Origin of the sequence: Capilliphycus salinus ALCB114379 (assembly GCF_047276495.1) — a bacterium.
Lineage (GTDB): Bacteria > Cyanobacteriota > Cyanobacteriia > Cyanobacteriales > Microcoleaceae > Capilliphycus > Capilliphycus salinus.
Map to the genome: position 1 here is coordinate 5,520,112 of NZ_CP178543.1, position 57,671 is coordinate 5,577,782.

Below are 57,671 nucleotides of genomic sequence, written 5' to 3' on the forward strand. Positions count from 1 at the left end.
AGATAAACATATCGACCGTTCTCCAGCAGAGCAATACCATCAATAGCCGCTTCGATCGCCGCCTCTTTTAACCGCAGAAGTGCTTCGGGAGTTCGGGTATTGAGGTGATTCATTTGACAGGGTGTAGACAGTTGAGCATCAGCAGATTGAGGCTTAACGGGGTGATCTGAGTTCGACGGATTCATAGAGGGCGGTGGAGTAACCTGTTGATCGGAAAACGAACGTCGGATTTCTTCTTTTGTACAGTATGCCTTAAATTAATAAATTTGCGTTCTTGATGCTGCCGATCTTTTACTCCAGGATATCCCAACAGGATTCTCCAAGAGAAATTGATGATTTTTTGAACTCATGTCCCCAAGTATTTTAACTCAAAATAGCAAGATTTGCAAGAAAAAATTGAGGGAAAACCCCAGTAATTTTGGGTTTTTCATTTCCCGGTTTTACCTTTGTTTAATTCGGTTAAAAGATGAATGTTGGCGACTTTTTCTCACAACTCGGTTTACAACAAAAAGAACTCCAAGGCGCTAATTTAGTCGGGGCGCAATTGCGGGGGGCTAATTTTCGAGGATTAAATCTTAGAGGTATTAATCTGAGTGAGGCTTTGTTAATTTATGCGGATTTAATTGAAACGGATTTAAGCGATGCGAATCTCAGTAAAGCTTTGTTGTCTGAAGCGTTTATGAATCTCGCCAATTTAACAAGAGCAAACCTCACCGGTGCAAACTTACGAGAAGCCACTCTCGTCGGCGTTGAACTCACAAATGCGAATCTAACTCAGGCGAGTCTTAAAAAAGCAAATCTTGTCGGTGCGAACTTAGATCGAGCCAATTTAACCGGTGCCAATCTCAGCGATGCTGACTTGAGAGGCGCTCAATTATTTACCGCTATTCTTAAAGGATCGGTTTATAGCAATCGCACGTTATTTCCTCCAGAAATTAATCCCACTCTGGCGGGGGCTTATTTATTGGCTCCCGATGTTTTTTTATCAGAAGTTAATCTCTCAGGTGTTGACTTGAGCGGTGCCGATCTCAAAGGCGCAAATCTTCGGGGTGTTAATTTATTTCAAGCAAATTTATCGGGCGCTAATCTCAGTCGAGCCAATCTATCAGGTGCAAATTTAAGCGGCGCAGATCTGCGAGAAGCCCTGTTAAATGAAGCCATTCTGGAAAAGGCAATTTATGATCCCAATACTCGCCTATCCGCCCAGATTGATTTACGCTTGGGAGGGGCTTATTTAATTGCCCCAAATGTTTCCCTTCCGGGGATTAATCTCAGCGGTGTTGATTTGAGCGAAAATAATCTATCGGCTGTTAATTTATCCGGCGCAAACTTAAAAAGAGTGTGCTTAAAACATACCGATTTAACCCATGCTAATCTTAAGGGTTCCTGTCTAGATAACTCGAATTTAGAAGGGGTAGATTTACGAGAAGCCAATTTAACCGCAGCGAGTTTATTAGAAGTTAATCTGCAAAATGCGGACTTGAGAAAAGTCGATTTTACTCGGGCAAATTTGGATCAATCCGATTTAACGAATGCCGATTTACGCCATGCAGATTTTACCCAAGCCAGTTTACAAGAGGTTAATTTTACCGATACCGATTTACGCGGAATAGATTTTACTCGCGCCAATTTAACTCAAGCTAATTTAGAAAAAGTCAACCTCAGTCAAGCCGAATTAATTCGGGTTAATTTAGAAGGGGCGAACTTATCCGGTGCCGATTTAAGCGATGCAATCTTATTTCAAGTTAACTTAAAAGGTGCCAATCTCAAAGGCGTTAATCTCAAAGGCGCTAAACTCAACCAAGTTATTTTAGATGATACCGATTTAAATCTGTAGGTGCATCACATTTTTAAGTAAATTATTTAATCACGGGGTTAATTGTCTGATGTACTTTACCCCGATGCGGTAAAATTATTATTGACTTAGACATCTGTTTGTATATGCCGAATCTCAATCTTAAACCCACTCACAAACCGATTAAAGCCTACTACCAAGCTTTAGAACAGTATGCGAAATTGGGAGTGAACCACGAGGGGGCGGTACAAACGGCATTTCAGCAGTTGCTAGAGTCCTGCGGTCAGCAGTTCCAATGGACTTTAGTCCCCCAATATGCGATCAAGCGACCAAAAAAACAGCCGATTCGGATAGATGGGGCTTTGGTAGATGACTATAACTTGGCTCGGGCTTATTGGGAAGCAAAAGATATTAAAGACGATTTAAAGAAAGAAATTAAGAAAAAATTTGCGGTAGGGTATCCCAAAGATAATATCATTTTTCAGCAACCTAATCGCGCAATTCTTTACCAAGATGGCAAACTGGTGATGGATGAAGACATCACTAAACCGCAAATGTTAGTTGATGTGGTGCGTCAGTTTTTTGAATATCGTCCGCCCGCGATTGAACAATGGGAAAAAGCCGTTGATGAGTTTGGATTTCGGGTTAAAGAACACGCCACAGCCCTATTAGAATTAATTCGAGAACAGAGTCAGAAAAATAAAAGGTTTATTGATGCGTTTGCTAATTTCTTACAACTTTGTCGCCAGTCTATCAACCCCAATCTTTCCGAAGAAGCGGTTGAGGAAATGTTGATTCAGCATTTATTGACCGAACGGATTTTTAGAAGTGTATTTGATAATCCCGATTTTTCCCAACGGAATATTATCGCCAGAGAAATAGAAACGGTAATTAATGCTTTAACGTCTAAGTCTTTTAGTCGCAGTCATTTTTTAAGTAAGCTAGATCGGTTTTATGGGGCGATAGAGGAAACCGCAGCAACGATTGATGATTATTCCCAGAAACAGGATTTTCTCAATACAATTTATGAGAAGTTTTTTCAAGGGTTTTCGGTGAAAGTAGCCGATACTCATGGGATTGTTTATACACCCCAACCGATAGTTAATTTTATGGTGAAAAGTGTTGAGGAGATTTTACAAAGGGAGTTTGGAAAGTCGTTAGTTGATAAAGGTGTACAGATTCTCGATCCGTTTGTGGGAACGGGTAATTTTTTGATTCGGGTGATGCGAGAAATTGTAGAGATTCAAAAATCTGCTTTACCTGATAAATACGAACAGGAATTACATTGTAATGAGGTGATGTTGTTACCTTATTATATTGCTTCGATGAATATTGAGCATGAGTATTTTGAACAGGTTGGGGAGTACAAATCTTTTGAGGGGATTTGTTTGGTTGATACGTTTGAAGATCAGGCGGTTCAACAGTTGAATTTATTTAGCCCGGAGAACATGAAGCGGGTTCAAAAACAAAGAAATTCCAATCTGTTTGTGATTCTGGGAAATCCGCCCTACAATGTCGGTCAGTTGAATGAGAATGATAATAATAAAAACCGCAAGTATACCAACAAAAATAAAACGGGAATTGATGATATTGTTTCCGCAACTTACGCCAAAGCCTCAAAAGCAACGAATAAAAATGCGCTGTCCGATCCCTATGTTAAAGCGATTCGTTGGGCGAGTGATAGAATAGGTGATGAAGGAATTATCGCCTTTGTGACGAATAACAGTTTTATTGACCAAATCGCCTTTGATGGGATGAGACAGCAGCTAGAAAAGGAGTTTGATCAAATCTATGTCTTTGACTTGGGAGGAAATGTTCGTAAAAATCCTAAGCTGTCAGGAACAACTCATAATGTTTTTGGGATTCAGGTGGGTGTGAGTGTTAATATATTTGTGAAGAAAAAAAAATGAGGAGGTTATCTGATGCAAAGCTCAATATCTACTCAATTTACTATTGAAACAGAACAAGAACTGGATGGTCGTTGGATCGCAGAAATTTTAGAAATACCGGGTGTTTTAGTCTACGGTTCAACTCAACAAGAAGCGATCGCAAATGTACAAGCTTTGGCGTTGCGAGTAATTGCTGACAAACTCGAACACGGAGAAATTAGCTTGGGTTTGACAAGTTTAACCTTTGTTGCTGTTTAGAAAATCGTAATATGAGTCAGTGGTCATCGACAAAAGCTAGAAAAGTGTTAGCCGCACTAGAAAGAATTGGATGGCGGATTAAACGACAAACCGGATCGCACAAAATCCTAGAAAGAGAAGGTTGGGATGATTATGTATTTGCTTTTGGGGATAGTGATGAAATTGGTTCAAGAATGCTTGCTCGTATTGCTAAGAAAACCGGATTAAAACCAGAAGATTTATAAAAAAAGCGGCAAATTATATGAAAATATAATTTATTTTTTGTCCAAGTAAAAATTGGAATATGAACCATGAAAAAAGCTAAAATTTACTACGCCAGAATGGATGAGTTTTGGCGGAAAGAAGAAAAGTTTGATTATTTAGAAAAAGTTCAACACATTGGTAATGTGGAATGGGAAGACATTAAGCCTGATAAAAAGCACACTTGGTTGACGGGTGAATTAGAAGATGATTTTGAGACGTTTATTCCATTGGGAACTAAAAAAACGAAATCAGCTAAAGGAGATGTAAGTGATTGCTTGTTTAAAATTTATAGTCGAGGTGCTGAAACCGCCAGAGATGAATGGGCTTATAACTATGATAGTCAAGAGTTATCAAAAAATATACAAGCTTTTATCAACTTCTATAATCAACAGGTCTACAAATGGAAAAATGAGAAAAAAGAAGGAGATACGGTTGATTCTTTTGTATCTTACGATGAGACTAAGATCAAGTGGAGTAGTCGGTTAAAGGAGTGTTTGAATTCCGGTATAACAGTAGAGTTTTCGCAAGATAAAATTAGAAATTCGATTTACCGTCCATTTACTAGACAGTATTTATATTTCGATAGTGCTTTGACTCACAGGCGAGGACAGTTTCCCTTAATTTTTCCTGCGGAATCTAACGAAAAAGAAAATCAGGTGATTGCCGTTACAAATCATTCACAGATTCCTTTTGTGGTACAAATAACAAATAGTATTCCCGAACAAGCAATTGGAGGGAGGACTGGTCAATGTTTCCCCTTCTACACCTACGATGAAGACGGAACAAACCGCCAAGAAAACATCACAGATTGGGCATTAGAACAATTTCGCAATCAATACCAAGATCCCACAATTACTAAATGGGATATCTTTTATTATACCTACTCAATCCTTCATCATCCCGACTACCGAGAACGCTACGCCGCCAACCTCAAACGAGAACTTCCCCGCATACCCTTCGCCCCAGAATTTCACCCCTTTGTAACCGCAGGAAAACGACTCGCAGAAATTCATATCAACTACGAAAAACAGCCCGAATATCGCCTAAAACACCTAGAAAATAAAGACATACCGATAGATTGGCGTGTCTAAAAAATGCGCCTTTCCAAAGACAAAACCCAACTCAAATATAACGACTTTCTCACCCTAACAGGAATTCCCCCAGAAGCATTTGAATATCGCTTGGGAAACCGTTCCGCCTTAGACTGGATCATAGATCAATATAAAATAAGCACGGATAAACGAAGCGGAATTACAAACGATCCCAACCGCCTTGACGATGAAGAATATATCGTTAGGTTAATTAAAAAAGTGATTACTGTCAGTTTAGAAACCGTGAAAATTGTTAAAAATTTACCCGATTTGGGGTTGCCGAATGATTGATCGTTTATCCTGTAGGGTACATCAGACAAATAACCCAGTGATTAGAACATTAACTTCAAAATCTGATGCACCCTACGATTTTGGGTTATCGGCGAAAAGATTGACGAAAATATCATAATATTAGATAGTAGATAGAGGTTAGCTGGGATTAACACTGTCACCCTTCATCCCGAGTAACTCCCAAAAACACCTGACAGATACAAATCGATGACCACAGAACAACCGCTCGGTTCCGTTATTCAAGGTTCCCTCACCAAAGGATTAGAAGTTCGACTCCATGCAGATATCTCCGTCGAAGATATGAGAGTCGGAAAATTTTTGGTCGTGCGAGGTTTGCGATCGCATTTTTTCTGTCTGTTGACAGATGTTTCTTTGGGAACCAGCAGTGCGCGAATATTAGCCAACCCCCCGCAACCGAGCGACGATTTTCTACAAGCCATCCTCGCCGGAAATAGCACCTACGGAACGATAGAATTAACCCCAATGTTGATGCTAAATCAGGCGGATGTACAATCAGAAGAAGCGGTTCGGCGCCAACTCGAAGCGCAACAACAGGAAAACGAAAAAGATGGTCGTTTCACATTAGCCTCCTATCAAGCCAATACAAACAGCGACGTTCAACTCCTACCGGTGAAAACCATTCCCACCCATTTTTCCCAGGTTTATGAAGCCAGCGAACGGGATTTTAGAGTGATTTTTGGGTGGGAAGATGACCCAAATCGCCGCAATTTTTCCATCGGTCAACCGATTGATATGGATGTTCCCGTTTGTGTGGATTTAGACCGGATGGTTGAACGGAGTAACGGTATTTTTGGAAAATCGGGAACGGGTAAATCTTTTCTAACGCGCCTATTATTGTCGGGAATTATCAAAAAACAAGCCGCAGTTAACTTAATTTTTGATATGCACTCCGAATATGGTTGGGAGGCGGTTTCTGAGGGGAAAAAATTTAATACTGTAAAAGGGTTGCGTCAACTGTTTCCCGAACGAGTAGAAGTCTACACCCTCGACCCCGAATCAACCAAACGTCGGGGGGTTCGTGACGCCCAAGAATTGTATTTGAGTTATGATCAAATCGAGGTTGAAGATATTAATTTGGTTCAGAGGGAATTAAATCTATCCGAGGCGAGTTTGGATAGTGCAAATATTCTTAGAAGCGAATTTGGCAAGTCTTGGATTACCCAGTTATTATCGATGACAAATGAGGAAATTCAACTCTTTTGTGATGAAAGGCGGGGTCACAAAGGTTCGATTATGTCGCTTCAGAGGAAACTGTTGCGGATGGAGAATTTAAAATATATGCGTCCGACTTCTCCGTTTAATTATATCGACCGAATTTTACAATCTTTGGATGCGGGAAAAAACGTGATTGTTGAGTTTGGGTCGCAGTCGGATATGTTATCCTATATGTTGGTGACGAATATGATCACCCGTCGGATTCATGGGTCCTACGTTCGCAAAGCTGACCGTTTTCTGGCGTCTAAAAATCCCGCAGACAGACCAACACCTTTGGTGATTACGATTGAAGAAGCACACCGTTTTCTGGATTCTGCTATTGTTCGTTCGACTATTTTTGGTACAATCGCCCGAGAGATGCGAAAATATTTTGTAACGCTGTTAGTCGTTGACCAACGACCGTCGGGAATTGATGCGGAAGTCATGTCTCAAATTGGTACCCGAATTACCGCTTTATTGAACGATGATAAAGATATTGATGCGATTTTTACCGGGGTTGCGGGTAGTCAAAATTTGCGTTCGGTTTTGGCGAAATTAGACTCGAAACAACAGGCGTTAGTGTTGGGTCATGCGGTACCGATGCCTGTGGTGATTCGTACCCGTTCCTACGATGAACAATTCTATCGTGAAATTGGCGATACCGACTGGGAAGAAATGCCGGATGAGGAAGTGTTTGAAGCTGCGGCGTCGGCGATGGATGATTTGGGATTTTAAATGATATTGAATTGGGAATGGAAAACCCGGTTTCTATTCAGTTACCGGGTTTTTGGAATGTACTCACCCTTCAATTGGATAATGTACCATAGGAAAGCAAAGCGGTATGAGTCGAGACTAAATCGCTGGCTAAACTCATTTTGTTTTTATCCAAAATCCCCATAATTTTTCGGGGGTTATCGGGGTGAACAACGGGAAGCAAATAAATTCCTCGAACTCTCATTTGTTCAAAGGCTTCGCTAACCGAATCATCGGGATAAACATAAAGAACCTCAGAAGTACAAATCTCGCCTATTTTTAAGTCTATTTTTGTTAATATTTCTTCCGAATTCTTGTGTTCGCTTAGGAGAGAATGAAATTGAATCAGATGTCGTTTAATATCGGCCAAAGTAATCACACCGACTAAGAGTTTCTTTTCGTCAACAACCAAAGCGGTATGACATTTAGCTTGAATCATTTTCTGACCCGCTTCAATTAAAGAGGTTGAGTCTAACAGCGCCAAATAATAAAAATCCATTAACGCTGAAATCGGAACCGTTTGGATGATTTCTTCATCGTTTTGCTGTGCCAAATTCATCCCCATTTGTTGGAGATTTAAACCCGCCACCGAACTTTTAGCTTTCACACAATCCACAATCACAATACTCACCCCAACGGCGACCATTAACGGTAAAATAATTAAATAGTTGCGAGTCATTTCAAACAACAATAAAATCGCCGTTAACGGCGCTCTGACACTGCTGGCGAGAACCGTTGCCATTCCGACGGTTGCGTAAGCCGCAGGGGGCGCAATTTCAACTAAATCAGGCGGTAAAATTAACCCCAAAACATGACCGTAAATCGCCCCCAAACAAGCGCCCAAAAACATCGCCGGTGCAAACACGCCCCCGACAAAACCGCTCCCCAAACTAATTGTTGTGGCAATTAATTTAAAGACTAACAGCAAACCCAATAACAGCAGGGGAAACTGTTCGCCTTGTAAAATAATTTCTAGGGTTTGATAACTGACTCCCAAGGTTTGGGGAAGTTTGAAAGCGATTATCCCCAGAAGAATTCCACCGATAGCCGGTTTCAAAATAGGGGGAATTTTACCGAAAAAACCCAAATAGGGAATCTCTCCCTGAAAACAGGCCCGCACCCATTTAATCCCTTGAGTGTATGCTAAAGATACACCGCTTGCGAGTACACCCAAACCCACATAAAATATCCATTCCCAAGAACTAATGACTTGATATTCCGGTAAGATAAAAGCGGGATGTGTGCCTAATAAAAGACGGGAGATAATTGAAGAAAAAACCGCAGACAGTAAAATTAAACTGGTTGCCGGTGCCGTGAAAAATGTTGCTCCGAGTACCACTTCTAAGGCAAAAAAAACACCCGCTATGGGTGCGTTAAAACCCGCAGCAAGTCCGGCGGCCGCCCCCGCCCCCAACAGCAACCGATAACGTTCTTGGGAGACTTGAAAAAGCTGTGCGTATAATATCCCCACGTGAGAACCAATTTCTACACTGGGACTTTCTGGCCCCAATGATGCGCCGGTTCCTAAAGAAATGGCTGCGGCTAACATTTTAATTAAAGGTCGCAATGGGGTGATATTTTGGACTCTGGCGTTGGTTAATAAAGCCGAAAAATCCTGTCCTAAAATCTTGGGAAATAGCCAGCGCATTACCCCGATAATTAAACCGCCAACCAGGGGAATTAAGCCGAGGGTCCACGCTCCCCAGGTGTAAATTTGGCTCATTAATCCCTCGAAACTCAGGTGATAAAAGAGGTTGATTAGGGTATGAAATAACACCATTAATAGTCCCGAACCCCCTCCAATTAATAGGGCGGAAATGAACACCAGCGACTCGGGAGACGGACGCCAACGGTTTAAAAAAGGATTGCCAACCGGGGAGAGGGAAAGGATTTTGGGTTCGGAAGTCACGGGAAGTTTGGGAGGAACAGGGGTGGTAACAGTCATCTTTTTAAAAGCATTCTCAAAAATAGAGTAGGCAACAGTTTATCTGGCAAGAGTCGAGAATTTTCTGTAGGGTTTAAAATACAGAATCAGTTGATGTCCTAATATTAGCTTTGAGGGCTATAAAAGGAATATGATTAAACGGAGATTTTTTCTTCATCTTCCAATATCCCCCACCCACAAAAAGCGAGTTGGGGGTACTTTGTTAAACTGGGGATGAAGTTTATAGGAATTTGACAAAAAATTGACTCTATCTCCCCTCTTTTTTGTTTAAACTTTTGCCTTGATTTCTCTCGCTGAGATTGAGAGGAATCAAATCGGCGTGATTAGGGGTCGAGGCTCTAGGTCGGCGGGTTATTCGCAGTCTCTACACTGGGACTGAGATTGCCACACACAAACCACCACTGCATCGCATTAGAAACGAGTGGCTGAACTGAGAATCAGCCGCACCAGAATCTAGAAAAGTTGATTCGTATTGTCCTATTCTTGATTATAATTTAACTTAAATCAGAGCAATTTGGCAACCCAATTCCGGACGAATTTTTTGGCGGTTCTGGCTTTCGGTTTTCCTCACCTGGGGCGTTGGTATCCGGACAATTTGATCGAGACCTAACATTGAGTTTCGACCGGAGATTGACCAACACACAGTTATCCTTTCAACCGATGGGGTTTTCCGGTCGAATTTCGCCACCGAATAGCTTCTCGAAAATCTATGGCAATCATAATAGATTTACCCTCAATTCATCTGTGGGATTGAAAATTATTTAAAACCGCAGAAGTCCACCGCCAATTTCAAACATTTAAACCCCACAAACCCGACTTTTGCCCGAACACCAAGCTTCAGGTTTCTACCGTGCAATTTTCCGAACATCCGAGCCGCAAGCCCCAATCAGGTCTTCCCAACCCCGGTAATTCTCTCGCCATAGATTAAGAAATACCAAAGTGCATCCAATTTTACGATTAGTTGCGGTGTATTATACCACAATACAAAAACTGTTAATCACTTTCAGACTCAAATGACAATCCAAGACACCTCGAAATCCTTGCTGATTCCGATTTGGCTCGGGATTGGGGTAGGTGTCCTCCTGGGGGGACTCTTACCCGCACAGGGAGAATCGGTGGCTCTTTTAGGAGAATTGTTGTTCAATGACCTGTTAATGCTGGTTATTCCTCTGGCGATCGCATCGATGATTGGTTTGATTTTAGTCAATATGATTAATCCCGGTGTAGCCGGGACCTCAGAAGCGGTCCTCACCGGGCGGGGTGGACTGCTTCCCCAGACCGGTTATAGCATTGGTAATCATCAACTGATCTTAAACGGCGATCGCTTTAAACGCGCCTGTAGCGATCGCGATCGACGGGTGATTGTTTTGGATCAAAATCCAATTCAAGCTAATATTCAACCGCAAAAATTAATCCGGGATGAGACGATCGCAATCTCTCAATCGGTAGATGAAACCGAAGCAGAAATTACACTTAATTGTAGGGGAATCGGAGTGAAAGTTAATTGGATCTGCGCCACCAAAATTTCAGGAAAAGATCGGCGAGCAATTGTTGATCTTCTCATGCGAAGTGATTGTCAGTTTACTGCCTATTTTTTTGACGGCCACATTAGCCGCCATTGCTGTGGCTGGAATTCCGGAAGCGGGACGGGTGACGATGGTGATTATATTAACAGCGATCGAGATGGCGATCGAGGGAATTGGCTTGATTCTCGCTCTGCGCTTGGTTGTTGGAGCGCTGTGGGACAAGGATTAACCTCTGGGGTGAGGGAGTGGGAGGCGGTGTGATTGAACGTTATGAAGCAAAAAAACAATCTCAAACGTTCAAAGAACACATCTATCTTCGGTTTCGAGTGGTTTAGTCTGTTTGCAAGGACAGAGCAACAAGATCCGAAAAATTTCCACTTTTGGCAAGTCAAAAATACAAAATATAGGGTACAATGCTCTTTTCTACATGAATTCGGATCGGGTGCTTGCCTTTTGTCCTCTGTTCGTGGTTTTTTCACCCTGTGGCAATGATCAAGTACAAATTCAACCGTTTAAACTCTATCGGACTCAGGAAAAGACAAATGGAAATCCTTAAGTGTTGATTGGTCGAGTTGCAGAGGATGAAGTTCTTCCTCAACCCGATGGCAATTTTTCGCAATCAAAGTTACCAGACCGGGGTAACAATTTATTGAAGATCAGTATAAGCACAGATGCTTGTCGGGAAAACAAGGAAAAAAGAGTTCGGTTTTCTCCTATTCATTCCTCTGATAGATTTCAAGTTTTTCTGGGCATGATAGTAAGTAGAGATAGAAAATGATTAACAAACCAAATCTAACCATGAACAGCTTGACTTTGACCCCATAATTCATGTAATAATGTAAAAGGAAGTAAAGGAGCAATGGATTGAGGGTTGGAATAGGAATCCAACCGAGCGAAAATTGGGGGTTGTTACAGTCGAATAGCTTCTCGAAAGTCGAGGAACAATCATACTTGTGAAGCAAAAGTCGATAACCTGGTGATTGTCAATTGAACTAATAGCACACGATTATCGTCTAATAGATAGAGTTTTACGATAAAGGGAGGGAACCTGATATACTATCGCAACCTGTCGAGCGTTCCGGCTCCCCTGTCAAAACATTGAGTAGAAATCCCACAGGGTCAGACTTTCTACCAGTTCCAAAGAGAACACACTCTTTCAATAAACCTACTCATTGTTGAGTCGGGTAGACTCACAACCAATTTTGATTCAGTTAAGGGAGTTTAATTTTAAACTATGGCTAAGGTAAACAATCTCAAAAAAGATCAAACTGGCAAACGGAACACTCGACCTGGGGTTTCAGCGGATACAGTGCGGACTTATCTGCATGAAATTGGCCGTGTTCCCTTGCTCACTCAAGAGGAAGAAATTCATTACGGTAAGCAAGTCCAACAGATGATGAAACAGTTGGATGAAAAAGAAAAGCTTGAGAAAAAATTGGGTCACGAACCCTCAAAAACCGAGTGGGCGGCTCACGTTAACATGAGCGAAGATGAACTCGATCGCGTTTTAGATTGCGGTCGTCGCGCCAAACAAAAAATGATCGAAGCGAACCTTCGTTTGGTGGTTTCGATCGCCAAAAAATACCAAAAGCGCAATATGGAATTCTTGGATTTAATTCAAGAAGGAACCCTCGGTTTAGAACGGGGTGTCGAAAAATTCGATCCCATGCGGGGGTACAAATTCTCCACCTACGCTTACTGGTGGGTACGACAAGCCATCACCCGGGCGATCGCTCAAAATGGTCGCACCATTCGCTTACCGATCCACATTACCGAAAAACTCAATAAAATCAAACGAGTTCAACGGGACTTAGTGCAGAAATATGGTCGCAACCCGACGCCGACCGAAATTGCAGAAGCATTGGAATTAGATCCGTCTCAAATTCGGGAATATTTGCTCGCTTCTCGCCATCCCATTTCGTTGGATCTGCGGGTTGGGGATAACCAAGACACCGAACTGCAAGAACTGCTTGAAGACGAAACCGCTTCGGCTGATAGCTACGTTACCCACGAACTTCTGCGTCAGGATCTCAAAAGCCTGATCGACGAACTGACCCCCCAACAACGGGAAGTGATTCTGCTTCGCTACGGTTTAGAAGACGGTAAAGAACTGTCTCTGTCTAAAGTTGGCGCTCGCATGAACATTAGCCGCGAACGGGTACGTCAACTCGAAAATCAAGCCCTCAACCACCTGCGCCGTCGGAAGTCTCAAGTGCGAGAATATCTCGCCAGCTAGTTAGAGGGAATTAGGTTTTTATCCCCCCATCGCCCCCCTTAAAAAGGGAATCCCCCCATCGCCCCCCTTAAAAAGGGAATCCCCCCATCGCCCCCCTTAAAAAGGGGAATCCCCCCATCGCCCCCCTTAAAAAGGGGAATCCCCCCATCGCCCCCCTTAAAAAGGGAATCCCCCCATCGCCCCCCTTAAAAAGGGGGGTTTTTGTTTGTGTTTTTTAACGGCTTTTTCTCGACTCCGGGGCGGGTTTACGTAATATCATATCCGGCTAATCAATAATTATTCTGTAGGGGCGCGCCTCTGCCAAAATCTATACTACCACTGACAGATTTAACTAAACCCGCCCCACCCCACCAACACAGTTAAAGCGTAGGGGCGCGCCTCTGCCAAAATCTATACTACTACTGACAGATTTAACTAAACCCGCCCCTACGGTAACTGTAAAACTGGTAACTGTAAAACTGGTGACTGGTGACTGTAAAACCCTGCCCCTACAATACTGCTAAACTAATACTCAATTCCGGGTTGCGCTTTAACGCCTTGTTCGCGGAAAGGATGCTTAACCAGGGTCATTTCTGTTACCAAGTCAGCCCGCTCAATTAACGCCTCCGGAGCGCCCCGACCGGTTAAAATAACGTGAGTATCTTCCGGCTTTTCTGCGAGTCCCGCCAACACCGTTTCAACGGTCAGATAACCCAATTTCATCACCACATTAACTTCATCAAGCAACACTAACTTATACTCACTATTGCGGATGTAAGATAAAGCCATTTCCCACGCTTGTTGAGCTTTTTCGATATCGCGGGTGCGATCTTGAGTTTCCCAAGTAAACCCCTCTCCCATTGCATGAAACTCCAACTGGTCCGACCAACGGCTAAAAACCGCTTTTTCTGCGGGTTCCCAAGCGCCTTTGATAAACTGAACAATAGCGACCCGATAACCGTGACCAAGCGCGCGCATCACCATCCCCAAAGCTGCGGTTGTCTTTCCTTTCCCGTTTCCGGTGTTAACGATAATTAACCCTTTGGTTTTCGAGGCTTTGGCGACTCGTTGTTCTTGAACTTCCTTGCGGCGCTGCATTTTCTGGCGATATTGTTCGGGGGTTAATGTTGTATCCGTTTGAGAGTCCATCACTGTTATTTTTTCAAATTCGGTTAAACTACTATCATAGGTTTTAACCCTCTACTATGCGATCGCGTCCTTGTTTTTTCGCTTCATAAAGTGCAGCATCCGCCTTTGAGATTAAAATCTCACATAAATCTTCTGCTTGCGGAACTTGAGAAGTTACACCCAAACTCAACGTCACGTATTCACAGACGCTAGAGTCTCCATGAGGAATTTGCAGTTGATGAATTTCTGAACGAATTAATTCCGCCACTTGTTTGGCGCCTTCTATCTCCGTATTGGGTAAAATTATCGCAAATTCTTCTCCGCCATATCGAGCCACAAAATCAGCCGGACGCTTGACCGCTTCCTTGATCGCTTGGGCAATTTTTCGCAAACAGCGATCGCCCGCTTGATGTCCGTAGCGATCGTTATAGTTTTTGAAATAATCGATATCTGCTAAAATTAAAGATAGAGGCAATTTATCCCGTTTGGATCGGTTCCATTCCTGTTGTAAATAGTGATCGAAAGCCCGACGATTTGCCACTTGAGTTAACGGATCGGAAATCGCCTGTTGATAGAGGTTTTGACTGGTTTGATTGAGCAACATTTCCCATTCTTTGCGTTCGGAAATATCTCGAATGGTCACAGCGAACCCCTCACCATTTTTGACCGCAGTGATTTGATACCAATGCTGGGGGAGATTCAGCCTTTCCAAATGCAACTCTTGATTCCAGGTTTCTCCCGTTTCTACCACTCGAACTAACTGGTCAAATAGATTGCTGTCAATTTGATCTATCATACTTTTTAGTAGGCGTTGACCGACTAAAGAATTCGCGGGTTGACCGATGAGTTGAGCGACAACTGGATTCGCTACAACACAGCGAAAATAGGCTATCTTTCCCCAGCGATCGCGAACCGCTTTAAAAGCAGCAATTCCATCGGGCGAACTATTTAAAACACTCGCCAACAGCGCCCGAGACTCGCAGAGAATTTCTTCGACGTGTTGACGTCGTTCAATTTCTCGGGTTAGCTGCATTTTTTGACGTTTAAAGGCGAGTTGATTTTCGATACGGGTCACAATTTCTTCAATGTTAAAAGGTTTGTTAATATAATCAAAACTACCCACAGGCAAGGCTTTGATTTTTTCAAAAACCTCCTGTAAACTGCTCATAAAAATAATGGGTATTTCAAAAGTTTTGGGGTTGCTTTTTAGATGTTTAAAAAAGTGATTTCCTTCCATTCCCGGCAGAAAAATATCTAATAAAATTAAATCGGGAGAAGAATATTCAGCTTGCGCCCGTGCCGTTTCTAAATTTTCCGCCTTGATGGGAAGATAACCAGAATTGGTTAAACTTTCGGCTAAAAGGTTTAAATTTTCCCGCGAATCATCAACGATTAGAATGCGACCCAGTATGTTTTTATTGTTTGAATAAATCATAACGATCTCTTGCACCGCTTATCAGTTTTAAACTTGTTAAAATCACACTTTTTATACAAATCAAACATTCGGATTCAATCCGATCAAACCTACTGAAAACCCGCTCAAATCCTGTCGAACAGTTTTTAAAAACAGAAAAAAGAGTGATCCCAGTCTCCGAAGACCAGAACAGACTGAGGGAAAAAATATCAAAAGTTGACTCGGAGGGGACGAGGGAAAATTTAACCCAAAATTTCAGGGAGGTCTAGACTGAATAGGCGGCTTAATCTACCTTTATTATGACAAAATAGATTCAAGCTGAAAAGGCATTCTAAACAAAAGCCTGACAACGGATGAAAAAAACAGGGTCTGATGGCGATCGCAAAGTATAGCTATAATAACAGTAAATTGTGCTTTGGGAGTAACGGGGAACGCTTAAAATAAAAAAAAACTGTTTCTCGAACATCGATGTTACCTGTTGACCAAGCCGAATCAATCATCTTAGACCTGATCCAACCCTTAAAAAGTCCCTCGGATATCGAAACCGTTGATCTCCAAGACGCCATCGGACGAGTATTAGCAAGTCCTGCGATCAGTAGTCTCGATTTTCCCCATTGGGATAACTCCGCGATGGATGGTTATGCTGTCCGTTATGCGGATATTGAAGGATGTACATCCGATCATCCCCAAACCCTAGAAATTATCGAAGAAATTCCCGCCGGATCTCAACCCCAATATACCCTACAACCCGGAGAAGCGGCGCGGATTTTTACAGGGGCTTGTTTACCGGAGGGGGCGGATACTATTGTCATGCAAGAAGACACCCAACGCCAAGGAAATCAGGTTAAAATTTTTAACTGTCCTCAACCCCAAGCCTTTGTGCGTCGTCAGGGTAGTTTTTACAAAGCCGGAGACTTGTTATTAACGCCCGGAATTTTGTTAGATGCGCCCGATATTGCAGTATTGGCGGCGAGTCAATGTGTAAAAGTTCCGGTTTTTCGTCGGGTGAAAGTGGCGATTTTTTCCACAGGGGATGAATTAGTAACACCCGATCAACTCTTAGGTCCGGGACAATTGGTTGATTCTAACTCTTATGCGTTGACGGCGTTAATGTTTAAAATGGGCGTTAAACCGATTAATTTGGGAATTGTGACCGATGATCCCCAAGCGTTAAAACAAACCATTTCTCAAGCCATTTCTGAGGCGGATCTGGTGCTTTCTACGGGGGGGGTTTCGGTGGGAGATTACGATTATATCGAACAAATTCTCACAGAATTGGGCGGTAAAATTCATATTCAGTCTGTGGCTATTCAACCGGGTAAACCGTTAACGGTGGCAAAATTTCCCCATTGTGTTTATTTTGGTTTACCGGGAAATCCGGTATCGGCTTTAGTTACCTGTTGGCGGTTTATTTTACCTGCGATTAGAAAACTTTCGGGGTTAAAATCAGAAGATTATCAACCGGTTTTTATTAAAGCGCGATCGCAAAGTCTTTTACAATCTAAGGGAAAACGAGAAACCTATCTTTGGGGTAAACTTAGCGTTATTAACGGTGAGTATAGCTTTCAACTCGCACCGGGAACTCATAATAGTGCCAATTTAGTTAATCTCGCCCAAACCACAGGATTAGCAGTTTTACCGATTAATTGTACACAAATTCAGGCGGGAGATTTTGTTAATGTTTTACCAGTCTAAGCCTTTATTCAGTCACCGTAGGGGCGGGTTCGGCGAAAACCTATCTTACCCAAAAATAACTTACATAAACCCGCCCCTTTTCAGTGACCAGTTTTGTAGGGGCGGGTTCGGCGAAAACCTATCTTACCCAAAAATAACTTACATAAACCCGCCCCAACCCCCGATCAGTTTTTCCCCGACACCGGGGCGGGTTTATATCAGTTGTCTGTGGGAGGTTATAAATCAATTCGGAACCCGCCCCTACACCCGACTGTTGCCTTTTGCATGGTTGCCTATTCCCTGTTCCCTGTTCCCTGTTCCCTGTTGCCTGTTGCCTGTTCCCTGTTCCCTTAAAATAGGAGTTTGATATGCGTGTTTTAATTGTTGAAGATGATCCGATGATGCAACTGGGTTTAGAACAAGTTTTATCCGAGTGGACGGATATTGATTTAATTGGGGTGGTTGATGATGGTTATTTGGGCGTAGAAACGGCTTTAAACCAACAACCCGATCTGATTTTAATGGATATTGGTTTACCTCGAATGGATGGAATAGAAGCCACCCAAAAAATTAAGCAGGCTTTACCCAAAACTCGTATTGTGATGTTAACTTCTCATACCGCTGAAACGGAAGTGATCGCGGCGTTGTCGAGTGGGGCGGATGCTTATTGTATTAAAGGGGCGAGTGTTGAAAGGCTTTATGGGGCGATCAAAGCGGCGAGTGAGGGGGCGACTTATCTCGATCCCCAAGTGGCGAAATATCTGGTTAAACATTTACAACCGTCTACTCCTCAAAATGATTGTAAAAATAGCAATTTATCCCCCCGAGAATTTGATGTTTTAAAGTTGATGGTCGAGGGGAAAACGAATGTACAAATAGCTGAAGAATTATATTTGAGTCCGAATACGATTAAAACTCATGTTCGAGGAATTATGAATAAATTATCGGTGGACGATCGCGTACAAGCTGCGGTCACTGCACTGCGGTCGGGGTTGGTGAATTAATCGGATTTTCAAAGGGTTTAAACTGGGGTGTTCTTCTCTACTTTAATGGGGATCAATTCTTGCCATCTATTGGCTGATAATCCGTGCAATCTTTGGCGTTTTCGCTCAAAACGATAGAGGGCTGAACCGCACATTTAAGATGAAGATTATTATTAAAATATTGACAATTTGCACAGGGAATTTTATTGAAGGGCTTGGTTATCGAGAGATTACTTCTCAGCAGTTTTCTGGCTTGTAACTGCTTAATAAACACAACAATAAAAGCGATTCCTAAAAAACCCGAGGCGAGATAGATTAACCCCAGTCCTTGCTGAGATGCAGAAGTTGGGTTAACGGAGTCTTCTGTTAGCGGAACTTCCTGTTGTAAAATTGACTCTCGCGAGTCTGCTTTGTAATAGCTTACGGCTTCGGAATGAGAGATTAACATACTAAAGGCAAAGGTATTTCTATTGGTGGGGCTATTGATATTATACTCAGTATTAGACAGTTGTCCGGACACCTGCATCCTTCTTAGGGAAGAATAATGATTTGTCTCTAGATCTGCAAAAAGACGGGTTGGTTCGTATTCAGAAAGAGGGAAATTTGTCCTCTATTCCCCCTTTCCGGTCATCGCTGAAAATTTAAGACAGATTTAATCTTCTCGATCTATGTTGGACGGGGAGAAGATTGAAAAAATTTTCGGCGACGGTGGCGTTTTTTGACAAATAAAAAAATCCCGTATAAAATTAGAGTTTCCCCTAAAAGTTCGGAGAATTCCTCAATTGCAACTCGAACTTTCTCGGCAAAAAACAAAATGAAATCATGGTCAAATAATAACCCGACAAACAGCCGAAACCAACCTTTAAACAGTTCCGCACCCAATCCCCCGACAATTAATAAACCGAGTCCAAGCAACACAATTAACATTTCCTGACGGTAGACTCGCCACAACCTGCGAACATCTTTGTACCAAACCAGAGGAGTCATCGAAAAGACACCCAAATAAATTCCCATCCAGTCTCCTTTTTCGATCCCCGCAAACCAATCATCCAATTGCAGATGAATTTCAAAGATTTCATCCAGAGTCGCGTAAAGTAATAAAATCGCGATCGCCAACTTAAACCCCGCAGAAGGCGGTAATTTTGAACGGGGTTCGGTCACTAACAAAATCAACGCGATCGAACCAATTCCAAACAAATAAAACGCCTGCAAAAAAGAAGGAATCGTCATTTGACCATTCATGTCAAAAGGCGGATAGGGTTCGCCCGTTAACAAGATGCTACCCAGATAGATAGCCACAATGACAAGTTCAAACCCAATTACACTCACTAAAATCGCAAAGCTAGAGGGTTTTAGAGGAAGTTGTTTGAGTTTCTTGATCTTGTTCACAGTGGTGAGCAAAAAAAATACAACTTTCCCCTCTACAAATTCTATTTTGTCGATTCCTGATCGCGAGCAAAATTTATGGCGATTTATTGCGGATGTACCGAACCATCGGGTAAAATAGCACCGGCGAGGATCGTCCCGGTCAGTTTAACCATGATCCGATCGCCCATTCCGACTTTCGCCCCGGTTAAGTTGGCGCCCCGCAGATCCGCCCCGCTTAAGTCGGCACCGATCAAATTGGCCTCTTGCAAATTGGCATAACGCAGGTCCGCTTGCAGGAAATTGGCCCGAAACAAATTCGCCTTGTACAAACAAGCGCCATTCAAGTTGACTTTGTGCAGGAAAGCATCGCTCAAATTCGCGTGGCTCAGATCCGCACCGGTCAAATTCCGCCCCGAAAAATCTCTTTCTTTAAGATCAGCCCCTTTCAGGTCAACGCCGCTCATATCGGGCGCGTGAGGCCGCTGATAGGCACTTTTGGGGGGATAGTCCGCTTGAGGGGGTTGGGGTTGGGGTTGGGGTTTCGGTTGAGGTTGGGGTTGGGGTTTTGGTTGGGGTTTCGCTTGCGGTGGACGGGAAGTCGCCGACGCCGCCGGACGATAATAGGTTTTCGCCTGGGTTTGAGTCGAGGACGCCGAATATCGGGTTGTGGTTTGTCGGGTCGATGCGGTCGTCGAATGCTGACGGGTAGACTTATATTGAGAGGTTGTGCTACGTTTTAAAATTGAGCGCAATTTATCTCGCGCTAAGTTAATCTCCTTTAGCTTATCTTCTGCTATTTTTCGTAATCGCTGATTATCTTCGGGAATGCGATCGGGATGCCAAATAAACGCCAAGTCCTTGTAAGCCTGATCGACCACTTCCAGAGTGGCACCCGGCTTCAGTTCTAACACGCGATAGCAATAGTTTAGTTCGCTTGGAGTCATCATGGAAGTGGCAGAAGTCACTCAAATTTCGATTTGGGAGTTTGGGCTAACTGCATTTTCAGGAAACCTTTGCAATTTTAGCCCGGAGATTGGGGTAAAACCCGTTAACGGTCATGGAGACATTGGGTAAGATTGCCTGTACGGTTGCTGGAAACACAACTCTCACGCATTGATCGTTGCATCTATTCCCTGAACAAGTTAGGCTTGTTAAACTATTTTAACGCCTTGTCGGAATATAACAGTGTGGATTCTTCCCAATAAAGGAAAAAGTATTCAACAGATCAACTTTAATTTTTGTGCGATTGTTGACGATTTTCTGATTTCTTTATCTCCAAAATAGACCTAAACCATTATGAACCCTGGCGGCTGTATCCGGTGTTCGGTTCAGTAAATGACCGCCTAAAATCAGGCTAGTCGAACTTCCACCATCTAAGTTTAAACCCGACCCCGCCCCAAGTTGCTGTATCAGTTTTGCCAATTCGGTTAAATCAGGCCCCGGCCCTCCCACACGGTTGTGAACGGTTACAATCAATAAATTACCGTTGGCGTCAACTCCAATGGCGCTGCGAATGGCACGCTGTTGGGAAAACCAAATATTAAACCCTTCCGCTTCGGGATCAACAACAATTTGATTTTGTTGTAACAAGAGCGGCCCCGCACCTAAAATGTGAGGATATTGGTTAAACTCCGACGGTGTTGTTTTCGCTGCGATCGCAATTTTAGCACCAATCGGGAACGAACTCACAGCGCTTTTAAAAGATCGAAAGCTGAGTATATAACCCCCCGTCGGGATCGCGATCGGGGTTTTATCGTCTGTGGCTTCTATTTGACGAGTGATTTGATTATTTTCAACAATAATTAACACTTCATTTAAGGTTAGCGGGGTGTAACTGCTTCCCCAGTCGGTTGTATAACGGGCTATTCCGGCTTTGACATATCCGGTATTTAACAAATCGATTTCAAATTCCCGTCCGGTAGAAAGGGTCAAGGTTTCTATTAATTTTAACCTTGCCATTTTTATCGATCCCGCATCATTCCACGCCATCGATCCCCGGTTCAGGATCGGCCCGGATAACCATTGATTATCTTTGCGAATTGCCCCCAACGGCAACAAATTATTCCGGTTAAAATATCCCCCATTAATCGCCGCCAAACTTCCCCAAGTCTCGGTAATTTTAGATAAAGAAGCGGTTCCTTTCATTTGGGTTTTATCCGTCCAAATCGGTTTGAGTTTTAATCCCGAATTGGGCTGAACTTCTAACCAAACCACCGGAAATTTATCTTGATTTAACGTTAAATATTCTTGTCGCCAATTTAAACCCGTACTCCAGAGAATTTTTCGCTCAATTAACGGATCTTTTCGGATTTCTATCCCGATGCGATTTGGATCGGTCAAGGTAAAAACTTTGATCCCGTAACCGTCGGGTAATTTGCCTTTAATCGTTGTTTGGGTTTCTCCCACTTTCACCACCGGACGGGGAATTTTTGCCTCAGTTCCGCCCGTTTCTCCTTCGTTTTTTTGGTCTTCATTCGGTTCGGGAATATTCGACTCCGGGGGCGTTTCTACAAAGCGATCGGCGATAGATTTATCAACGATAGCATCAACCACAATTTCCCAGTCTGAACTGAGTTCGTACAACTCCCAAGGTGTCGGTTGGTTTAAATCAATCATCATCCGAGAAACCTCGGAAAATTCTTCATAGGTGATATTATCAACTTGACCGATAGCCGAGAAAATATTTAAAGTATTACCGTCGATTTCCACTTCCCATTCTGCGGTTTTAGCCAGTTCATCAATATTGAGATAACGGTAGTCTAAATCGAATTTAGATTGAATCGAATAAGGTAGAGTTTCGGGAGAAAACCAGTTAACCGGTTGGCGATAATTGTCCGAGGTATTTAACGGATTCATTCCCAAAACTAACATCATCCCTTTATCGCTAATTCCCGTTAAAGTTGAACCGCCAGAATTCCATTGACCCCAGGCGGCTTTCCATTTCCAACCTCTACCATTAACCGATATATGAGTTCCCGTGCGAACAATTCCCGGTTTTGTCGGTTCAACAATATAAGGAGAAGCCAAAGGTAAAGCTTTTCCCAGAAACACTAACGCTTGATAAATTATTGCGGCTACTTCCGCCCGAGTAGCGGGTTGATCGGGATCAAAACGTTCGCTTTGGGGGTAAGTTACAACCAGTTTAGATTCAGTTGCGCCCGCAATTGCGCTAACAGCATAGTTGGGAATTGTAGCCGCATCCGTGTAAATTTCAGCCAAAGAGAAAGCGGTCGGTTTGGGAATATTTAAACCCGCCACCAAAGATAATAAAACCTGAAGGCGGGTAATCTTGGCTTGGGGTCGAAAGGTGTTATCAGGAAAGCCAGAAATAAAGCCAGCTTCGTAGGCGTTCTGAATGGCAGAAAACGCCCAAAAGTTGGTTGACACGTCTTTAAAGGGAAGATAAGCCCGTTTGGGAGGACGTTGGAAGGCGGCCCGCAATAGGGCGGCATATTCGGCACGGGTGAGGGTTTGTTCCGGTCGGAAGGTGCCATCTCGAAAACCGCTAACAATAGCTTGGCGTTGTAGGCGGTTAATGAAAGAACGCGCCCAATGTTGGGTAAGATCAGGAAATGGGGGTTGAGGATTAACCATAATTTGTTGAGTATGCAGGCAACATCTAACGATCTAAACATTATTTTTCTTTTCCAGATCCTAGAAGGGTTGATCCGCATCAAATGTATCGACAAATGGCGAGTAAATTTTCTTTACAATTGGGGTAATCAGTCTCTTTAAGATGGGTATTTCCCTCACCGTCAATGTGCTTCAAACCAACTGCATCTATAGCGAATTATCGAGTTGGGGATTATAGAATTTTGCCCAGATCCGATCCTCAACTGCACACCCTCGATAAATCAAGCTAAAATTCAAGATAAATTTCTACAGCCTCCTTCTCCTCCGGAGAACCCGGAACGTTCTGTGTAGCCTCCATCGGTTGAGGGTTTTGACAACCGGAGTCTCCCTCCGACACCATTTCAGTTAGGCTTCAGTGAAAATCAGGTTTTAAGCCTGTATAGCTTTTAACTGTTAACCCTTTATTGTCTTTCTCAGACAAATTTATTCCCCACGAGGTAGGTAATCCCTACTCGGGTTGTAGATTTTGGCCGTTTTTGAGAAAATCAAGCCTTTCCGCGTTTTCACTGAATTTTCACATCAACTCGGATCAAACTTGGTAAATTTTACCGAATTTTTACAAATTTTAAGCACAAGATTCAAGAGGAGTCAAAGATGAAAGTCCAAAAGAAAAAATCAGCCAATCAAGCCTTCTTGGTGCATGAAAATCCTCCGATCCTGTCTATAAAATCCTCCAGTTTTGACACGATTCTCCGGTTTTCTTAAAAAAATCTGAGAAAAGATAAATAACACAAAAAAGATTGCTTTACGGATAGAGGGCTTGATGATGAACTTAGATGTAGATGATGCGTTTTGGTCGAGTGATTCCGAGTCTATTGCTCGATATATTCACGATCAAGTTGGTCTTATTGAAGATTATGATTGTGAGATGGATTGGAGTTTAATAGAAAGTATTTTTGCAACTCCGGTTGCGGTGACTCCCAAATTAAAATGGTTAAAAAAGTTATTGGACATGATAGAAATGACTTTTGACTAGGATTTCTACAACCGGAGTGAATGATTTTCAGCCTGGTCATTCAAGTCACCTTTCCCCCGTCAAAGTTCCTAGACTTAACGGGGGCTTTTCAATTCATTGACACCCACTTGTTAAAATTGAATGGGTTGGCTCGTGCGATCGCCAGTGGGAAGCCTCTCGAATGCGGTTAATTTTCCAGAAGTCACCCACAGAAGGCAGAATGGAAAATAATGTTTAATTGCTTGGGGAACCGATCATGCTCAATCTCAGTAAGTTTTTTCGGGCTTGCAGTCCCGCCTATCGGTTGGATATGTCAAAGCAAGAAGATCGTCAATATTATATCGATTTTGCCAGCGTGCGGGGTAGCGAAGTCATTAAAGAATTGCGGCGATCCATTACCTTATCGGCGGAAGAACCCACTTGTCAGTTATTTACCGGACATATTGGCTGTGGGAAATCAACCGAATTATCCTGCTTGCAATCTGAATTAGAACAAGAAAATTTTCATGTTGTTTATTTTGAGTCTTCCCAAGATTTAGACATGGCTGATGTTGATATCAGCGATATTTTACTGGCGATCGCTCATCAAGTTAGCCAGAGTTTAGAAGCATCTGGAATTCGGTTAAAACCGACTCGTTTTCAAGAATTGCTCAAAAGTGCGGCCAATCTTTTAAATGCGGATATTACCGGAATCAAAGGTAATATTCCGATGGTCGGAGATGTGGGTTTTAGTTCCCAAGAAGATCAGTTTGCCCTGTCATTTGGGATCGGAGAAATCACCGCCAAAGCTAAAAATAGTCGGGATGTTAGAGCGTTATTAAGGCAACATTTAGAGCCGAGAGTTAGCAAAATTATCGAAGCAATTAATAAAGAATTGATCGAACCCGCTCAAAAACAGCTAAAACAAAAAGGAAAAGCCGGATTAGTCGTTATTATTGATAACTTAGACCGGATCGATAATACTTCTAAACTTTCTACCCGAACTCAACCCGAATATTTATTTGTAGATCGGGGGGAACAATTAAATAAACTCAAGTGTCACGTAATTTATACCATTCCTTTAATTTTAACCTTTTCTAACGACAAAGAAACCTTGAGTAATCGCTTTGGTTCTCCGGCGAAATTATTACCGATGGTGCGAGTCACCGAAAGAAATGGTAAGGTTTGCGAGAAAGGGATAGACTTATTGCGACAAATGGTTTTAGCGCGAGCATTTCCTGAGGTTGAACCCCAAAAGCGCGTGAGTTTAATTCCCGAAGTTTTTGAGGAATCTCAGACGTTAGATCGGTTGTGTCAGGTGAGCGGGGGTCACGTGCGAAACTTGTTAATTTTGTTATCAAATTGTATTCAAAAAGATGATCCGCCCTTTTCTCACAATTTAATTGAGCGGGTAATTAGCGAACGTCGCAACGAATTAAGCAAAGCCATTACTCCCAGTGAATGGGAACTGATTAGACAAGTGGCTAAACATAAAGCGGTTCGGGGAGAGGATGAATATCAAATCTTATTAAGAAGTTTGTTTGTCTTTGAATATTGCGACGAGCGTCAGGGAAATTGGTTTGATATTAATCCAATTTTAGCTGAGGCGAAGGAACTTAATGATGTCTGATGTTTATCAACCGGAATCTGTCACCGTTCACAATCAAAATTCAATTCACCAACTCATCCGTGCGATGCGTTTATCTCAGGGTGAGTTTTCTCTGATTTTAGCCTGTTGTAGCTATAAAATTGTCGCCGATCGCATCATCGAAGAAGTTCGGAATCGCTGTTCGCTGCGCTGGCGAGAAATCGTTTTAGACGCGAAAACTCCCACGCTGTTAACCACTTTAATCGAGCAAATTCAGGGAGAAAAACCCGATGCGGTGATGGTTTTTGGGTTGGAATCTGTTGTTGATTTGGATCAGTTTTTGCTCGCGGCTAAACGCAATATTGAGGAGTTTAATAACTTTTCGTTTCCCGTGATTTTATGGGTGACGGATGAAGTTATACACAAAATGATTCGGCTGGCGCCCGATTTGCACAATCGAGCCACCAGTATTGAATTTTTGATTGAAACCGATGAGTTAATTTTATTTCTGAAATCAACCGTTGACGATGTTTTTCAAGCGGTTTTAGCTTCCCCCGAAAATCTATTTTTAGAAAATACCGCTTTTCAGTTAGAAACAGGTTCATCTCGTCGAATTGAACTGCAATCAGCCCGCAAGCTTTTGAAACAGCGGGGGATTAAGTTAGAGACGGAGTTAGAAGCCGGTTTAGAGTTTGTTTTGGGTCGAGTTGCTGATAATACGACAGAAGAATCTCGACAACATTATGAACAAAGTTTGGCTTTATGGCAACAAATAGGGAACCTAGAAAAACAAGGTCATTTATTCTTTTATTTGGGTTCTTGGTGGCTGAATTATGCCATTCGACAACCCGCTCAATACGAGTCTGCTTGTCTGAGAGCGAAAGAATATTTTACCCGCTGTGTTAATGCGTTTAAAGTTGAAAAAAGACTCGATTTGGTGGCGAGATTTATTAACTTTTTGGCGGAGGTTTTACACCGTCTCGGCGAGTGGGACTCTTTAGAAAAATTGGTGGCAAAACAACCTAAAATCAATGCGCTCTGGCTGCATAAAAAATATCCAAATTTGTTTAGATCGGCTCGCTGTTATGGTTTTTTAGCCGAAGTTGAACTCGCCAAATTTCAAGGCAATAATGTTATCTTTTGTTGGCAAAATTCCGAGACAATCCAACGGGCGAAACGCTTTGCAAAAAAAGCCTTAGATTTGCTCGATGAAGCCAAAAACCAGGTGAATGATTGTACCGTAGATCCCGAATCTTTTTTAGATTGGGAACGCTCTTTTCACCAAGGATGGTATTTGTTTTCTTTGGGAAAAGCACAGCAACTTTCCGGTCAACTTCAAGCCGCAATTACCACTTTAGAAGAGGCCAAAGCCATTACTCAACCCTATTACGATCCCGAACTTTATATTAAAATTTTATCTCAACTCCGTCAGTGCTATTTTCAACAAAAAGACTATTTAATCGCCTTTAATATCAAACAAGAACAACTCGCGATTGAGGGTCAATATGGTTTTAGAGCGTTTGTGGGAGCGGGTCATTTGCGCCCCAAACAACAAGTCACAAATTTAACCCGACCCCTACACAAATCACCGGGAATGGTTGCGCCTGAAATTTACGCTTCTCCCCGACAAAATGATATTGATTGTTTGGTAAAACGCATCCAACGAACCGATCATAAACTCACCATTATTCACGGACAGTCCGGCGTCGGAAAAAGTTCACTTCTGCAAGCGGGATTAATTCCAACAGTTATACAAACTTCGATTGATTCTCGTCGGGTTGTACCGATTTTACAGCGAGTTTATACCGATTGGATTCAAGAGTTAGGAAAAAATTTAACCCAAGCTTTAAAAGAAACTCAATCCTTTAAAACCTTACCCGAATTAAACAGTTTAGAAAAGATTCTGAATCAGTTAAAAGCCAATTCAGATCGGGATTTAATGACCCTGTTAATTTTCGACCAATTTGAAGAATTATTTTTTACCTTACAAAAACCCCACCAACGTCAGACTTTTTATCACTTTTTAAAATCCTGTTTGGATATTCCCTATGTAAAAATCATTCTCTCTTTGCGAGAAGACTACTTACACTTTCTCTTAGAATGCAACGAGCGCCTGGTCAGCTTAGACATTGTGGGGAATAATATTTTAGATCGCCGGGTGCTTTATCACCTCGGAAATTGGCAACCCGAACAGGCTAAAGCTTTAATTCAAAAAATAACAGAAACCACTCCCTTTCAATTAGAAGAACCGTTAATTGATCGCATCGTTCACGATTTATCTGAGGAATTTGGAGAAGTACGACCGATTGAATTACAAGTCGTGGGAGCGCAACTCCAAGCCGAACAAATTACCACCCTCAAACAATACCTACAACTCGGTAAAAACCCCAAAGCAAAACTCGTTAATCACCATCTCGAAGATGTCGTTAAAGACTGCGGACGGGAAAACAAACGGGCCGCCGAATTGGTCTTATATTTGCTCACCGAAGAAAACGAAAAACGACCCCTGAAAACCCGAACAGACCTGGAACGAGAATTAAAAGTTTTAGCTCAATATCCCCTGGCAGAACTGGAAAGACTCAACTTAGTTTTAGAAATATTTGTTCGCTCTGGATTGGTCGTTTTACTCAATAAAATTCCCGAACATCACTATCAACTGGTTCACGATTATTTAGTTACTATTATTCGCCAGCGAGAAGGAGCAAAATTCATTTCCGACCTGACAAAAGAACGAGAAAAACGGAAACAACTGCAAAAATGGTTTACCGTTGGTTCGGTTATCGTCAGCGTGGTGATGGCGGTTCTCTCGGGAACGGTAATGTGGAAATGGTGGGAAGCCGAAGAACAAAAATCTCAAGTCGAAGAACAAAAAAGAGAAACCACTTTAGCCAAATTAAACGCCACCTATCAACTGTTGCGTTTGGTCGAAGAAAATCAACTCGATGCTTCGGTTAAAATCGTCAGAGCGGGTCAACAATTACAACAGATTGATCGAAAAAACTGGTCGGAAACCGAACAAGAAACCCGGCGTCATTTGTGGAGGGCGGTCTATTTTACCGCCGAACAAAATCGCCTAGAAAATCATCAAGATAGCGTTTTAAGTGTCAGCGTTAGTCCTCAGCGTTTAATTGCTTCTGCGAGTTCCGATCAAACGATAAAATTGTGGAATAAAAACGGTAAACTTTTAAAAAATTTAAAGGGTCATCAAGATACAGTTTGGTGCATTAATTTTAGTCCAGATTTATCCCCAGATCGTCAAATTTTAGCTTCCGCGAGCAAAGATAAAACCGTTAAAATCTGGAGTCTTGAGGGACGTTTAATGATGACTTTACGCGGACATCAAGATGAGGTGAAATGGGTGAGTTTTAGTCCGAACGGTCAGTTGATCGCATCGGCGAGTCAAGATAAAACCGTTAAACTTTGGAACCGAAACACCGGAGAATTATTACAAACATTTTTAGGACACCAAGACACCGTTTTAAGTGTTAGTTTTAGTCCCGACGGTCAATTGATCGCTTCTGCGAGTCAAGATAACACCGTTAAAATTTGGAACTTGGACGGAAAATTAATTCAAACCTTAAACGGTCACAATGATGAAGTTTGGACGGTAAATTTTAGCCCCGATGGAGAACTGATCGCCAGTGGAAGTGATGACTATACGATAAAATTGTGGAAACGCAACGGTTCGACTTACGAGATTTTTAAAACCTTAAAAGACCATCAAGCGCCGGTGAATAGTATTAGTTTTAGTCCCGATGGTCAATATATGGCGTCCGGGAGTAGCAACGGTGAAATTAAACTTTGGGCCGGCGATGGGACCTTAATTTCCACCCTCATCGGTCATGGCGGTGCGGTTAACCAAGTCACCTTTACCCCAGACAGTCAAACCCTCGTTTCTGGGAGTAGCGACTGGACGGTGAGGTTGTGGAGTCGCTCGAATATTCCCCCAAAAGTCTTTCAACCCGAATACAAGGTGTTTGGTTGGGGGGCGAGTTTTAGTCACGATGGGAAAGCGATCGCCACACCGAGCGATAATAACACGTTTAGAATCTGGAATCCCACTCAGGGAACCCGACAGTTAACGGTTCGCGGTCATCAAAACCAGGTGACGGGTATTAGTTTTAGTCCCGACGGTCTGATCGCCTCGGCCAGTCTCGACAAAACCGTTCGACTTTGGCAAACTGATGGTAGACCTCTGCGGACGTTGCTCGGACACCAACAGGGGGTTAGCGATGTCAGTTTTAGTCCGCAAAAATCCCAGAGCGGTCAGTTAATTGCTTCGGCGAGTCTCGATAAAACCGTTAAGGTGTGGCGATCGGATGGTAAGCTGCTTTATACCCTCAGACACGATGATGCGGTGACGAGCGTTGATTTTAGTCCGAACGGTCAAATGATCGCCTCGGCCAGTCGGGATCAAACCGTTCGACTCTGGAATAGCCAAGATGGGACGCTCATTGCTCAATTATCGGGTAATCGTAAGTTTTCTTCTGTCAGTTTTAGTCCGATGGATAATCATCTGATCGCCGCCGCCACCGATGAGGGTTCGATTAAACTCTGGCGATCGCAAAATGGAGACTGGCAGGAGATCTCGATTATAACTCCGATTGGAGCGCATAAAAAAGCCGTTTATCAAATCAGTTTCAGTCCCGATGGTGAAATTCTCGCCTCCGCCAGCGAAGACGGGACGGTGAAAATTTGGGATCGAAGCGCTAGGCTGTTGTTGACCCTGCAAGAAGGCGCAAACCGGGTGGAATGGGTCGGTTTTAGTCCGTCAGGTCAACTGGTTTCCATCGATGCGGCCAACCGGGTTAGTGTTTGGAATATGGATTTTCAGGAGTTTTTTGAAAATTCCGACATTGACCAGTTGTTAGAGCAAGCTTGCGATCAAATCGGCGATTATCTTCAATATAATCCTAAAGTAGACCCGGAAGACAAGCGGCTTTGTGTTTCGGTTGAACCCCAAGTCTTTTCGCAACCGTCTATACTGACAGCTAAGGCCGATTCGTGAGTTGATCAAACATCAACTGCGATCTTCTGTTGATTGGTTCGTGCAATTCTTCCCTTATTCCCTCTCTGGAGCGATTATGACATCAGTAGGTGTAGTCCCAGGCGATAGTAATATTCCCCGTTTTCTCATCCCCGAACCCACACCCACACCCACACCCACACCCGGCGAAGAACCCTCACCCGGCCCCCGAAATTTCCTTTGAAGATGCCAGACGCATTGATGATCCCGATGGCGATACTCTGCGAGGAACCACAGGCGCCGACTTACTGGTTGGTAATATTGGCCCCGATAGTATTTATGGAACGGGGGGACGGGATACTATTTATGGACGTGGCCCCGATGATACCATTGATACGGACGATTCTCTGCGGGGAGATGAGGGTAACGATCTAATTTTTGGAAATCAAGGCGAGGACACCCTAATTGGCGGTGAAGGCGATGATACCATCTACGGAGGTCAAACCGGGGATTTAATTTATGGCGCTGATCCCGATGATGAGGAAGAAACCGACGATCAAGAATTGCTTTTTGGTAATTTCGGTAATGATACGATCATTGGGGGTATAGATGATGATTGTCTCTACGGAGGGGTAGAGGATGATAGTCTGATTGGTTTTGATGGAGATGATTATCTTTCCGGCGATCTCGACAGCGATACTTTGTTTGGCGGTGAGGGGGAAGATTCTTTTGTGATCGGTCGGGGACCCACTTCGATCGCCCGCCAAACCGATTTTATTCTTGACTTTTCCCCCGAAGATGATGATGAAATTCTCCTCACCGATGATCTGCGTTTCTCAGATTTGGAAATTGAAGATGCAACTATCGATGACATAAGTGGCGCTTTGATTCGGATTGATACCGATAGTAATACCAATGAATTGTTTATTGGGTTTGTGGTTGGCCTCAGTGAAAATGATCTTTCATCGGGTGATTTTCGCACGCTCGGTGAATAAGTTGTTAAAATCAGTTAGTGTTTGAGCGTTTCTCTATTCTAAAATGCAGGGCTTTCTAAATCTCAATAAACCTGCGGGTTGGACATCCCACGATTGTGTGGCTCGGGTGCGTCGTCTGCTGAAGTTAAAACGTGTTGGACACGCCGGAACACTCGATCCGGCCGCGGTTGGCGTTTTACCTTTGGCTGTGGGAAAAGCAACCCGTTTGCTACAATTTTTACCCGCTCAAAAAGCTTATCGGGCGACGATTCGTTTCGGGATGACCACCACAACTGATGATTTGGAAGGCGAAACTCTCACCACTCAAAATGTTGCCGAATTAAATTTAGAACAAATTCGGACGATTTTACCCAAATTTTTAGGGAAAATTGAACAAATTCCCCCCCGCTATAGTGCGATTCAAGTGGACGGAAAACGGTTATATGATTTGGCTCGTCAAGGAAAAGCGGTAGAGGTTCCCAAACGAACCGTTGAAGTTTTTCAGTTAGACGTTTTGGGCTGGAATTGTGGCGAATTTCCCGAATTACAATTGGCGATTACTTGTGGGGCGGGAACTTATATTCGCTCAATTGCTAGAGATTTAGGGGAAATGCTGCACACCGGCGGAACGTTGGCTCATCTGGTTCGCACTCACAGCAGCGGATTTGATTTGACCGAAAGTTTGACTATAGAAGTCTTAGAAAGCCAGATCAAACAAGGCACGTTTCAACTCATTCCCCCGTCTACTGCTTTGAAACACTTAGAAGCCATTACTCTTTCTTCGGTTGAAGATGCCAAACGCTGGTGTCAGGGACAAGCTGTTGTTTGTCAGGCTGAGAATACAACCAACTCGATTTTTAGAGTTTATCATCCCGAGGGTTTATTTTTGGGATTGGGTCAAACGGTTTTACTCGATTCCCAAACGGTTTTAAAACCTCAAATTGTTCTGGCCGATCAGTCTCAAGTTTTTCTCAATCCGGGCAAGGCAAACTGAACTCAGTATTCTAGTATTGCCCCACCCAAAAGAGATTACTCCTTAGAATACCTCGAAATCTCCAGAAGAGAGTTCGGGGTTGTTCAAGATTTCAACCACAAGCTGTCCATTGAAGAACAGTTGACCTGTTTCACGGACATAGACCAAAGGCGTATTCACACCCGATCTTTCCGCTTCAGTCCCGACCAAAGTAAACTCACTGTCTTCAACACCTCCACCCAAGCCAGAGAAGGCATCTCCACCTAAAACAATGGTTTCTCCACTCTCAAAGGCAACAATGGTGTCTGCATCACTGCTACCTGTCTGGAAAAAGGCGTAAGTATCACTTCCTTCGCCTCCATTCAAGCGGTCATTACCCTTGTCTCCAGCGAGGAAGTCCCCACCAGTTCCACCTCGCAGGGTGTCATTACCTTGACCCCCATAGAGGGTGTCACTTTCTTCTCCACCTTCTAGGAGGTCATTGCCTTGGTTTCCGAACAGGAGATCCTCACCATCGCCCCCCACGAGAGTGTCAGCGCCATCAACCCCAAACAGGGTGTCCGAAGCATCACCTCCATCTACGGCATCATCGCCATCATCCCCTTGAATTCGGTCGTTATCGGCTCCACCGTACAGTTCATCATTTCCTTTGCCGCCATACAAGAAATCATCTCCGGCTAGACCTTTGATGATATCATCGCCCTCGCCACCGGCTAGCTCGTTGCTTCCGGCAGCACCGATTATGGAATCATCACCGGCGCCACCCGCGATCGTAACATTAGCATTGGCAGAACCGGGAACAATGGTATCAGCACCCGTACCTCCCAAGATTTCAACTACATTAGCTCCAGTCGGCCGAAGTCTATTATCGACCGCCGGATCTTCGGGGCTGATAATGGTTCCGGCCGGGCCTGCGGCTTCTAAACCCGGAGTTGAGGGAATTAGCTCTGACATATTTCCTCCAGACGAGAGTTGTACACTTGAATTTCAACAATGGGATTCTACAATAGGAGTCGCTATTCTGGTAGACTCATTCTCTTAATTGAGATAAAAACTTACTCAATCTTACGGCAAGTTGAAGCCAAATCCGGTCTGGCTTACTTGGAAAAATTACAGATCACCCAGTGTATCAAAACGCTATAGAATTTTAGTGATACCTGGGATGTTTTAGCAAGTTGACTTTAAGTTTTCATTATGGGACACTTAATTTCCCTCACGAGAGTGAGGGACACTTATCAACAAGTCAATTCGTAAAAATTCTGTACCAGAATATCAGAAGTGGTTGATAAAATGCAATAGATTGTTGTAGACAATAGCAAAACAATAGAATTCAAGATCCACCAACACCCCTGTAAAAATTCAGCCGCAATCACCTCCTCAACTGGAACACCCCTACCCCCGCCGGCTGTCTTCGAGAGAAGATTCGAGAGGAGAAGTGTGTACTCCCCAACCCGCAAACCTCCCTAAATTTGAGATCGGAACTCTCAGATTATAAATTGAGTCACGCCAATCGGGAGGGGGGCAAAGGAACTAGAGAAACACCGAATCGATCGCTACGTGTCACCATACCACTAACGGTGACGGTGGTTGTGCATCAAAGGTTCCCAACTCATCCCACAAAACTGACATTTCTTGAGAAACTGGATCGCTCGGCTCTTGCTCGTCGGGTAAATGCGTCCTTGAGTCGCCATCAACGGTTCGCGCTCAATAGGCAACGGATCAAGTATTTTTCGACTGGTGTCGGCAGAAATCCCAGGTAATAATTTTTACCCTTCAAGCTTGAGTCCTGAATTCGTTAAAATTCTGAGAGTTGGCACAATAGAAACATCCGCAAGATGATTTGATCCCGAGTCGGCGAAGTCTGGCCGATCCCCATTGGAATCCATCAACGACACCCCCAAAAATCATATGACTAAACCCCGTTCTCCCTTACAAACTTGTTTTATTCATCAAACTTTTACCCAGAAACCTTCAAAAGCCGTCTTCTCCCCTCTGAGAATTGGTCAACTGAGTTTAACCTTTGTCCTGGGACTCACCGCCCTAGTGGGAACCTCCACCCGGACAAACGCTCAACCTTCCGGGCTTTCTCTAACCAGATTTCCCCAACCCCAACAACTGGTTCAAGCCCAACAAGTCATTTACGTCGATCCCGTCAACGGCGTCGATAGCGACACCTCGGGAAATAATGCCAATCCCTTCCGTACCCTCACCTACGCCTTACAAAAAGCCCAACCTGGCGTTACCGTCCAACTCGCACCCGGAACCTACAGCCAACAAACCGGGGAAATTTTCCCCATTTCCGTTCCCGACGGGGTTGTATTGCGCGGAGAGGCTTCTAACAACGGTCAAAATGTTGTAATTATCGGGGGCGGAAACTTTGTCAGCCCCACATTTGCCCGTCAAAACGTCACCCTGAGAACCCAAGGAAACAGCCAAATTAGCGGCGTAACCGTCACCAACCCCAACACGCGCGGCACCGCCTTATGGGTCGAATCCTCCACACCGACCATCACCGACTCCACTTTTGCCAACAGCAAACGGGATGGTATTTTTATTAGTGCAGAAGGCAATCCTAAAGTTGAGAATAATATCTTTATTCAAAATGAAGGGAATGGTATTTCCGTCGCCCGTTCCGGTCAAGGAGAAATCCGCAGCAATCTATTTCAAAATACCGGATTTGCCATTTCGGTTAACGACCAAGCCGCACCCCAAATTGTGGAAAATCAAATTATCGAAAATCGAGATGGGATTGTCGTTTCTCATTCGGCTCAACCGATTCTTCGCAATAATCTGATTGAAAATAATAGCCGAGATGGAGTGGTGGCGATCGCTCAATCTCAACCCAATTTAGGCACCGCTGACAATCCCGGAAATAACATTATTCGCAATAATAGCCGCTACGATGTTTACAACGCCACTCGCGGAAATACGCTGTTGGCCGTCGGCAATGAAATTGATGAAAGTCGCATTTCCGGGCCGGTGGAGTTTGTGGCGGCATCTGTCAATGCACCCGATGTTAATCTCAATGTCGGTACTTTATCGGATTTGCGGGGGCATTGGGCGCAACCTTATATTGAGGCTTTGGTCTCTCAAGGGATTATGTCGGGTTTTGATGATGGTTCGTTCCGTCCCGATGAACCCATTACTCGCGTACAATTTGCGGCGATTGTACAAAAAGCTTTTTCACCCACTCCCCAACAACCGGCCGGTAATTTTAGCGATGTTTCTGCCAATTTTTGGGGATACAATGCCATTCAAACCGCTTACCGGGCGGGTTTTCTCACTGGCTATCCCGATGGTCAGTTTAAACCGAATGAACCCCTAACTCGGGTTCAGGGTATTGTCGGACTTGCCAAGGGTTTGGGTTATACTTCAGACAATACTAACGTTTTATCCGTTTATCAAGACCTCAATCAAATTCCCAACTGGGCTTTACAAGCGGTTGCCGGCGCCACTGAAAACCAATTAATTGTTAACTATCCTCAACAAAATCAGTTAAATCCCAATCAAGTCGCCACCCGTGCCGATATTGCCGCTTTTGTTTACCAAGCCCTTGTTAACAAAGGAAAAGCCCAGGCCATCGATTCTCCCTACCTCGTTAGCAATCCCTAATTACAGATTTATACCCCAAAAACCCCAAAAAACCCGGTTGATCACAGAAACCGAGTTTTTCAGCGTAAACACTGGTGATATGATATCCGACTAATCAATATCCCAAACGTAGGGGCGGGTTCGACCGCGAACTTTACTACTACTCACAGATTGAGATAAACCCGCCCCATCCCATAACGATATTAATCAACCCGATATTATATGAGGCGGTCACTGAAAAAGGGCGGGTTTATAGAGGTTGTCTGTGGGAATCATAGATTTAGACTGAGGCGCGCCCGTACAACAAGGGTCACTGTTCACTGAAAAACTGATCACTGTTAACTGTTCACTGGTCACTGTTCACTGGTCACTGATAACTGTAAATTGCACCACCCTTCCCCATCGGGAAAGCTGGTGCTTTGTTTTGGTTGTTATAGTTAGGGTCTTTATGAATGCTGACCCCATTTGAACGATAAAAAGGGATTTATGCTTAAGGTCTTTATATTGGCTGACCTCAATTGATTTAGTTTCTATATTCTTGCAGGGATCGCCGATAATCTTTTATTTCATAATATTTTCTTTATTTTCTTTTCTTTACGGCTTATATACCTTTGTCTAGAATTGTGAACTTATGTTACTTGGACCGAGAGGAACGACGGGCGGCCCGTTTTTCCAGGCGAAACAGCCAAACCATCAAAGCCACAACACCCACCTGAAGCCCAAAGTTCGGTAAAGCCTCAGCCACTTCTCGCCCCGCCAACAGTTGCGCCAAAAACACTAACGCACCAATAAAGCCAGAAGCCCCAAATGCCACATAAATAAATTGCCGCAGCCCTCGGTAGGGGGCTTTCAGTTCGGCTTGCAGACGGGCGTACTTTTCTGGGGAGAGTTGACTTTTCGGAGGTTGGCGATCGGAGTTCGGGTCGGACATGAATTTTTGCAAAGGACTGCTCGGCTTATTTTACTACTAGCAAGCCAAAACTGCATCCTCCTTTTGGTAGGGAATAGGCAAGGGGTAAGGGGGTTTGATCGAAAAGCTTCAAAAACTCCAGACCCGTACAAATCAAAAAACCCGGTTTCTGGGGTGTATATTCCGACGAACAATTAAATTCCGGTTGGGAAGGTTTCCGGCACTTCTCCTCGATCCCATTGGGGTGTACGTTCTAACGGTTCAACCGCCCGGGTTTCATCAAAATGAACGATCGCATCAAACTGTTGGGGTAATTCTGCTAGAAAATAATGGCTGATCCGTTCACTTTCGGGGCGATAAATCACCCCAATTGCCCGTTCTAACCGAGACGCACGCAACCCCCGCACGGCTTCGTTTTCTTCCCGCAAATTTAGCCAAAAGTTGGGCAGTTCCGTCTGATGAAATAGGGCTTCATAACTTTCGCGCAACGCCGGACGGACCCGCTTGCGTTCGGCTGATGCACCCCAATTTGAAGCGGCTGTCACGGTTCCGGTGTAGGTACTGAAACCAATGAGAAAAGCTTCGTGATTATATTCCTGACGCACCAGTTGACCAACGTTTAATTCCCCTGCGGCGCCCATATCCGTCGCCCTGGCATCGCCGAGGTGGGAGTTATGTTCCCAAACCACAACTTTTGTCGGCTGACCCTGCTGTTCAAAGTGAGTCACCAGTTGGTTAAGAGTTTCCGCCATGTGGCGATCGCGCAAATTCCAAGACGAAATTCGACCCCGAAACATGGAACGATAATATTCTTCGGCATTTTTGATCAACCGGGCATTTTGTTCGGCATAAAAGAACTCATCCTCGGGAATGCGACCATCCCGTTGGGCGTAGTCCGCCGCCTGACGTCGGATATCAACCAGTTGGTTAAGCACATCCTGTTCACAAGGTTTACTCAAACCAAAACGGGTCGCATATCCGTATTGTTGACTATCTTCGCCGAACTGGTCAAAACACGAATAACGGTAACGCGCCCTCGCTGCGGCTTCCGGGTCAACGCTATCGAGATACTTGAGAACCGCTTCGATAGAGGTATACAAACTGTAGAGATCCAGCCCATAAAACCCCGTTTTTACCGCATTTTTGGGTAAACTATCGTTATAGTGTCGCAGCCAGTCGATAAAATTCAACACGTCAATATTCCGCCACATCCAAGTCGGGAAGCGCTGGAAATTTCCCAAGGCGTCGAGACTGGTTGCATCGTCGCTGACACCCCGAACATAACGGTTAATTCGATAGGCGTCGGGCCAGTCCGCTTCTACGGCGACTGCGGTAAACCCTTTTTCTGCAATTAGGCGTTTGGTGATTTCCGCCCGCTGCTGATAAAATTCGTGGGTACCGTGAGACGCTTCGCCGATCAGGACAAAACGGGACTCGCCGATCGCATCCAATAACATATCGTAGTCTGTCGTTGTTCCTGAAATGGGATGTGCCGCTTGACGCAGGATTTCGGCGAGTTTAGTTGTCGTTGGCATAATCTTAATCCTCCGAATTCTAGCAAGTCGCGGGCCGTCTGTTGACAAATTGATAAAATTCAAACATTCTGCGCTGTTTGTTGATCGACCGAATGTTCCAGCAAGTCGCGCACTTCTTCGTCGCTGGTTTGGTCAAATTTGTCGTACCACAACCCCACCGCTAAAAAGGGTTGGGGGGTTTGGCTGCAAATCATTTCGTCTACTTCGACTTGCAATGAGTTGCAGGTTTCCGGCGCTGACACGGGAACCGCACCGATCATTTTTTTCGGGTTGTGCTGTCGTAACGCGATCGCTGCGGCACGCATCGAAGCGCCCGTTGCCAAACCGTCATCGACTAAAATGACTATGCGATCGCCTAATTCTAACGGTGGGCGATCGCCTCGGTAAGCCTTTTCCCGTCGTTCTAGTTCTCGTTGTTCTTTGGCTGCAACTTGGTTAATGGCGTCTTCGGATATATTCAGCGATCGCAACACTTCCTCGTTTAAAATGCGGGTTTTCCCACTGGCGATCGCCCCCCGAAGCCAATTCTTCGCGACCCGGTACGCCCAGTTTCCGCACCAGCCAAACATCTAGGGGGGCGTTTAGTTCTCTGGCGACTTGAAACGCAACGGGTACGCCGCCCCGAGGTAATGCCAGGACAATCACATCGGGACGGTTGGCATAGGTTTTCAGGTCTTTGGCGAGTCTTCGACCGGCTTCTGTTCGATTTTTGAATATCATAATTATTCTTGTTTTTCTAAAACTCAGTCGGTTAGAAATTTATGGAGGATGCAGCAATCGCCGAAAAAAAATAGATCTACTTTAAGCTCTTATTTACTAATTTAGATCGTCAAACAACTAACGTTCTCGATCTATAGGTATAGAATCGGAAGAACTTAGTAACTGTTGCGAAACCGGGTTTATAACTTTCTATCTTTCAGCTTACCTCGATAGCAGGATGTCTTAAGTTAGGCATTCACCTAATGTAACGGCAAGGTTAATTAGATTTTGGTTGGTTTCATGGAGAGTAGTGGATTTTTAAGTAGCTACAGTAATGCGGCGTTAACGTCTTTGAGTTTTTTCTGGAAGGCTTTATGGGCTTTTGTTCTGGGTTATATTGTCAGTAGTGCAATTCAGGTGTTTGTGACTCGCGAACGCATGAAACGGACGATGGGAGAAGCGGGAAAAAAGAGTATTGCTCTCGGTACATTTTTTGGGTTTATTTCCAGTTCTTGTAGTTTTGCGGCGCTGGCTACAACCAAGTCTTTATTTAAAAAAGGGGCGGGGTTTGTTCCGTCTTTGGCTTTTTTGTTGGCTTCTACAAATTTGGTGATTGAACTGGGTTTTATTATTGCGATTTTCCTGGGTTGGCAGTTTGTGGTCGGGGAATATTTGGGCGGAATAATTTTGATTTTGTTAATGTGGCAAGTGGTTCGGTTGACCCGTCCGAAAAAGTTAATTAAAAAAGCCCGAAGACAGCTAAATGAACAGGAGGGACAGGAAGACGAAAATAAAGAAGTTCCCGACTGGAAAGAAAAAATTCAAACCGAAAAAGCTTGGATACAAGTTGCCAAGAAATATTTTATGGAATGGAAAATGGTCTGGAAAGATGTTACTTTTGGGTTTACCATTGCGGGGATTATTTCGGCGTTTGTTCCCCGAACGTTTTTTCAGACTTTATTTATAGGTTCCGGTCAAGATACTTCTCCGGGTTTTTTCGCTATTTTAGAACATACTATTGTTGGTCCGTTGGCGGCGTTTTTTACGTTTATTGGTTCGATGGGAAATATTCCGCTTGCTTCTATTCTTTATAGTAATGGGGTGAGTTTTGCGGGGGTGATGGCGTTTATTTTTAGCGATTTGGTGGTGTTTCCGGTGATTCGGATTAATGCTAAATATTATGGTTGGAAACTTGCATCTTATATTGTTGCGGTGTTTTTGGCGGCTTTGGTGGGAACGTCTTTGATTTTACATTATGGGTTTTCGCTGTTGAATTTACTCCCAGAAACGACGGGTGAAAGTGCAGCGCAAAGTGACCGTTTTGCCATTGATTATACTTTTTGGTTGAATCTGGTTTTTCTCGCGCTTACGGGGGTTATCGCCTGGTTACACTACGGTAAAGGTCAAAAAGGTGAGGGGGAACATCACCATCATATGAGCGGGAATAAAGGAATTATTGAGCGGGTTTTGTTTTATCTGGCGATCGCGAGTATTATTTGGTTGGTTGGGGGTGTGATTGTTTCGTTTATGGTTTGAGTTTCGAGTTGAAATTTTTGAGTAAATCCTGTATAATTTCACTAGAAGGATTGGGGTTTCAGTGTTGAGGAACGCCCTTTCCTATTCCCCCAAATTCATTCACAAAAACCCGAACTAAATGTTGAGTATAGAGTTGCGCCCTGATGATTTTTGACTTAACCTTAAGCAACCCTGTAGGTTCAGAGTTGCTGGCAACAGAGTTGAGTATAATAGAAAGAAAATTTGTGCAAAATTCACTCCGTTTTGGAGAAATCATCAACGACTTTCACCCGTCCTCGCGCTACAGAACGTAATAGTCTATCAATGCAACGTCTTTCTTCTTCATCAAGAGATTCATCGAGCAAAGCCGCCATCAGTCCATAGCGATCGGCTTGGGTAAGACAGTGGTGATCGGTCACAGAAGCGATAATTTCATTAATCGCGCCGGGGAGGAGTTTGAGTTGATCCATAATAACAGATAGACTCGACTTTATGATTTTCTCATTCTTTAACGATATTAGCCGTGATGCTTTTCTGTTGAGTTTTGTGAACTCAACCCCCCCAACGAAGTGATATCGATCACCGGGTTTCCTCAGAGAAGCTAGACGGAGAGAGAAGGGGTTTTTCTTCGCTCTTGGATAAGCTTTCTTCAATAGCCATCGCTTCTGAATATTCGAGAATTTCCGAGAGAGGGGCGAGGGTTTTGGCGAGTTTTGTTTGTTCTTCTAACTGATCGGTATAGGTGAGAATATTCCCCAAACCGTTAATAATTTCTCGCAGACTTTGACGAACTTGGGGGTCGCCAATGAGATCGTCAACATCGGAGGTGAGTTTTTCGACATTTTGTAAAGTTGTACGAGCGGAGTCGAGGGTTTGTTGGAGTAAAATTATCGTATCCGGATCGTTAACCGCCCTAGATAAATCTAACAAATTTTCCGAAGCTTCGGCCGCATTAGCCGATAAAACTTCTAAGTTGTTTAACAACTGTCCCTGTTCAATTTTAGTCAGTAAAGGATTAAGACTCGCCACCGTGAGGCTGAGTTCTCCGGTAATTTGTTCAATGTTTTCTAGAGTGGTCGATAAACTCGAACGGTTACTGGCAATTAAAACCTGTACTTGATTGGCAATTGTACTGACTTCATTGGCTGTGCGTTGAACGGAATTCGCCGATTCAATGGTAGCGCGAGTTACTTCATTCGTCGAGTTTTGCAAAGTCGCCGAAATCGAACTTAATTCGGTCGAAAATGCACCAATTCCCCGATCAACCGAACTACTCATACTACCCAATTCTGTTTGGGCAACTTCAACTAACTCGGTCATTTTTGTGCTGAGTTTAGAGACTTCATCGGCGGCTAATGCGGTGCGTGCTGCGGCTTGGTTGAGGTTTTTAAACAGTTCGGGATTGGTATAAAGTTCGCTAAATTCAACCATCGAAGCCATCAATCGTTCCAAGCTAATTCCACTTTCTCCCGAGAGGATTGTTTCATCGCAAATAATCGTTTCCGGACAATCTGAACTGAGAGGATTAAACGCTTTCATCTCCTCCGATACCGGAGTTCTGGGAACAATATCAACAAAATTTTCACTCAATAAACCCGTTTGGCTTGATCGCACAACCACATCCCGAGGAATCACCAAATCCGAGGAGGTAATATCTAATTGAACTTCAACTAAATTAGAAGTGGGTTTAATATTACTGACTTGACCGACTTTTACCCCCCGATAACGGACGGGAGTACCGGGCTGCATTCCGGTGGCGTCGGGAAACTCGACCCGAATTTGATAGCCTTCGTTATTGAGGCGCAAACCTTGCACCCAAAAGGCAAACATTCCAAATAAACTTAATCCAAATAGGGTTAATAATCCGACTGAACCTTCTCGAATTGCTCGCGATCGCATGATATTTTGTTCCCCTTTTATTATAGCGGCTTTCAAACAGTCTCAAGACTTGGAGCAGATCTTTACTATTCTTTCATCATAGCTATTCTATGGAAGATTTTGGAACCGGAGAAGATTTTTAGTGATTTTCAACACTTGTTTTAAGATATTTTTGCCTAGAAAGCCGTGCGAATTGTTACAACAAACGTGAATAAATCCTTAATTTACAATTTGAATCGGACCGTTGACACTGCCGCTAAAAAACTGTCGGACAATTGGATTGTCTGTACTGTAAGCCTCATCAACATCTCCCGACCATTGAATTTTACCTTTGTACAGAAAAATGACTTGATCGGCCGTGCGGCGAATCGTGCTATCTTGGTGAGTAACCATCACATAAGTATTTGCTCCGCCATTGCGTTGTAGGTCGCGAATTAAATCTTCAATCACCGTCGAAGCAATCGGATCTAAACCGGCGGTGGGTTCATCATAGAGGATCACTTCGGGATTATGAGCGGGATTTTCAGGATTAGGTAAAATTGCCCGGGCAAAACTCACCCGTTTACGCATTCCCCCGGAAAGTTCAGCCGGAAAGCGATCGCCAATTCCCGGTAAACCCACCATTTCCAAGCGTTCATCGACTAACTTTTCAATGGTTTTCCGAGACAATTTCGTATGTTGATACAGAGAAAATCCGACATTTTCTCTAACATTTAGCGAGTCAAATAAAGCCGCATTTTGAAACACCATGCCAATCCCAATCGGATCGCGAATATCATCAACCCAACCTTTGCGTTTATAACCATTAATATAAACCTGACCGGCATCCGGTTTGAGCAACCCCGCAATAATTCGCAAAATCGTAGATTTACCCGTTCCCGAAGGGCCGATAATGGCAAGCGCCTGTCCTTTATGAATGTTCAAATCAACGTTATCGAGAATAACGCTACTTCCAAAGGACTTGCTAATTCCTTTTAGCTCAATTAAAGTTTCAAAATCATCGGGCATAGGATATTCTGCACCAACAACCACAGAATCGTTGCACTAATCTATTCTACAAAGTGTTTACGGTAAACAGTGAACAGGTGTCAGGTGTCAGGCGTCAGGTGTGTAGGGGCGGGTTCTGCAAAAATTTATCAATTCCCAGCAACAATTGATATAAACCCGCCCCCCTGTCAGGCGTCAGGTGTGTAGGGGCGGGTTCTGCAAAAATTTATCAATTCCCAGCAACAATTGATATAAACCCGCCCCCCTGTCAGGTGTCAGGCGTGTAGGGGCGGGTTCTGCAAAAATTTATCAATTCCCAGCAACAATTGATATAAACCCGCCCCCCTGTCAGGCGTCAGGCGTCGGGTGTGTAGGGGCGGGTTCTGCAAAAATTTATCAATTCCCAGCAACAATTGATATAAACCCGCCCCCCTGTCAGGCGTCAGGTGTGTAGGGGCGGGTTCTGCAAAAATTTATCAATTCCCAGCAACAATTGATATAAACCCGCCCCCCTGTCAGGCGTCAGGCGTCGGGTGTCGGGGAAAAACTGATCGCTGACAACTCTAACAACTGGTGACAGGTGTTGCAGCGCGGTCTTGGGGGTTTCCCCCATGAGCGACTGCTGAACCCGGAGGGTGACAGGTGTTGCAGTGCGGACTTGGCGGTTTCCGTATCGGAGCGCGAACTCGCGACTTGGCGGTTTCCGTCGAGAGCGAAGTTCGCAAGAGAGCAACTGCTGTTCGCGCAGCGTCTCCGCAGGAGATACCCGGAGGGTGACTGGTGACTGTAAAACTGCCTTTTACCTGTTCTGTGTTTCTTTATGTCGTATGAGAAGATAAACTCAACATCGGGGGTGCTAACATCACGCACGGGAGGGGACGCGAGACGACTGAACAACTCAACCCTTCCGTAATCTTGATAAAATGCGTTGTTCAAACCCTGTTGATACCTTTGAGGTTGTCATCCATGTCAAATGGTTCATTGAAAAAAAACCTACGCAAGTTAGCAAAATCTCGGCATATTCTCGGTTGGTCGAGTAGTCATTCTCCCCGTCTGGTGCGACAGTGGTTTAAATGGTTGGCGCCCGGACTGTTGGTCAAACGTTGGTTACTCATCAGCGCCGGAGGAATGCTGCTGACCAGTTTGGGGTTGGCGGTGTGGACGGGAATGACTCCCATTTTCTACCTGCTGCAACTCCTCAAAGATATTTTAGGATTTATTACCACCGTTGTTCCGAACTCGGTGTCGGGGCCAATCGCCATTATTGTCGGTTTGCTATTAATTTTCTGGGGTCAAATTCGCACTTTAAATTCTATTACTCAGGTGTTGATGCCGGAAGGCGACGATCATTTAGTTGATCGGTTGCTGGCCCATCGACGTCTGCATCGCGGCCCGAAAATTGTCGCCGTCGGGGGCGGAACGGGTTTATCAACGCTGTTGCGGGGTTTAAAACAATACAGCGCCAATATTTCTGCAATTGTTACTGTAGCTGATGATGGCGGGTCTTCTGGGCGTTTGCGCCGGGAAATTGGGGTGTTACCGCCTGGAGATATTCGCAACTGTTTGGCGGCTTTGGCTGATGAAGAACAGCTTTTAACGGAACTGTTTCAATACCGTTTTAAGGCGGGAGATGGCTTAAGCGGTCACAGTTTTGGGAATTTATTTTTAACCGCAATGAGCGATATTACCGGGGATTTAGAACGGGCAATTGCGGCGAGTTCTAAGGTTTTAGCCATTCGAGGTCAAGTGTTACCCGCAACGTTGAGCGATGTGCATTTGTGGGCAAAAATGGCCGATGGTCGGCGAATTTATGGGGAATCTAGTATTACGGAAGCTAAGGGTAAAATTGTTAAAATTGGCTGTATTCCTTCCGAGCCTCCCGCGTTACCAAAAGCCATTCAAGCCATTGTCGAAGCTGATTTAATTATTATTGGGCCGGGGAGTTTATATACGAGTATTATTCCGAATTTATTGGTGCCTGAAATAGCCCAGGCGATCGCTTCTGCAAATGTTCCTCGGATTTATGTTTGTAATGCGATGACGCAACCGGGAGAAACGGACGGTTATACGGTGGCGGATCATATTTTGGCGATTGATAATGCTTGCGGTTGTCGTTTGTTTGATGCGGTTTTGGTACAGGGTAAAGTTCCCCTGGCGCAATCGTTAATTAAATATGCTCAAGAGGGGTCTTATCCGGTAGTTTTAGATCGGGATGTGGTGAAACAGTTGGGACGAAGAATTGTATTAACAAACGTGATCGAAGTGGATGAAATAACGGGTTATATTCGCCATAATTCCGAACGGTTAGCCCAAGTGTTGTTACGTTGGTATTCTCACGCTTAAACTGAAGATTGACAACAAATTACGGTTAATAAATGTCTGCCAAGCTAACGGTTTCTCTCGCTGATTCTCAAGCGACTTATCATTTGGGTAAGCGTTTGGGAGAGTTACTTTTTCCGGGTTGCATTCTCTTACTTGAAGGCGATTTGGGTGCCGGAAAAACCACACTGGTTCAAGGTTTGGGCGCCGGATTAGAAATTCCTGAAAATATTGAAAGTCCCACGTTTACTTTAATTAATGAATATCATTCTGGACGTGTTCCCCTCTATCATCTGGATTTATATCGTTTAGAACCCTCGGAAGTTGAACGGTTAAATATTGAATTGTATTGGGAAGGAATCGAAGTTAATCCCGGAATTACGGCGATAGAATGGGCCGAACGTTTACCCTATCAACCGGATGATTTTATTCAAATTCGTTTAAAACATCAAGATGATGGGAGTCGTTTGGCGGAGATGATTTATCCCGAATCTTTTCAATTAAAATTGTAATACCAATTCTTTATGAAGCTGCATCTAATTAATCTCTTGATCAATCCCCCCTAACCCCCCTTTAATCCCCCCTTGATCCCCCCTTAAAAAGGGGGGTGAGGGAAGCCGCAGGCGGGGGGATCGTCAAAAGTTGCATGATTAGAAAGAAATGGTATAAGGGGAAAATTCACCACAAAGACACGAAGATTCGCTCTTGTTGTTTTCTGGGTCGAGCGTTGTTTTTATTCATTCAATTTTTCTGTTAACTCCAGAAAAAAAATTACAGGAGAGTACCATTCGGCATGATTGTATTTGCAAAAATTGCTTCTTTCAAATGCTTTTCTGTAAGACCTAAAGCACCCGTTAGATTAGCACCCGTTAGATTAGCATCCGTTAGATTAGCATCTGTTAGATTAGCATCTGTTAGATTAGCACCCGTTAAATTAACTTTGCTGAAATTAAGAGAATCAAGCCGACGATTTTGTAAATCAATACCACTAAGATCTAATCCGGGTTTTAGTATAATTGCTCCTAACTCCGCAGGATTAACTGTCTTAGGAAAGTCTTGAAAAGAATTACTATCGAGAAAAGCGCCCTCCAAACTCACTCCAGTGAAGTCACAGGGAAAAGAATCACTATAAAAAGGAGGGGTAAATGCTGCACCTCGGAGATTAGCGTTGCGAAAAGTTGAGTGACTAAGATTACATCCATCAAAAAGCGATTTAGCAAAACAGGCATTCGTGAAATTAACTTGGCGCAAATCAATTACAGGCTTACCAAACATATTTGGCCCTTCCCACCAAACCTCAGAAAAATGAGCATTACTAAAATTAGCTCCTGTAAAACAGCAATTCTCAAACATAACTGGGTACAAATCTGTATAACTCAAGTTTGCTTCACGTAAATCACAATCATAAAAATTAGCAGCCGAATGATCTCCTAAATAGGCATGACTGAGATTAGCTCTTTGAAAGTCTACATCTCTAATCTCGGACTCTAACCTCGCATGGCTAAGATTTGCTCCTTGTAAACAAACATTTTCAAGGTTACTTATCTTGCTGTAGCTGAGGTCGGCTCCTTCTAATAATACATTTTCTAGACTTCCTATCCTGCTATGGCTGAGATTTGCTCCTTCTAATAATACATTTTCTAGACCGACTATATTGCTGTAGCTGAGATCAACACCTGTGAGATCAACATCTTCAATATCTATAAAATCTCCCCTCTCAAACTTGGCATGGCTGAGATTTGCACCTTGTAAATAAACATTATTCAGATTTGTTATTTTGCTGTAGCTAAGATTTGCATCTTGTAAATAAACATAATTCAGATTTGTTATTTTGCTGTAGCTAAGATCGGCTCCTTCTAACAATACATCTTCTAGATTTTCTATCTTGCTATGGCTGAGATTTGCTCCTTCTAACAGCACATTTTTTAGATCTGTTATATTGCTATAGCTGAGATCAACACCTGTAAGATCAATATCTTCGAGATCCTTAAATGTTCGTTGTCCCGCTTGATAAGCATCTATTACGTCTTGTCGGTTCATAGTCGTACTACATTATGTATTCCGACTATAGCACATTTTAAAGATCACAAGAGGTTTCAACTTGATGGGTTATGCTCACGCTAACCCATCCTACTTTTTAATTAGCTTCTCTTAAATTAGCTCTCGTTAAATTAGTTCTTGTTAAATCAGCACCCGTTAGATTAGCATCTATTAGATTAGCATCCGTTAAATTAGCATACGTTAGATTAGCATCCGTTAGATTAGCACCCGTTAGATTAGCATCCGTTAGATTAGCATCCGTTAGATTAGCATCCGTTAAATCAGCACCCGTTAAATTAGCACCCGTTAGATTAGCATACGTTAGATTAGCATACGTTAGATTAGCATACGTTAAATTAACTTTGCTGAAATTAAGGTTATTAAGCTGACGATTTTGTAAATCAATACCACTAAGATCTAATCCGGGTTTTAGTATAATTGCTCCTAACTCCGCAGGATCAACTATCTTCTTAGAAAAGTATTGACAATAATTACTATTGAGAAAAGCGCCCTCCAAACTCACTCCAGTGAAGTCACAGGGAAAAGAATCACTACTAAATGATGCACCTTGAAGATTAGCGTTGCGAAAAGTTGAGTGACTGAGATTACATCCATCAAAATACGCATCATAAAAATAGGCATTCGTGAAATTAACTTGGCGCAAATCAACTAGGGGCTGACCGTTCCTATTTGGCTTTTCCCACTGAACCTCACTACCAAAACGAGCGTTACTAAAATTAGCTCCTGTAAAACAGCAATTTATCCAAAAAATAACTGAGCACAAACTTGTATCGCTCAAGTTTGCTTCACGTAAATCACAATCAAAAAAATTAACACCGCTTAAATAGGCATGACTGAGATTAGCTCTTTGAAAGTCTACCCCTTCAAAATTTAACTCTAACGTCGCATGGCTAAGATTTGCTCCTTGTAAACAAACATTTTTAAGGTCTCTTATCTTGCTATAGCTGAGGTCGGCTCCTTCTAACAATACATTTTCTAGACATCCTATATCGCTATGGCTGAGATTTGCTCCTTCTAATAATACATTTTCTAGACTTATTATCCTGCTGTAGCTGAGATCAACACCTGTGAGATCAACATCTTCAATATCTATAAAATCTCCCCTCTCAAACTCGGCATGGCTGAGATTTGCACCTTGTAAATAAACATTATACAGATTTGTTATTTTGCTGTAGCTAAGATCGGCTCCTTGTAAATAAACATCATACAGATTTGTTATTTTGCTGTAGCTAAGATCGGCTCCTTCTAAATAAACAATATTCAGATTTGCTATATTGCTATGGCTGAGATTTGCTCCTTCTAACAGCACATTTTTTAGATCTGTTATATTGCTATAGCTGAGATCAACACCTGTAAGATCAACATCTTCGAGATCCTTAAATGTTCGTTGTCCCGCTTGATAAGCATCTATTACGTCTTGTCGGTTCATCGTTGTACTACATCATGTATTCCGACTATAGCACATTTTCAAGATCACAAGAGGTTTCAACTTGATGGGTTATGCTCACGCTAACCCATCCTGCTTTTTAATTAGTGTAAGAAATGACGCATTCCCGTTAATACCATGACCAACCCTAACTCATTGGCGGCTTTAATAGAATCTTCATCCCTCATACTTCCCCCCGGTTGAACAATAGCGGTAATTCCGGCGTCTGCTGCGGTTCTCACTGAGTCATCAAAAGGGAAAAATCCATCGCTGGCTAAATATCCCCCTTTGGCGTTTTCTCCGGCTTGTTCTAAGGCAATTTTAACAGAACCAACCCGGTTCATTTGTCCGGCACCAACCCCTAAAGTTGTCCGGTTTTTGGTAACAACAATGGCGTTAGATTTAACGTGTTTAACCACCTTCCAGGCTAACAATAATTCTGCCAATTGTTCGGGGGTGGGTTGTTTTTCTGTTACCACTTTCCAGTCTTGGGGATTTTCCACCGCATCGTCGGAAGTTTGCACCAAAAATCCCCCCGCAATTACTTTAACGGTTTCCGATGGCCCCTGCATTAAATCGGGTAAAATTAACACTCTCAGTTTGGATTTTTTCTGAAGAATTTCTTCGGCTTCGGGCGTACAACCGGGGGCGACAATACATTCTAAAAAGGTTGTGGTTAATGCGGTGGCGGTATCGGCATCAATAGCACGATTTAACGCCACAATTCCCCCAAAAGCGGAAACAGAATCGGCTGCAAAGGCTTTATTATATGCTTCAGAAAGACTATTTCCCATCGCAACGCCGCAGGGGTTTGTATGTTTTAAAACCGCTGCTGCGGGTTCGTCTGGAAACTCAGAAATAATCCGCCTAGCGGCTTCTAAATCCACTAAATTATTGTAACTTAACGGTTTTCCTTGTAATATTTTTCCGCCAGCCCAACCTGTTGCAACAGTTCCCGTTTGATACCAGGTTGCGGGTTGGTGGGGATTTTCTCCATAACGTAATGCTTGTAATTCGGTACCGCTTAAGCTATAAAGTGCGGGGAGAGGTGTATCTTTCGGGGTTTCTTGTTGTTGTAAATAGGCGGAAATTGCTTGGTCGTAAGTGGCGGTATGACGAAAGGCTTTTAACGCACAATTTTGACGGAATTCTAAAGAGATATCGCCTTGATTTTGACGGAATTGTTCTAAATATTGGGGATATTGTTCGGGATTACATAATACCGTTAAATGGGCGTAATTTTTTGCCGATGCCCTCAACAAAGTCGGGCCGCCAATATCAATATTTTCAATCGCTTCTGCTAAGGTTACGCCTTCTTTGGCGACGGTTTGTTCAAAGGGATAAAGATTGACAACAACTAAATCAATGGGTCGAATTTCGTGGGTTTCTAACTGTTGTAAATCTTCGGGAATATCCCGACGGGCTAAAATTCCCCCGTGAATGCGGGGATGCAAGGTTTTAACCCGTCCGCCCAAAATTTCGGGAAATCCCGTATAATCCGAGACTTTGGTAACTGGTAAACCGGCTTCTTGCAACGCTTTCGCCGTCCCCCCGCTACTGATTAAATCAAATTCAAACTCTTTAACTAATATTTGGGCAAATTCAATCAATCCCGTTTTATCGGATGTACTCAACAGCGCCAAACGTGCCATGATGCAATCTCCAAACTCGCAGACAACTTCACTATTTTGCCATTGATTCGGCCCGATACCTCATCTATTTCCCAAGTTAGATTCAAACCCCGCTAACATAGGAAATAATTTGAGTTAACTTGCTGCGGTTTTCGCGCCTTCTGTTATGCCTGTATCTCGCTTTTTGCTTCTAATTTTCGGCTTCTGTCTGATTTTGGGGTTGATGATTTGGCTGGTGACTTCCATTTCTGGATTGTACGGTCAAATCGCCTGGTCCGCTCACCCCATCTTGGCAAATTTACTTTTGCTGTTGATTATTGTGATGTTGGGGCTGTTAATTTTTGCCTTCTTTTATTATACCGGATTATTCAAAAAAAATCGCAAATCTCGCAAAAAACGCGCCTCAAAGTTGCGGGTTCCGGTTGATAAAACTGAAGCGGCAGAAGAATCTTTAAAAAGTATTCGCCAACAAGTTCATCACATTCAAGATGAAGTCGCCCGTCAAGCGATTATTAATCGTTCTGAAGAAATCGAAGAATTTCTATCTCGGGGTAATATTAAAGTTGTGATTTTTGGGACGGGTTCTGCGGGAAAAACGTCTGTGGTTAATGCGTTGATGGGGCGGATGGTGGGAAAGGTAAATGCGCCGATGGGAACGACGGAAGTTGGCGAAACTTATCGCTTACAATTGCAGGGGTTAGAACGGGAGATTTTGATTACCGATACGCCGGGAATTTTAGAAGCAGGAATGGCGGGTTCTGAGCGGGGAAAATTGGCGCGAAGTTTGGCAACCGAAGCAGATTTATTGTTGTTTGTGGTCGATAACGATTTGCGACAATCGGAATATCAACCTCTCTATAGTTTAGCAGAAATTGGTAAGCGATCGCTGTTAATTTTTAATAAAACTGATTTGTATACCGAAGACGATCAAAATATTATTCTTTCTCGTTTGGAAGGACGGGTACAAAGGTTTATTTCACCGGAAGATATTGTTGCTGTTGCTGCCAATCCCCAAGGGGTTATTTTGGATACGGGAGAACGGTTTAAACCCGAACCGGATATCATGCCGTTAATTCGTCGGATGGCGAAGATTTTGCGCGAAGAAGGGGAAGATTTAATTGCTGATAATATTTTACTTCAATCCCAACGTTTGGGTGAAGAAGCGCGAAGTTTGTTGGATACTCAACGCCGTCGCCAAGCGAATAAAGTGGTCGAACGGTTTCAATGGATAGGCGCCGGAGTAATTGCGGTAACGCCTTTACCCGTAGTTGATTTGTTAGCAACTGCTGCGGTTAATGCTCAAATGGTCGTTGAAATTGGGAAGATTTATGGCTGCGAATTAAATTTAGAAAGGGGCCGGGAATTAGCGTTATCTTTGGCGAAAACCTTGGCGAGTTTGGGAGTAGTTCAAGGGGCGACTCAGTTGGTGGCAACTGCCCTACAATTTCATTTTGGAACGATAGTAATAGGAAAGGGTATTCAAGCGGTAACTGCGGCTTATTTAACGCGCATTGCGGGAAGAAGTTTTATTGAGTATTTCCGCCAAGATCAAGACTGGGGTGATGGGGGAATGGCGGAAGTGGTACAACGACAGTTTAAACTCACTCGAAAGGAAGAATTTGTGAAAAGTTTTATTCAAGATGCCATTGCGAGAGTGATCGAACCCTTGAATTTGAATCAATCTGAAGATGAGGAAGAAGAAGATTATGACGAAGAACCTCAACCGGAATTTAAACCCCCCGTTAACATCCAAAAACGGGCTGTTAATCCCTTTGAAAATGATTGGCAGGATCGCGATTACAGACGGGATGATTGGTAAAAATTTTGTTGGTTTTGAGGGGGGAGACTGTTTAGAGATTTGACATCAATTTCAGTCTAAAGTGATAGAATAACTCTGCGTATGGATAGGAAATTAGCTTAATTTATTGTCCTTCTGGGTGAGGTTAAAGACCCGCTTTTCTCGTTAAGATAGACCCAAAGAATGGCTGCCGGTTGTTACCCGGTCAGCTATTTTCTGTTGATACAGGGTCTGACTTATGAAACTTATAGACTATTTTGAACGGGCTTATGTCATCAATCTACCCGAAAGAACAGATCGACGTCAGTTGATTACTCAAGAATTAGAAAAAGCCGAGATTCCCCTAACTCCTAATCAAGTCGAAATTTTCCCCGCAATTCGTCCAGATGATGCTGGAGAATTTCCGAGTATTGGTGCAAAAGGCTGTTTTTTAAGTCATTTATCTACTCTCAAAAAAGCCAAACAGGAGGGCGTTAAAAATCTGTTGGTTATGGAAGATGACCTGACCCTTTCCCCCCAGTTTAACACTCATCAGGAAACGTTCATTAATCAGTTGTCTCAAAAAAATTGGGGATTTATTTATTTCGGTCATCAATTAAATCTGAATTCAAGTGATGAGGTGCAATTACTTCCTCATGTTACTCCAGTTGTAACGGCTCATTTTTATGCTGTAAACGGACACATTTTTGAGTCTTTAATTCAGTTTTTAGAAACGCTATTACAACGACCGGGGGGACATCGTGAAGGCGGACCAATGCACGTAGATGGGGCATTTTCCACCTTTCGAGAAAAAAATTCAACTGTTCAAACTTGGGTTGCTTCTCCGAGTTTAGGAGGACAACGAAGTTCCCGCAGCGATATTACCCCGAACAAATTTGACGGTTTTCCTGTTCTTCGTCCCTTCATAGACATAGCAAGAAATACCAAAAATAAGTTAGCAAAAATGGAATTATTTTCTGGAACTTGATTTTACAATTGAGAGGGAACTTACTCAACTAAAAAAGCTGCGGTTAATCCCTTTGAAAAAACGGGAATGATGGGGATTATAAATGAGAGGATTGGTAAATGAAAACGGAGACATCACAAACCGTTAGTAAACTGTAGGGGTGCAAGGCTTGCACCCTTCTGTTTGGGGTTCAGCAAATCAGAAAATTTGTGATATAATTACGGTTAAAAATATAGTTTACCAAGCCTATAAAAAAACGGCATTTACAAGAAAATAAAAGTTAATTTTTTTTATTCAAAATCTCAATATTAATCGGAACAAAATCATAACCTGTTCCCGATGTTGAAGAATTAACCGGTTGAATTTGAATTAAAATAGCACTCCCATTGCGATCACCTGACGGTAAAAACTGCACCTCTCCAGAAGCGCCTTCTACAGAAAATCCCCAACTCGATAAAACCGCTTGTAATCCCGTTCTTGTGGTAGACTCTTTTAAGCCTTCTGCGATCGCTAACGTCGCATCATAAGCCATCGCAGTTCGCCAATTAACTTGTCCCCCCCAAAGTTCTAAAGCTTGATTGACAAACTCACTTTTTATATTATAATTAGGATGCCAAGCCACCGCCAAAACCATCCCCTCAACCGCTTCTTTTCCCTGTTCTAAAGTCTGAAAAGTATAAAGAGTAGAACTTCCTAATAAAGCCAATTTTCCCCGATTCGCCCTCGCCAGATCCATCGCCAAACTTAAGCGATCTACGGAAGGAATTAATAACAACGCTTGCGCCCCCATTTTCACCGATTCCGAGAGAATAATTTCCGGATTAAAATTGGGATCGGAAAAATCACAATCAACCGCTAAAATTCTCCCACCCGTGCTAGAAAAAGCGAGGGTAAATTCTTGTTTCAAAGATAAACTATAAGCCGCTTTCGAGTCAATACAAATCACAATTTTTTGCAGATTGGCAACTTTTAACGCATAGCGTCTTAACAAGTCCGTTTGAAACCACAAACCGGGAATAGTACGAAAAATAAAATGACCCACAGTCGATAATTCTTTGGCATCACTGGTGGGCGAAATCATCACCAATTCTTGGGCTTGATACACCGAACTCGCCGCCAAAGACGCATCGCTGCTATTATGTCCAACAACAGCTAAAATACTCCCATCTTTAACAAAAGTTTGGGCGATTTTTTCGGCCCATTTTGGATTATTATTATCGTTGGCGATCGCCACTTGTAAAAAAGCCCCATTAATCCCCCCTTTTGTGTTAACTTTTTCTTGGGCTTGAGCGACGCCCCGTAACATTTCTTGGGCGACATTGAGATTTCCCCCGATGGGAACACTCACCGCAATTTTTAGAGGGGTTTTTGTGGCGGCTTTCGCATTATTCCAATAAATTCGTGTTTCGGGATCGTTCGGTTGACTCTGGAGAGAGGTTTGAAAGTGGACAATTGCTGCGGCGAAGTCACCTTGAGAAAACGCTTGAACTCCCGTTTGTTTACTCGGGTTAGTTTGTGGACTCAAAATTTTTTCGCCCAGACTAATGCGATGGTGGGTGTTATCCCTCAAAAATTTTTTGAAGAATTCGTAACCCAACCATGATAAAACGAGAAACAGCAAAATAGAAGCAATTACAGGAGGAATTTTTCGCGTAAACACTCGACTGAATGCGATCGGTTCAATAGCAGTATAGATCAAACCACTATGAAACCTATTATTTTCTGTGATTTTGACGGCACAATTACCGCAGAAGAAACGTTTGTAGCGATGCTTAAACAGTTTACCCCGCAAATGTCGGCGGAAATTATGCCAAAATTGTACAATCGGGAGTTAACCCTGCGTCAAGGGGTGCGACAGATGTTAGAGTCGATTCCTTCAGCACGATATCAGGAGGTGATTGAATTTTCTCAGCCCAAGCAAATCCGCCCCGGATTGGTCGAATTGATTGATTTTCTCGATACTCAAGGGGTTCCTTTTGTTGTGGTTTCCGGGGGAATTCGGATTATGGTTGAAACCGTATTAGGAGATTTAGTTAATCGTGTCGCGGCGATTTATGCGGTTGATATTGATACTCAGGGCGAGTATTGGCGGGTACATTCTGAGTTTGAAGGCGGCACCGAATTAGTGGCAAAAGTTAACGTGATGAACTTGTATGAAAGTGATGAAAAAATTGCCATTGGTGATTCGGTAACTGACTTAAATATGGCTTTGAGTGCGCCGCTTGTTTTTGCTCGCGATCGCCTGGCTCAATACCTGGATCAACAGCAAAAACCTTATCTATTTTGGAATGATTTTTTTGACGTTCGTGATGATTTGGCTCGGCGGTGGAGTTGCTAATTTTTTGTTCTTTTATCCCAGTGGAGGCTGAAACTCTATGGCGAGATTTACTCGAATTTTATCTCTAGATGGTGGCGGAGTTCGGGGGTTAATTCCGGCTAAAATTTTAATTTATGTCGAACAAAAGTTACAGGAAAAAACCGGAAATCCTCGGGCGAGACTTGCCGAATATTTTGATTTGATTGCCGGGACGAGTGCCGGGGGAATTTTAACCAGTTTGTACTTATGTCCCGACCCCAACACCCCCGAGAAACCCTTGTTCTCAGCCGAAGAAGTTTTTCAGTTTTATTATGAAAAGTCCGACCAAATTTTTGCCAAAACTTTTTTACACTCTTTGCTGAATTTTGGAGGATTTTTAAATGAAAAGTATTCTCACCACAGTTTGGAAAGACTCCTGAAAACTTTCTTTGGGGATTTAAGATTGAGCCAACTTTTAAAACCCTGTTTGATTACGGCTTATGACATTGAGCGCCGCCAAACTCATTTCTTTACCCAACATGATGCTGTAGTTAATTCTCAATGTGATTTCTTGGTTCGAGAAGTGATTCGATCCACAACTGCGGCGCCAACTTTCTTTGAAGTTGCTCAAATCAAATCCCTCAAAAATGAAGTTTATAGTTTCGTAGATGGGGGAGTTTTTGCGAATAATCCCGCTCTTTGTGCCTATGCAGAAGCCCGTCATGTGTTCAATCGCTACTTTAATTTAGATGAACGTTATGAAAGTGGCCCCACTGCCAAAGAAATGGTCATTCTTTCCTTAGGAACTGGCGATGTTAAACGAAACTATCCCTACAATAGAGCTAGAAATTGGGGTCAAATTGAATGGTTAATTCCGTTGTTTGATATTATTATGACGGGAGTATCAGAAACCGTAGATTATCAGATGAAGCAAATTTTTGATGCCATAGAAAAGCACGATCAATATTTGCGGATCAGTCCGATTTTGAAAAATCAACAGCTATTTCCCATTGATAATACGACCGAAGTAAATTTGCGGGGTATTGTTAAATTGGGTCAGGAACAAACCGAAAAATATCAAAATCGTCTCGATAACTTGATCGATTTATTATTGATGTAATTCACCAAATTCTGAAAAGTTCAGGAACAATTAAAAGCCTGACAACAGTCAAAGATTACTAGACAGCACACCGCCGGATCGACAATGTTTAAAGATGCTCGTA

47 protein-coding genes and 2 pseudogenes (2 of these 49 only partly in view) are annotated in these 57,671 nt (G+C 43.2%); 28 read left to right on the plus strand and 21 right to left on the minus strand.

Features of this window, described 5'->3' with window-relative positions; genetic code table 11:
* Positions 1–185, minus strand: the beginning of a protein-coding gene (locus ACL6C3_RS22330; protein ID WP_413161264.1) for a PAS domain S-box protein. It extends 4,000 nt beyond the left edge of the window; only the first 185 of its 4,185 coding nucleotides appear in the window; it begins with the start codon at positions 183–185; its stop codon lies beyond the left edge, outside the window.
* Between the two features lie 281 nt (positions 186–466).
* Between ACL6C3_RS22330 and ACL6C3_RS22335 the strand changes: the two genes are divergently transcribed.
* The 6 genes and pseudogenes from ACL6C3_RS22335 to ACL6C3_RS22360 all read left to right on the plus strand — a co-directional run bounded on the left by ACL6C3_RS22335 (position 467) and on the right by ACL6C3_RS22360 (position 7,517).
* Positions 467–1,837, plus strand: a complete 1,371-nt coding sequence (locus ACL6C3_RS22335) for a pentapeptide repeat-containing protein (protein WP_413161265.1) — start codon at positions 467–469, stop codon at positions 1,835–1,837.
* Between the two features lie 104 nt (positions 1,838–1,941).
* The gene (locus ACL6C3_RS22340) at positions 1,942–3,705 is read left to right on the plus strand and encodes an N-6 DNA methylase (RefSeq protein WP_413161266.1); all 1,764 of its coding nucleotides are present in this window, start codon (positions 1,942–1,944) and stop codon (positions 3,703–3,705) included.
* Between the two features lie 12 nt (positions 3,706–3,717).
* Positions 3,718–3,942 carry a type II toxin-antitoxin system HicB family antitoxin gene (locus tag ACL6C3_RS22345; RefSeq protein ID WP_413161268.1) on the plus strand — a complete coding sequence of 75 codons (225 nt, stop codon included), beginning with the start codon at positions 3,718–3,720 and terminating at the stop codon, positions 3,940–3,942.
* An 11-nt stretch (positions 3,943–3,953) separates the two neighbouring features.
* On the plus strand, positions 3,954–4,166 hold the full coding sequence (locus ACL6C3_RS22350) for a type II toxin-antitoxin system HicA family toxin (RefSeq protein ID WP_413161269.1): 213 nt from the start codon (positions 3,954–3,956) through the stop codon (positions 4,164–4,166).
* Positions 4,167–4,262: 96 nt separating this feature from the next.
* Positions 4,263–5,567 (plus strand): annotated as a pseudogene (locus ACL6C3_RS22355) (type ISP restriction/modification enzyme).
* A gap of 207 nt (positions 5,568–5,774) precedes the next feature.
* Positions 5,775–7,517, plus strand: coding sequence for a helicase HerA domain-containing protein (locus ACL6C3_RS22360; protein ID WP_413161271.1), 1,743 nt, complete (start codon positions 5,775–5,777; stop codon positions 7,515–7,517).
* 70 nt (positions 7,518–7,587) lie between these two features.
* On the opposite strand, the gene ACL6C3_RS22365 is transcribed toward ACL6C3_RS22360, so the two are convergent.
* Positions 7,588–9,480: a chloride channel protein gene (locus ACL6C3_RS22365; protein WP_413161273.1), complete on the minus strand. Its 1,893-nt coding sequence runs from the start codon at positions 9,478–9,480 to the stop codon at positions 7,588–7,590.
* A 1,623-nt stretch (positions 9,481–11,103) separates the two neighbouring features.
* On the opposite strand from ACL6C3_RS22365, the gene ACL6C3_RS22370 reads away from it, so the two are divergent.
* Together ACL6C3_RS22370 and ACL6C3_RS22375 are read left to right on the plus strand one after the other, a co-directional pair.
* The gene (locus ACL6C3_RS22370; RefSeq protein ID WP_413168390.1) at positions 11,104–11,235 is read left to right on the plus strand and encodes a hypothetical protein; all 132 of its coding nucleotides are present in this window, start codon (positions 11,104–11,106) and stop codon (positions 11,233–11,235) included.
* A gap of 1,005 nt (positions 11,236–12,240) precedes the next feature.
* Complete coding sequence (locus tag ACL6C3_RS22375; protein WP_413161275.1) at positions 12,241–13,242, plus strand: RNA polymerase sigma factor, RpoD/SigA family; 1,002 nt, start codon at positions 12,241–12,243, stop codon at positions 13,240–13,242.
* A gap of 504 nt (positions 13,243–13,746) precedes the next feature.
* Here the strand turns inward: ACL6C3_RS22375 and cobO are convergent.
* Positions 13,747–14,370: a cob(I)yrinic acid a,c-diamide adenosyltransferase gene (gene cobO / locus ACL6C3_RS22380; RefSeq protein WP_413161277.1), complete on the minus strand. Its 624-nt coding sequence runs from the start codon at positions 14,368–14,370 to the stop codon at positions 13,747–13,749.
* 43 nt (positions 14,371–14,413) lie between these two features.
* On the minus strand, positions 14,414–15,784 hold the full coding sequence (locus ACL6C3_RS22385) for a diguanylate cyclase domain-containing protein (protein WP_413161278.1): 1,371 nt from the start codon (positions 15,782–15,784) through the stop codon (positions 14,414–14,416).
* A gap of 447 nt (positions 15,785–16,231) precedes the next feature.
* Between ACL6C3_RS22385 and glp the strand changes: the two genes are divergently transcribed.
* Positions 16,232–17,458: a gephyrin-like molybdotransferase Glp gene (glp, locus tag ACL6C3_RS22390; RefSeq protein ID WP_413161279.1), complete on the plus strand. Its 1,227-nt coding sequence runs from the start codon at positions 16,232–16,234 to the stop codon at positions 17,456–17,458.
* 347 nt (positions 17,459–17,805) lie between these two features.
* A complete protein-coding gene (locus ACL6C3_RS22395; RefSeq protein WP_413161280.1) occupies positions 17,806–18,441 on the plus strand; it encodes a response regulator in 636 nt (211 codons plus the stop codon).
* A 52-nt stretch (positions 18,442–18,493) separates the two neighbouring features.
* On the opposite strand, the gene ACL6C3_RS22400 is transcribed toward ACL6C3_RS22395, so the two are convergent.
* The 3 genes from ACL6C3_RS22400 to ACL6C3_RS22410 form a co-directional block, all read right to left on the minus strand.
* The gene (locus ACL6C3_RS22400; RefSeq protein ID WP_413161281.1) at positions 18,494–18,946 is read right to left on the minus strand and encodes a hypothetical protein; all 453 of its coding nucleotides are present in this window, start codon (positions 18,944–18,946) and stop codon (positions 18,494–18,496) included.
* A gap of 140 nt (positions 18,947–19,086) precedes the next feature.
* On the minus strand, positions 19,087–19,809 hold the full coding sequence (locus ACL6C3_RS22405) for a hypothetical protein (RefSeq protein ID WP_413161283.1): 723 nt from the start codon (positions 19,807–19,809) through the stop codon (positions 19,087–19,089).
* Positions 19,810–19,892: 83 nt separating this feature from the next.
* Positions 19,893–20,732 (minus strand): pentapeptide repeat-containing protein, encoded by an 840-nt coding sequence (locus ACL6C3_RS22410; RefSeq protein ID WP_413168391.1) that lies wholly within the window; start codon positions 20,730–20,732, stop codon positions 19,893–19,895.
* Position 20,733: 1 nt separating this feature from the next.
* Between ACL6C3_RS22410 and ACL6C3_RS22415 the strand changes: the two genes are divergently transcribed.
* Entirely contained in the window at positions 20,734–20,862 is a 129-nt protein-coding gene (locus ACL6C3_RS22415; RefSeq protein ID WP_413161285.1) for a hypothetical protein, read from the plus strand.
* A 195-nt stretch (positions 20,863–21,057) separates the two neighbouring features.
* Here ACL6C3_RS22415 and ACL6C3_RS22420 read toward each other — a convergent pair whose 3' ends face one another.
* A complete protein-coding gene (locus ACL6C3_RS22420) occupies positions 21,058–23,382 on the minus strand; it encodes an S-layer homology domain-containing protein (RefSeq protein ID WP_413161286.1) in 2,325 nt (774 codons plus the stop codon).
* Positions 23,383–24,184: 802 nt separating this feature from the next.
* Between ACL6C3_RS22420 and ACL6C3_RS22425 the strand changes: the two genes are divergently transcribed.
* The 8 genes and pseudogenes from ACL6C3_RS22425 to truB all read left to right on the plus strand — a co-directional run bounded on the left by ACL6C3_RS22425 (position 24,185) and on the right by truB (position 32,877).
* Positions 24,185–24,397, plus strand: a complete 213-nt coding sequence (locus ACL6C3_RS22425) for a hypothetical protein (RefSeq protein ID WP_413161287.1) — start codon at positions 24,185–24,187, stop codon at positions 24,395–24,397.
* 20 nt (positions 24,398–24,417) lie between these two features.
* Positions 24,418–24,567 (plus strand): hypothetical protein, encoded by a 150-nt coding sequence (locus ACL6C3_RS22430; protein ID WP_413161288.1) that lies wholly within the window; start codon positions 24,418–24,420, stop codon positions 24,565–24,567.
* A gap of 62 nt (positions 24,568–24,629) precedes the next feature.
* Positions 24,630–25,985 carry a P-loop NTPase fold protein gene (locus ACL6C3_RS22435; protein ID WP_413168392.1) on the plus strand — a complete coding sequence of 452 codons (1,356 nt, stop codon included), beginning with the start codon at positions 24,630–24,632 and terminating at the stop codon, positions 25,983–25,985.
* Positions 25,975–30,951 (plus strand): eIF2A-related protein, encoded by a 4,977-nt coding sequence (locus ACL6C3_RS22440; RefSeq protein ID WP_413161290.1) that lies wholly within the window; start codon positions 25,975–25,977, stop codon positions 30,949–30,951. Before ACL6C3_RS22435 ends, ACL6C3_RS22440 begins: the two co-directional genes overlap by 11 nt.
* A 76-nt stretch (positions 30,952–31,027) precedes the next feature.
* Positions 31,028–31,153: a hypothetical protein gene (locus ACL6C3_RS22445; RefSeq protein WP_413161292.1), complete on the plus strand. Its 126-nt coding sequence runs from the start codon at positions 31,028–31,030 to the stop codon at positions 31,151–31,153.
* 64 nt (positions 31,154–31,217) lie between these two features.
* Positions 31,218–31,394 (plus strand): annotated as a pseudogene (locus ACL6C3_RS22450) (calcium-binding protein); the annotation flags it as partial.
* A gap of 78 nt (positions 31,395–31,472) precedes the next feature.
* Positions 31,473–31,904 carry a hypothetical protein gene (locus ACL6C3_RS22455; protein WP_413161294.1) on the plus strand — a complete coding sequence of 144 codons (432 nt, stop codon included), beginning with the start codon at positions 31,473–31,475 and terminating at the stop codon, positions 31,902–31,904.
* A 43-nt stretch (positions 31,905–31,947) separates the two neighbouring features.
* Complete coding sequence (truB, locus tag ACL6C3_RS22460) at positions 31,948–32,877, plus strand: tRNA pseudouridine(55) synthase TruB (protein ID WP_413161296.1); 930 nt, start codon at positions 31,948–31,950, stop codon at positions 32,875–32,877.
* A 42-nt stretch (positions 32,878–32,919) separates the two neighbouring features.
* Here the strand turns inward: truB and ACL6C3_RS22465 are convergent, their stop codons facing one another.
* Both ACL6C3_RS22465 and ACL6C3_RS22470 read right to left on the minus strand, forming a co-directional pair.
* The gene (locus ACL6C3_RS22465; RefSeq protein ID WP_413161297.1) at positions 32,920–33,810 is read right to left on the minus strand and encodes a calcium-binding protein; all 891 of its coding nucleotides are present in this window, start codon (positions 33,808–33,810) and stop codon (positions 32,920–32,922) included.
* Positions 33,811–34,427: 617 nt separating this feature from the next.
* The gene (locus ACL6C3_RS22470) at positions 34,428–34,571 is read right to left on the minus strand and encodes a hypothetical protein (RefSeq protein WP_413161298.1); all 144 of its coding nucleotides are present in this window, start codon (positions 34,569–34,571) and stop codon (positions 34,428–34,430) included.
* A 193-nt stretch (positions 34,572–34,764) separates the two neighbouring features.
* On the opposite strand from ACL6C3_RS22470, the gene ACL6C3_RS22475 reads away from it, so the two are divergent.
* A complete protein-coding gene (locus ACL6C3_RS22475; protein WP_413161300.1) occupies positions 34,765–36,468 on the plus strand; it encodes a DUF1565 domain-containing protein in 1,704 nt (567 codons plus the stop codon).
* 613 nt (positions 36,469–37,081) lie between these two features.
* Here ACL6C3_RS22475 and ACL6C3_RS22480 read toward each other — a convergent pair.
* The 4 genes from ACL6C3_RS22480 to ACL6C3_RS22495 form a co-directional block, all read right to left on the minus strand.
* Positions 37,082–37,378: a DUF3493 domain-containing protein gene (locus ACL6C3_RS22480; protein WP_413161302.1), complete on the minus strand. Its 297-nt coding sequence runs from the start codon at positions 37,376–37,378 to the stop codon at positions 37,082–37,084.
* 173 nt (positions 37,379–37,551) lie between these two features.
* Positions 37,552–38,892 (minus strand): erythromycin esterase family protein, encoded by a 1,341-nt coding sequence (locus ACL6C3_RS22485; RefSeq protein WP_413161303.1) that lies wholly within the window; start codon positions 38,890–38,892, stop codon positions 37,552–37,554.
* 59 nt (positions 38,893–38,951) lie between these two features.
* The gene (locus ACL6C3_RS22490; RefSeq protein ID WP_413161304.1) at positions 38,952–39,362 is read right to left on the minus strand and encodes a phosphoribosyltransferase; all 411 of its coding nucleotides are present in this window, start codon (positions 39,360–39,362) and stop codon (positions 38,952–38,954) included.
* On the minus strand, positions 39,328–39,612 hold the full coding sequence (locus tag ACL6C3_RS22495; protein ID WP_413161306.1) for a phosphoribosyltransferase family protein: 285 nt from the start codon (positions 39,610–39,612) through the stop codon (positions 39,328–39,330). The genes ACL6C3_RS22490 and ACL6C3_RS22495 overlap by 35 nt, the downstream gene beginning before the upstream one ends.
* Positions 39,613–39,891: 279 nt before the next feature.
* On the opposite strand from ACL6C3_RS22495, the gene ACL6C3_RS22500 reads away from it, so the two are divergent.
* The gene (locus ACL6C3_RS22500) at positions 39,892–41,127 is read left to right on the plus strand and encodes a permease (RefSeq protein WP_413161307.1); all 1,236 of its coding nucleotides are present in this window, start codon (positions 39,892–39,894) and stop codon (positions 41,125–41,127) included.
* A gap of 233 nt (positions 41,128–41,360) precedes the next feature.
* Here ACL6C3_RS22500 and ACL6C3_RS22505 read toward each other — a convergent pair whose 3' ends face one another.
* From ACL6C3_RS22505 to ACL6C3_RS22515, 3 genes are all read right to left on the minus strand, one after another.
* On the minus strand, positions 41,361–41,576 hold the full coding sequence (locus ACL6C3_RS22505) for a hypothetical protein (RefSeq protein WP_413161309.1): 216 nt from the start codon (positions 41,574–41,576) through the stop codon (positions 41,361–41,363).
* Between the two features lie 109 nt (positions 41,577–41,685).
* Positions 41,686–43,005 carry an MlaD family protein gene (locus ACL6C3_RS22510; protein ID WP_413161310.1) on the minus strand — a complete coding sequence of 440 codons (1,320 nt, stop codon included), beginning with the start codon at positions 43,003–43,005 and terminating at the stop codon, positions 41,686–41,688.
* A 198-nt stretch (positions 43,006–43,203) separates the two neighbouring features.
* Entirely contained in the window at positions 43,204–43,992 is a 789-nt protein-coding gene (locus ACL6C3_RS22515) for an ABC transporter ATP-binding protein (protein ID WP_413168393.1), read from the minus strand.
* A gap of 945 nt (positions 43,993–44,937) precedes the next feature.
* Between ACL6C3_RS22515 and ACL6C3_RS22520 the strand changes: the two genes are divergently transcribed.
* Together ACL6C3_RS22520 and tsaE are read left to right on the plus strand one after the other, a co-directional pair.
* On the plus strand, positions 44,938–46,314 hold the full coding sequence (locus ACL6C3_RS22520) for a gluconeogenesis factor YvcK family protein (protein WP_413161311.1): 1,377 nt from the start codon (positions 44,938–44,940) through the stop codon (positions 46,312–46,314).
* Positions 46,315–46,346: 32 nt separating this feature from the next.
* Positions 46,347–46,802, plus strand: coding sequence for a tRNA (adenosine(37)-N6)-threonylcarbamoyltransferase complex ATPase subunit type 1 TsaE (tsaE, locus tag ACL6C3_RS22525; RefSeq protein WP_413161313.1), 456 nt, complete (start codon positions 46,347–46,349; stop codon positions 46,800–46,802).
* Positions 46,803–47,061: 259 nt separating this feature from the next.
* On the opposite strand, the gene ACL6C3_RS22530 is transcribed toward tsaE, so the two are convergent.
* The 3 genes from ACL6C3_RS22530 to purH form a co-directional block, all read right to left on the minus strand.
* Positions 47,062–48,330, minus strand: a complete 1,269-nt coding sequence (locus ACL6C3_RS22530; RefSeq protein WP_413161315.1) for a pentapeptide repeat-containing protein — start codon at positions 48,328–48,330, stop codon at positions 47,062–47,064.
* Positions 48,331–48,427: 97 nt separating this feature from the next.
* Positions 48,428–49,780 (minus strand): pentapeptide repeat-containing protein, encoded by a 1,353-nt coding sequence (locus ACL6C3_RS22535; protein WP_413161316.1) that lies wholly within the window; start codon positions 49,778–49,780, stop codon positions 48,428–48,430.
* Positions 49,781–49,881: 101 nt separating this feature from the next.
* Positions 49,882–51,429: a bifunctional phosphoribosylaminoimidazolecarboxamide formyltransferase/IMP cyclohydrolase gene (purH, locus tag ACL6C3_RS22540; protein ID WP_413161318.1), complete on the minus strand. Its 1,548-nt coding sequence runs from the start codon at positions 51,427–51,429 to the stop codon at positions 49,882–49,884.
* Positions 51,430–51,574: 145 nt separating this feature from the next.
* Between purH and ACL6C3_RS22545 the strand changes: the two genes are divergently transcribed.
* Both ACL6C3_RS22545 and ACL6C3_RS22550 read left to right on the plus strand, forming a co-directional pair.
* Positions 51,575–53,227 carry a YcjF family protein gene (locus ACL6C3_RS22545; RefSeq protein ID WP_413161319.1) on the plus strand — a complete coding sequence of 551 codons (1,653 nt, stop codon included), beginning with the start codon at positions 51,575–51,577 and terminating at the stop codon, positions 53,225–53,227.
* 217 nt (positions 53,228–53,444) lie between these two features.
* Entirely contained in the window at positions 53,445–54,173 is a 729-nt protein-coding gene (locus ACL6C3_RS22550; protein WP_413161320.1) for a glycosyltransferase family 25 protein, read from the plus strand.
* A gap of 259 nt (positions 54,174–54,432) precedes the next feature.
* Here the strand turns inward: ACL6C3_RS22550 and ACL6C3_RS22555 are convergent, their stop codons facing one another.
* Positions 54,433–55,851, minus strand: coding sequence for an ABC transporter substrate-binding protein (locus ACL6C3_RS22555; protein WP_413161322.1), 1,419 nt, complete (start codon positions 55,849–55,851; stop codon positions 54,433–54,435).
* 6 nt (positions 55,852–55,857) lie between these two features.
* Here ACL6C3_RS22555 and ACL6C3_RS22560 point away from each other — a divergent pair, with 6 nt between their 5' ends.
* The 3 genes from ACL6C3_RS22560 to ACL6C3_RS22570 form a co-directional block, all read left to right on the plus strand.
* Positions 55,858–56,490 (plus strand): HAD-IB family phosphatase, encoded by a 633-nt coding sequence (locus ACL6C3_RS22560; protein WP_413161324.1) that lies wholly within the window; start codon positions 55,858–55,860, stop codon positions 56,488–56,490.
* Positions 56,491–56,527: 37 nt separating this feature from the next.
* The gene (locus tag ACL6C3_RS22565; RefSeq protein ID WP_413161325.1) at positions 56,528–57,568 is read left to right on the plus strand and encodes a patatin-like phospholipase family protein; all 1,041 of its coding nucleotides are present in this window, start codon (positions 56,528–56,530) and stop codon (positions 57,566–57,568) included.
* A gap of 84 nt (positions 57,569–57,652) precedes the next feature.
* Positions 57,653–57,671: the beginning of an RnfABCDGE type electron transport complex subunit D gene (locus ACL6C3_RS22570; protein ID WP_413161326.1), read on the plus strand. The gene runs 824 nt beyond the window's last position; the window shows 19 of its 843 coding nt (coding positions 1–19); it begins with the start codon at positions 57,653–57,655; the stop codon falls past the right edge of the window.

What these genes read in the sequence shown, in the direction of transcription:
- ACL6C3_RS22565 (WP_413161325.1), top strand. Translation starts at nt 56,528, where the DNA reads ATGGCGAGATTTACTCGAATTTTATCTCTAGATGGTGGCGGAGTTCGG.
- ACL6C3_RS22545 (WP_413161319.1), top strand. Translation starts at nt 51,575, where the DNA reads ATGCCTGTATCTCGCTTTTTGCTTCTAATTTTCGGCTTCTGTCTGATT.
- ACL6C3_RS22550 (WP_413161320.1), top strand. Translation starts at nt 53,445, where the DNA reads ATGAAACTTATAGACTATTTTGAACGGGCTTATGTCATCAATCTACCC.
- ACL6C3_RS22485 (WP_413161303.1), bottom strand. Translation starts at nt 38,892, where the DNA reads ATGCCAACGACAACTAAACTCGCCGAAATCCTGCGTCAAGCGGCACAT.
- glp (WP_413161279.1), top strand. Translation starts at nt 16,232, where the DNA reads ATGTTACCTGTTGACCAAGCCGAATCAATCATCTTAGACCTGATCCAA.
- ACL6C3_RS22500 (WP_413161307.1), top strand. Translation starts at nt 39,892, where the DNA reads ATGGAGAGTAGTGGATTTTTAAGTAGCTACAGTAATGCGGCGTTAACG.
- ACL6C3_RS22505 (WP_413161309.1), bottom strand. Translation starts at nt 41,576, where the DNA reads ATGGATCAACTCAAACTCCTCCCCGGCGCGATTAATGAAATTATCGCT.
- ACL6C3_RS22350 (WP_413161269.1), top strand. Translation starts at nt 3,954, where the DNA reads ATGAGTCAGTGGTCATCGACAAAAGCTAGAAAAGTGTTAGCCGCACTA.
- ACL6C3_RS22465 (WP_413161297.1), bottom strand. Translation starts at nt 33,810, where the DNA reads ATGTCAGAGCTAATTCCCTCAACTCCGGGTTTAGAAGCCGCAGGCCCG.
- ACL6C3_RS22430 (WP_413161288.1), top strand. Translation starts at nt 24,418, where the DNA reads ATGATTTTCAGCCTGGTCATTCAAGTCACCTTTCCCCCGTCAAAGTTC.
- ACL6C3_RS22535 (WP_413161316.1), bottom strand. Translation starts at nt 49,780, where the DNA reads ATGAACCGACAAGACGTAATAGATGCTTATCAAGCGGGACAACGAACA.
- truB (WP_413161296.1), top strand. Translation starts at nt 31,948, where the DNA reads ATGCAGGGCTTTCTAAATCTCAATAAACCTGCGGGTTGGACATCCCAC.
- ACL6C3_RS22410 (WP_413168391.1), bottom strand. Translation starts at nt 20,732, where the DNA reads ATGACTCCAAGCGAACTAAACTATTGCTATCGCGTGTTAGAACTGAAG.
- ACL6C3_RS22445 (WP_413161292.1), top strand. Translation starts at nt 31,028, where the DNA reads ATGACATCAGTAGGTGTAGTCCCAGGCGATAGTAATATTCCCCGTTTT.
- ACL6C3_RS22530 (WP_413161315.1), bottom strand. Translation starts at nt 48,330, where the DNA reads ATGAACCGACAAGACGTAATAGATGCTTATCAAGCGGGACAACGAACA.
- cobO (WP_413161277.1), bottom strand. Translation starts at nt 14,370, where the DNA reads ATGGACTCTCAAACGGATACAACATTAACCCCCGAACAATATCGCCAG.
- ACL6C3_RS22340 (WP_413161266.1), top strand. Translation starts at nt 1,942, where the DNA reads ATGCCGAATCTCAATCTTAAACCCACTCACAAACCGATTAAAGCCTAC.
- ACL6C3_RS22510 (WP_413161310.1), bottom strand. Translation starts at nt 43,005, where the DNA reads ATGCGATCGCGAGCAATTCGAGAAGGTTCAGTCGGATTATTAACCCTA.
- ACL6C3_RS22520 (WP_413161311.1), top strand. Translation starts at nt 44,938, where the DNA reads ATGTCAAATGGTTCATTGAAAAAAAACCTACGCAAGTTAGCAAAATCT.
- ACL6C3_RS22440 (WP_413161290.1), top strand. Translation starts at nt 25,975, where the DNA reads ATGATGTCTGATGTTTATCAACCGGAATCTGTCACCGTTCACAATCAA.
- ACL6C3_RS22385 (WP_413161278.1), bottom strand. Translation starts at nt 15,784, where the DNA reads ATGATTTATTCAAACAATAAAAACATACTGGGTCGCATTCTAATCGTT.
- ACL6C3_RS22415 (WP_413161285.1), top strand. Translation starts at nt 20,734, where the DNA reads ATGGAAGTGGCAGAAGTCACTCAAATTTCGATTTGGGAGTTTGGGCTA.
- ACL6C3_RS22360 (WP_413161271.1), top strand. Translation starts at nt 5,775, where the DNA reads ATGACCACAGAACAACCGCTCGGTTCCGTTATTCAAGGTTCCCTCACC.
- ACL6C3_RS22400 (WP_413161281.1), bottom strand. Translation starts at nt 18,946, where the DNA reads ATGCAGGTGTCCGGACAACTGTCTAATACTGAGTATAATATCAATAGC.
- ACL6C3_RS22365 (WP_413161273.1), bottom strand. Translation starts at nt 9,480, where the DNA reads ATGACTGTTACCACCCCTGTTCCTCCCAAACTTCCCGTGACTTCCGAA.
- ACL6C3_RS22395 (WP_413161280.1), top strand. Translation starts at nt 17,806, where the DNA reads ATGCGTGTTTTAATTGTTGAAGATGATCCGATGATGCAACTGGGTTTA.
- ACL6C3_RS22515 (WP_413168393.1), bottom strand. Translation starts at nt 43,992, where the DNA reads ATGCCCGATGATTTTGAAACTTTAATTGAGCTAAAAGGAATTAGCAAG.
- tsaE (WP_413161313.1), top strand. Translation starts at nt 46,347, where the DNA reads ATGTCTGCCAAGCTAACGGTTTCTCTCGCTGATTCTCAAGCGACTTAT.
- ACL6C3_RS22425 (WP_413161287.1), top strand. Translation starts at nt 24,185, where the DNA reads ATGATGAACTTAGATGTAGATGATGCGTTTTGGTCGAGTGATTCCGAG.
- ACL6C3_RS22495 (WP_413161306.1), bottom strand. Translation starts at nt 39,612, where the DNA reads ATGATATTCAAAAATCGAACAGAAGCCGGTCGAAGACTCGCCAAAGAC.
- ACL6C3_RS22345 (WP_413161268.1), top strand. Translation starts at nt 3,718, where the DNA reads ATGCAAAGCTCAATATCTACTCAATTTACTATTGAAACAGAACAAGAA.
- ACL6C3_RS22560 (WP_413161324.1), top strand. Translation starts at nt 55,858, where the DNA reads ATGAAACCTATTATTTTCTGTGATTTTGACGGCACAATTACCGCAGAA.
- ACL6C3_RS22475 (WP_413161300.1), top strand. Translation starts at nt 34,765, where the DNA reads ATGACTAAACCCCGTTCTCCCTTACAAACTTGTTTTATTCATCAAACT.
- ACL6C3_RS22375 (WP_413161275.1), top strand. Translation starts at nt 12,241, where the DNA reads ATGGCTAAGGTAAACAATCTCAAAAAAGATCAAACTGGCAAACGGAAC.
- purH (WP_413161318.1), bottom strand. Translation starts at nt 51,429, where the DNA reads ATGGCACGTTTGGCGCTGTTGAGTACATCCGATAAAACGGGATTGATT.
- ACL6C3_RS22335 (WP_413161265.1), top strand. Translation starts at nt 467, where the DNA reads ATGAATGTTGGCGACTTTTTCTCACAACTCGGTTTACAACAAAAAGAA.
- ACL6C3_RS22420 (WP_413161286.1), bottom strand. Translation starts at nt 23,382, where the DNA reads ATGGTTAATCCTCAACCCCCATTTCCTGATCTTACCCAACATTGGGCG.
- ACL6C3_RS22480 (WP_413161302.1), bottom strand. Translation starts at nt 37,378, where the DNA reads ATGTCCGACCCGAACTCCGATCGCCAACCTCCGAAAAGTCAACTCTCC.